The organism is Candidatus Saccharibacteria bacterium (assembly GCA_016700375.1).
Classification (GTDB): Bacteria; Patescibacteriota; Saccharimonadia; order Saccharimonadales; family UBA4665; genus JAGXIT01.
This window is the reverse complement of the sequence record CP065016.1, coordinates 57,672-115,342: the sequence shown is the minus strand read 5'-3', so window position 1 is coordinate 115,342 and position 57,671 is coordinate 57,672. Positions and strand designations below refer to the sequence as shown.

The following is a 57,671-nucleotide window of genomic DNA, read 5'->3' as shown; positions in this document are numbered from 1 at the left end:
GTTTCTTCCAGTCGAGTTCGGGCAGCTCAAATGTGGGCCGCTCGTCACAAACTGAGTCTGCATTTATCATTTCTTTCATTTCAAATCTCCTTACAATTGTCTAGTTCTGGATGCTATAGCATGAGAAACTAGAATAGTTAATTCTTAACAAAGCAAAACGCCGGAGCTTGTCCGGCGGTACTTTTTCGAAAAAAGAGATGACTACCTAGACAAGTCCGGCGAGAGATGAGCGTGATGAATGTTTTCTATGACAGTGCGGTAGCCACCTGAACCGTTCTGTAGCCAATCGCTGATGCGCGCTACCGTACGGCTACTCAGTTTCGTTCGTTTGATAATATTCGTATAGGACTCGCCAGCTGAAAGCATTCTAGCAGCCTCAAAACGGGCACTGATTTCTATTATTTCCTTTTCTGTCATAACATCGCGCAAAAAAGCTTGCATGGTAGGCACTTCGGCAATATCTGTCAGTACCTCAGCCAGCTGCTGAGTCATCGCTTCTTCCATAACCGATATATCATACGTTTTCATCCAGACCACTTTACCAAACTAAAGTGCCTGTGTCAACAACTTCTATAAAAAAGGGTCGCACTGTAATTAATAAAGTTAAAGCCTATGAGTTTCGGTATTGACAGAGCTCTAGCCCAAGAGTAATTTACAGTGAGAATTATCAGGAATAAGTATTTATATGAAATTTACACAAGAAGCCGCCGCCTTACAGCACGACGACACAGTTAGGGGAGTAGAGCCTGCAATTGCAGATGTCTTGGCGCTGGTTTCAGACCGCTCCCTGCGTGGCATACGAGATGATTTACAAAGCAGCTATGACGCGATTGGCGCCGCAGCGCTAAATGTGCGGAGAGAGGTTGGCGAAAGACAAGTCCAAAATTGCAATCCGACTGTTATCACCGAATTACTGTGTGGAGACCCCCTATCGAGAGCCCACGAACGGGAAATGCTAGCTAGACTTAAAGGTGTTAGCAGTGCATACATTTCTGAACGAGTGGGGCTCAGAAGAGAAATTGCGCTGCTTAATGGTCGAATAGCAGTTGAGGCAGGTTTAGCTAAGGGACAAAGGTTGCAAGCCCCTGAAGTTTAAGCCTGAGTTTTGGTGGCCTTGTTCACCTGCTCAGCAGTAATCATGGCGTTGCGGATTTGGTCGCTCATGTCGGTCATGCCACCGGGGCCGTGAGGGATAAGGATGGTACTGTTTTTGCCACTCATGCCTAGTTCTTTGATGGTGTCAAAATACTGCGTCATCATTACCAGGTTCATAACGTCTTGGCTGTTCACACCGTTCACGGCGCTACTAAAGTTTTCGACCGACTCTTTCAGCCCTTCTATGATGGCCTTGCGCTGGTTTGCAATACCTTGTCCCTGTAGCGCCTTACTTTCGGCTTCACCTTCGGCAGCCTTCACCACACGAATTTTATCTGCCTCGGCCTGCTGTATGGCTGCTTCACGCAGACGCTGTGCAGCGTTAATTTCATTCATACTCACTTTGACTTTTTCGTCGGGATTGATGTCTGTCACCAAGGCTTTTACTATGGCATACCCGAAGTCGTCCATAACTGTGTCGAGCTCTGCCTTCACCGCGGTAGCAATGTCGTCCTTCATTTCGAACAACTGGTCTAGGTTAACTGCCGGCACACGGGCACGTACGGTGTCGAACACATAAGCCGTAATCTGTTCCTGGGGGTTCTGCAGTTTATAAAACGCATCGACTGCCTTTTCGGCTGGCACAAAGTACTGCACACTCACAATAACAAAGACGAACACATTGTCCTTCGTTTTTGTCTCTACCTGAACGTCTAGCTGCTGCACGCGCAGGTTCACACGCCCAGCAATTTGGTCAATAAGCGGAATTTTGAAATTAAGTCCGGCTTTCGAGGCCTTTTTGAACCGACCAAACCGCTCCACGATAGCAATCGTTTGCTGTTTGACCGTAAATAACCCCGTTGCTAGCAAAATGATTAGTATTACCGCTATCACCCAAGCCATAAACCCTCCTTTGTTATGCCGAAATTATAGCAGACTAGCGGGCGTTCTTATAAAAACTAGCAATGATTGATGGAAGCCCAACGGCCAAGATTGCAAGCGCCCACACCGTCAGTGTTCTTATGTCATTATTTGAGTTTGGTGCCAATATAACTGTCTGCATTCTATCCCCAAGTGCGCCACGCCCAGCCAGACTTTATTGCATTTTGAATTTTCCGCTCCAAGTTTTTTTTGACTTTGGGAAAAGTCACGGATAACGGTGTCGGCTAGAAGCTTATAATTAGCGCAACCCCCACGAAACACACGACAGCAGCAACAATTTTCCAGCGCAAACGTTCTCTCTCGCCTAAGAATATAATCGCAATAATAACACTCAATATTGCACTGGTTTGAAGCAAGGGCGCAATAATGCTGACGTTTCCGCGCTGATAGGCTGCCAGAGAAGCAAGATTATCAACTGCCCAAATAACGGCCAGAAAAAGCATTTTAAGGAGTAAATCGCCCGAAATAAGATGTTTGGCAGTTTGTGCGAGTTTCGGCCGGATGAGTAGGAAAATTAGCGGAGTTCCGAAGAAACTTATCATTGTCCACGTTAGTAGGTCGGAATGCTTGCCGATATATACCCACATTGATGAAGCAATTCCGAATATTAAACCGACGAGCAGACCCATAGCGACAGACTTTTCAACATGAATTTTACGCTTCTTCCTTTCCATGAGCATCAAGAGGCTTGTCAGAATGATGACGGCACCGAGGACATCAAACATGTTCAGAGCTTCATGCAGTACAAGATAGCCCATTGCCACAACCCAAATCGTGCTTGTACCCAGCAGTGTAGAAAATATTGAAGCCTCAGCCCGCTTGAGGGTATATGCATATAAATAATGCCCAAGGCTATACAACAAGAACATTGCTGCTACCAGAAATCCGTACTTGCTAAGGTCGGGCATATGAAAGCCATTCACTAAAACAAATGGAATGAGCAGTGTACCTGTAAGGAGCTGCGAAACAACAATGAATGAAATTGGCTCGGTTTTTTCGTTGCGTAGCAAAAGCCGTTGCAGTGGCACGAGCAACGAGGCGGTGATGAGGTTGATAATGACGAATATTTCCCAAGACATAGCTGCTGTTAATATTAACAGATAGCCTGCAGATTAAGCACGCAGATAGGTCATAGAGAACGTACAGGACAGAAGAAAGTAGAGGAAAGTAGAGGGGACATAGAGGACAGTCCTCTAACTGATACTAAAATGGGGTAGGTTTGTATTTTTAAGATATAAAAAATATCACAATTATTGTGATATTTTGGTGCGCGAGAGAGGACTTGAACCTCCATGCCTTGCGGCACCAGCTCCTAAAACTGGCGTGTCTACCATTCCACCACTCGCGCGTGGACAGTGGTATTTTAGCTAATTTTGCGGTAAAAAACTAGTTGAATGTCGCCGAGAGGTTTGTGGGCAACTTGCTGCGCACCTGCAAAACCCCGCACCCGTTCAGCGCCGGGCCAAGATAGCACAAAAAGGCCTCCCGGCTTCACATGAACAAGCAGCCGTTCTAGTACATTTGGCCTAATATCGTCAAACGGCGGGTCAGCGAGCACAATATCAAACGTACTATCTTGATGGTTCCGCGACCAGCCACTAATGTTTTTTCGTAGTACACTCATCTGGCCATCAAGCCCCAGGGCCTTCACACTCGCAGTCATAGCTTTTGCCGCCTCTATGTCTATGTCTATAGCCAGTACCGAGCTAGCCCCACGGCTTAACGCCTCTATGCCTAAAGCACCGCTGCCTGCGTACGCGTCAAGAAACGTCAGCCCTTCCACATCGCCCAGCGCGTTAAAAATTGCTCCCCGGGCCTTCTCGCTCATGGGGTGCGTGCGGTGTCCCCGGGGGTTTTCAAACACGCGTCCGCCCAGTCGCCCCGCAATAACTCTCATCGTTTTGCCCGCCGCGCTTCTTTCAGCGCGCAGTGCCATATAAACGCAACTGTTAGAACAATATCCGGTATGAGTTCGCGCCGCACTTGCTTACCTAGTTTTGGCAGCCAACCGTGGCGATAAAACTGTTCGTAGTACTGGCCATCGGCAATCTTTTTCGCCTGGGATTTGAAAAATAACAGATACGGCTTTTGCCCCGTTATTACCGGAAGCTGCGTCTGCAGGCCAAGCCGACGATACCGCATGGGCAGAACCAGCAGCGCAACCCCCGCCTCAAACGCAATGTGCGTTGCCAGCAGCCCTTTATCTCCCCACATGCTCCAGTTGTTATGCATTTTTTCTCGCACGGTGTCGCCCGGCATCATCAGTTTTTCTTTGGGCGTTCGGCGGGTTTCTATTCCTTGACCTTTACGAAGCCGCTCCAGTTCCTTTTCGTATGGGTAGTGGTGCGCCGGTGTCAAACCGTCTACCACGGCATGTGCGAGCCACGCGGCTTCAAAACTTGCCCGCGTTTCGTTTCCCGAGCGAATTGCCAACACCAGTTCGTTGTAATGAGCCGAAATGATATCGAGGAGCTTGGTATCGTCTGGGTCGTATGGGTCATAGTAGTGCCATGGTTCATCCTGCGCCGGGGTTTTCCGCTTTATGGCGTCGGGGCCATTTGAACCTTCAAACGTCAGAATTTGGCGCATACGCGGGAAAGACCGAACTGCCTCTGGTGTTTCAACAGTTTGCAAATGTCGACGCGCAAGACGGTCTATTTTTTGGTGCGCCCCAAACCACCTATCCAGGTTTCGAAGCTGATGAAGGGTTGATCCAGAATACATTAGTTGAGATTCGTTACCATACGAAGTTTTGCGACATGCTTTGCAAGCTCCGGATATTGTAGCAAATTTTCTCCCTTTTCTATGAACGCTTGGGCGGCTTTGCGCGCCTCGGCAATCAGCGCCGTGTCCGAAAGCTTCACTACCCTTAGGTCGAGTGCGCCGTGTTGCAGTGCGCCGTAAATTGCCCCGGGACCTCTCAGCTCAAGGTCGAGTTCAGCAAGCCGGAAGCCGTCGTTACTCGACTCTATAGCCCGCAACCGTTTTGAGGGGGCTTTGGTGTCGCTTAGCAGCAAGTAGCACTGCGACTGCACGCTTCCCCGCCCAACTCGCCCCCGCAGCTGATGAAGCTGCGCTAGCCCAAAACGCTCGGCCGACTCTATCACCATAATGCTAGCGTTCGGCACGTCCACACCCACCTCAATAACCGTGGTTGCCACCAAAACATCGAGCTCGTGGCGTAAGAACGCCTGCATAACCGCGTCTTTCTCGCCTACCTTCATTTTCCCGTGTAGTAGTCCAATCCGCCAACCCTTGAGCTGTTTTTTTTGTAGCTCCGCGTATACATCTTCCACCGCCGCCCCTCTTACCTCTTGACTCTTATCTCTTATCTCTATCGTCGGGCACACCACAAACACCTGCCGCCCCGCCCCAATTTCACCGCGGATGCCTTCGTACAATCTGTCGCGGTTCACCGGGGATACTATTTTTGTTTCGATTGGGAGCCGCCCAGTTGGTTTATCTTTTAGTACCGAGATATCCAGTTCACCGTACAGCGTTAGGGCTAGGCTTCGTGGAATAGGCGTGGCCGTCAGTGACAAAACGTGCGGCATGTGACCCGCTTTTGCCATCAGCGTTTTTCGCTGCTCCACCCCAAATCGGTGCTGTTCATCGACTATGATGAGCCCCAGACGCAGCATATCCACTTTTTCTTGGAACAGCGCATGGGTGCCCACCAGCAACTGTGCTTTGCCACTTGCAATCTCGGCCTGCGTCTTTGCTTTGTCCTTTGCCGCCATGCTGCCGACGAGTAGATGTGGCCGCAGCCCAAACGGCTTGAGCATGGGGTGCAAGGTTGCAGCATGCTGCATGGCCAGCAGCTCGGTCGGCGCCATAAAGGCCACCTGAAATCCTTCTTTTGCCGCCATCAGCGCCACCATGGCCGCCACAACAGTCTTGCCAGACCCAACGTCGCCCTCTACGAGACGGTTCATCGGGTAGCGATGCTCCATGTCTTGGTAGGCCTGCCAAACTACCCGGCGCTGGTCATCGGTAAGCGTAAAGGGCAACGCTGCCACAAACTGTTTGGCCAGCTCGGCATTAAACGGTATGGAGAGCGCGTTTTCACGCATGCTTTCTTGTTTGTTCAGCATGCTCGCAAGACTCAGCTCAAATACTTCCTCAAACCCTAACCGGCGCCGGGCGGCAGCGAGTTGCTCCGGCGACTGCGGAAAGTGCATCGCCCCTACTGCTTCCGCGCGGGATAGCAATCCCGCCCCTGTAAAAATCCACTTGGGAAGCGTTTCGGGCAGTTCACGCAAGCTTGGTACGCACCCTGCGATGAGCTTTCGCAATTGGTTGGTAGAGATAAGCTTAGACTGTCGATACACCGGTACAATTCGCGCTGTGTTGACCGGAAACTCTTTCACCAGCTCGGCACTAGGATTCATAATCTGAAAGCGCTGATGACTCAGCTCGTACGTGCCGCTCACGTAATATTCCTGACCTGTTTTCAGAGCAGTGGCGCGGTACGGCTGGTTAAACCACACCGCTCGCACGCTGCCAGTTGCGTCTGAAAACACCGCTTCCGTAATGTGCATACCACGTCGCACATAGCGCCCAGTAGCCTGTTTCGCAGTCGCCTTAACCGTCACCGGCCCTGGCCGTAACTGTGCTATTTCCATGACCTCTGAATAATCTTCGTACCGCGTAGGCAGGTAATCAACCAAATCAAACACCGTCCGAATACCGAGCTGCCGGAGCCCCCTGGCCACGGCTTCGCCCACCCCCTTCACAACCGTCACGTCATCACTTAACAGCACAGGCCACCACCTTGACAAACCCCTTGTGATTTGCTAAGATATAAACATGGAGTAATACCTCCCGCGTTGGATCGCCATGAGCGGTCCGTTAAAGCGGGAGGTTTCCTTTTTATTATCATAATCATAGCTGTTGTATACGTGAAACTAGTTTCATAAATGATATATCACCTTGTTCGTAATAACGCCCAATTGCCCAAGCAGCAAAATCCACTGCCTGTAACTGTTTTACATCGTGCGAAGTCCGAAAGACAACTGCTCGGAGAGCGGCTTCTAGGCCATATTGTTGAATAACTTTTATGCGCTTCCTGTCGGTATCTCTTCGGTCTGCAACTATGACATGTGCCCTGTGAAATCTTCCGGCAATCAATGCAATCGCCCGGTAGTAGGCTTCTTCTAAGCTACCATGCACTTTTTGTTTATCGATTAGTACAAAATATATAGAAACTTCTAACGCCTCTAGTGTTTGCAGCACTCGACGGCGCGTCGCATCATCTACCTTATGGGCATGTAGCTCATTCAGATTATGGAACTGTGGCTTTGCCTTCCAAATAGTTGATATAGCCTTTGCAACCTTTCTATCATGCTCAGTTACAAGCGCAGCCACAATAATGTGCCTACTGGAAGTACCAGGCTCGCCACTCTCATCGATATACACATACTCCATCACTCTAAGCCTATCGCAGGCAGCGTGTTCTGTCTATCTGGGGCGGGACTTGGCGATGTGTTGTGCGGCCAGTTCGGTCTGGGCATCAAGTGGGGGTAATTCAACTTCGTCGTAGCGACGAGAGAGGGCCAGGCGGAGGAGTTCGTCGGCAAACGCAGGGTTTTTGACAAGCACGGGGCCGTGGCTGTAGGTGCCAAAGATATTTTCTACGCGGCAGCCTTCGGTTTTGTCTTGGCCGTTGTTGCCGTCTCCTTGCGTGACGGTGCCGAACGCAAGTGTCGAGTCATCGAGCGTCGTGACGCCGCTGTGGTTTTCGTAGCCCACCACTTCGCCGTATGGTGTTTCGTAGACGGTGTTGCCTATCATGCGTTGGTCACCGCCAATTGTTTCAAGCGGCAATATACCGATACCTTTTATTTCTTCACCCTCATGGGTGACGAACCGGCGGCCAAATAGCTGGTACATCCCGCATATCATGAGCATAACCACGCCGTCTTCGGCCATTTTGGTCAGCTGCTCGGCTTTGGCCTGCAGGTCATCCTGGATTTTGCCCTGCCCTGCGTCTTGGCCACCACCACCAATGATGATATCGGCTTCACTTGGGATGGGGTCGCCAACACCGACCAGCTTCACCTGGACATCAATTCCGCGCCACTCTGCCCGTTTTTGCAGCACCAAGCGATTGCCGGTGTCGCCGTATATGTTCATTTCGCGCGGGTAGAGATGCACAATAGTCAGATGATACGCATTCGAATCTTGAATTTTGAATCTTGAATTTTGAATTGGTGAAGCACTTTTGTGTTCCATGTTCATGAGTCCCCCTCATCAAGACCGGATACGACTCCCAAATACATGCTTCGAACCTTCAGCATCGCAGTATACGTGCAAAATAGTATGGCTTCTCCGCCAGCAGCTGCTGTGCGGTTATTTAACGCGCTAATATATTCGGCAAGGTCTTCATGGCTTGCGACTGTTTTTACTTCGTCGTATTTTAGCCGGTTAGCCATGTCTGCCGCCCGGACGCCGCCGCACAGCACCGGAGAAGTAATAGCGGAAAAATCAACATCCCATAGCCAAGAGACGTCACGTCCGTCTGGGTAATCATCATTAATGGCGATGCCGACGGTTTTGTAGTCTTTCAGCTCGAGCATGCGTAGTGCTTGCATAAACCCGCCGGGGTTTTTCACAAGCTGGAGCGTCAGCTTGCCGCCGCCTGGCAGGGATATGACTTCACCTCGGCCAAAAGCCGGCTCTACCGTTAGGATTGCCTCTGCAAGCTTTGCAGTATCCGGTTCGGGTAGCACCTGATACAACACGCACAGTGCAGCCGCTAAGTTCAGCGCATTGTGACCGCCCTGGAGCTGATACTGGTAACGGTGTGGCGTACCGTGCACCGTAAGCGAAACCGATTCTTCGTCGTAGCCGGTGAGTTCTATGAGTGGCGTACCGCCGAGCGCGAATGTCGCCGTCTCGCCATGATACAGTTGGTCGTCGGTCAGAAATTCCGGCTGCAAGTCTTTGCTATGCGCATACCAAACTGTTTTTACTTTGTCCTTGACTGCTATAGTACTGACGCGTTCGTCATTGGCATTGAGCACCGCAAATTCGGTAGCCGATTGTGCCAACGTTTCTAGTAGCCTCAGTGTGGTATCGATCTCGCCAAACCGGTCCATTTGGTCGCGCATGACATTGAGCACCAGTACGCCTCGTGGTTTAACAACTTTCGCAAAATGAACGGCGTGCGCTTCATCTTGCTCGAAGACAGCAATATCGTAGGGCAATTTTCCACCCCAACTTGCTTTATCTACCACGGCGCTTATAATGCCGCGCACAAAATTACTCCCTGTGGGGTTCGTAAGCACCCTATGGCCTTGCGACTCCAGTAGTTTCGCGATTATCTTCGTCGTCGTCGTTTTCCCATTGGTGCCCGACACCACAATCACGCCGCCGGGCAGCTGCGCCAGCATAACCGCCAAAAAGTTTGGACTAAGCTTCTCAACCACCCGCCCGGGCAGTGCCGAACCCGTCCGACCCATGAGCCGCAAGCCCTTAAGTGTCAATTTTCCAACCGAGAGACCAAGAAATCGCATATACACGATTATAGATTATCAGCCGGGTATCGCCGAATCATGGCGCATCAACAGGTGAGAAAGCCCTAACTAACGCAATCATTTTTTCTGCATCTATACATTGCTGCATTCTCGCTGCTGCAATCGGTTCAGTCATGTGCTGCCTTGCTATCCCCAAGACTATTCGACCCGCTTTACTTTCAAAATCCACCATTTGACGTTCTTTCGGCAATAGCCATGGCAAACCCCCAGAGCGAGCAAGCTCTCTGCTAAGTATGTGACTAGGATCTCTTCGCAGAACTCGAGTACGGGTATCTGGAGCCACATCAAGCACATCGCGAACTTGATCCTCGCCGGTTGGCATTTCACGACCCCAGGCGCCGTAGCGAGGGTTTGACACTGTTGACATATAATTCCTACTGCCATCTTGAGGTCTTCCTCCGAGATAGACCACCTCAGCACACACTGCGTGTCGAGCTATTCGTTGTATTGTGATATCGTCTAGGAGTATAGGCTCATGCCCCTTAGGTAAATGCTTCGGCTGCACCGCGTCAAAACTCTGCGAAAGTAAATAACCTGTTAACCATTTTGGTCCAAAAAGTTTTCCAGGCCCTGGTAGAGTATAGTTCTGATTCGAGGCCCTTATGCCGCCTATCGCTTGTAGCCAGGGGAAAGCTCTAGTGTGAATCTCCCTGGCTGTCTTTGGCGGTCGGACCGACGAACCATCTTGTGGTGTCGGATTCTTAATTCCCTCCAAAGCATACCGTGGCAAGATAGAGCGTACAGATGGGGGTACGTCAAAATGATATACAATCATAGGCACTTCAGGACGTTTCAGTGCCATATCTAGGAGTAGCAGCTGCTTCGAAGTGTTTGGATTGGGCTTAACAGCACTCAATACTACCGATTGTTCAATCAAATATGCCCCAACCCCACTGCTTTTAGCGTTAATCGCCAGTGTTTCTATATCTGTCCAAGCATCTGATAATACACCAGGCGCTGCAGGCTCGCGTGCCAAAATGCTATACGCTTCCCGGGCTGCTAAATCCTGCCAACGACTGGCCTCACTCGCTCCATCAGCAGGCTGCCTACCAAAATAATTCACGCTGGCTCCTATTCCTATATGAGCAATATTATATACTACTATTGCGCCATAATGGAATACTATCTATTGTAGTTCTACAAGTGCAGAGTCTTTGTGGGCTTTGCCGCGGCGTAGGATGAGGCGGCCAGCGGTAAACAACGCAGGATTGAAGTTTTCATCTGAGACTTTCACCCCATTTATAGAAATGGCGTTTCCTTGGAGTAAACGGCGGGCTTCGCCGTTGCTGCTGGCCAGGCCAGCGTCAACCATTGCCATCAATACCGAGCCATCCTCAGCAACTTGCACGCTCGGAATTTCTGCTCGCAATGCCTGAATAGTCGAGCCATCGGCCTCACCCACAGGTGCCTCGCCCACCAAGCAGGCAGTTACCTTCTGGGCAGTTGCAAGGGATTCTTCGCCGTGCACAAGCCGCGTAACTTCCTCGGCCAGACGCGTTTGTGCATAGCGCGCGCTAGGGTTCTCCTGCTGTTTTGCCATAATGCTTTCAACTTCTTCTTTCGGCAGCAGGGTGTAGATTTTCAGGTAGTCTTCTACCCCTAAATCGTCGCAGTTTATCCAAAACTGGTAAAAGCCCGTCGGCGTTGTTTTGGCAGGGTCAAGCCACACGGCACCGCCCTCGCTTTTGCCAAATTTCACCCCAGTCGTTTTATTCACAATAAGCGGTGCTGTCCATATGTGCGCCTCACCCCCGGCCATACGACGTATGAGCTCCACGCCAGCAATACAGTTTCCCCACTGGTCGGAACCGGCCACCTGCAGCGTTGCACCCTTTTCACGGTACAGGTGGAGGAAATCAAATCCCTGTATGAGAGCATAGCTAAACTCGGCGTACGAAATGCCGTCGCCGTCTTCGGTCAAACGGTCTTGGACAAACTGGCGGCCGAGCATTTGGCGCATTGGCACGTGCTTGCCGACTTCACGCAAAAACTGGAGGTAGCCAAACTCTTTAAACCAGTCATAGTTATCGACAATTTCAAAGTCGTGTCCGGCAAAAATTTTGCGGTACTGTTCCGATATACCCTGCTTATTGCGCTCTATATCCTCGAGCGACAGCAGGTCACGTTCCTGTTTTTTGCCGTCTGGGTCACCAATCATGCCGGTGGCACCACCTACCAGCAAGATGGCCTTGTGGCCGTGATCTATAAAATGGCGAATCATCATAGCAACAGCGAAGTTACCTACCGTCATGCTATCGGCACTTGGGTCAACACCCCAGTAAAACGTTATCGGCTTGCCATTAAGGGCGCCGGTATCTTTGTACGTTGTTTGATTGGTAAATCCTCGCCAGGCGAGTTCCTCTGATAATGTCATGGTTTTAGTATACATAGTTAAGAGATAAGAGTTAAGAGATAAGAGTTAAACCTCAGCTCGAAGCGGGACCATTGCTGGAGCCAAAGACGATCGTCAAGCGTAAGCGAAGCATTTAGGGACGGGGCTGATTATGTCTAATTATTTCACCATAATCAACAGGGAGGACAGGCCCTCCCCCTGTGAACCCGCCGGTTAAAACGGGTTCGAGTTAGTTAGATTTTGCTTGTGCTTCGTAGGCCATATTTTGCTATACTGAATTGCAGTATATAAGTGGAGTAAAGCGTAGCTACATGAAACAGCTTGAATCGAACCGTCCCCGACGCTCTAAAGCAAAATCGAACACCTTCGTGACGCGCAGTGGCAAGACCATTAAAGTAAACCGGTCACTGAATGAGCGTTTGCGAGCGAGTCGCGAAGCCAAAGCCCGCCGCAAGGCTGCATATCTTAGTAGTCTCCCTGCCCAGCCCTGGAAACGGCTTCTTTACCGTATGAGTCCAAAACGAATTGCAAAGTACTGGTTTAGCCGCGAGGGTGCGCTCATGGCGCTCAAAATCACCGGTGTTAGTTTTGTGGTGGGCTTCTTACTTTTAGTAGGCGTGTTTGCCTACTTCCGAAAAGATTTACCGAAAATAAATGACGTAAACGGCAGTAACTTTGGCGGCAGCATTACCTACTATGACCGAACTGGTACTGTCCTGCTCTATCAAGATTACGAAGCGAAAAAACGAGTTCCCGTGGCAGAAGACCAAATAGCCGAAGTAATGAAACAAGCCACGCTGGCTATAGAAGACCGAAACTTCTTTGAGCACGGCGCGTTCGATACAAAAGGTATTGTTCGAGCGGCAGTCAATGAAGTAAAAGGTGGCAGCGGTGGTCGGCAAGGCGGCTCGACCATTACGCAGCAGCTGGTGAAGCTTAGCGAAGGCTGGGAAAATGAACGAACCGTTAGCCGAAAGGTCAAAGAACTCATTCTTGCCGTTGAGCTCGAGCGCGAATACAGTAAGAAAGAGATTTTAACTGGGTACCTCAACATGGCCCCATACGGTAATGTCAACTATGGGGTGGAGACAGCAGCCCAAGATTACTTTGGGGTCAGCGCAAAAGACCTCAGCCTTGCTCAGGCCGCTATGCTTGCGGCCATTCCGAAAGCACCCGGCTCGCTCTCCCCCTATAGTAGTCCGGAGTTTAATAAAAGCCTTGGAACAAACTACTTCGACAGGGAATGGCTCATCGGCCGTCAGCACTACATACTCGATGTTATGGTTGATGAAAAATATATCACCAAGCAACAAGCTGCTGACGCCAAAAAAGTTGATATTTTGGCTCAAGTAAAACCACGTCAAGACAAATATAACAACATTAAAGCACCCTACTTTGTGCTTGCAGCCAGGGACGAGCTGTACAAAACCTTTCCTAAAGCAGTCGTCGATAATGGTGGATGGAAGGTTATAACCACAGTAGATATGGACCTGCAAGCGCTCGCTGAAAAATCTATGAACGATGGGCGCGCGCAGTTAACCCGCCAGCGGGCAGATGTGGGGGCCTTTGTTGCCGAAGATAATGAAACTGGGCAAATCGTAGCACTCGTTGGGGGCTGGGGACTAGACACGCCTGGATACGGCGAAAATAACTATGCAAACCAAATGTACATATCACCAGGCTCAAGCATTAAGCCCTACAACTACCTGGCTTTTATAGACAACAACAAGAATGTTGGTGCTGGTAGCGTTCTGTACGACACTCAAGGACCGATTGCACAGTACACGTGTACTAACAGAGCTCGTCCCGAAAGCGGCGGCAACTGTTTGTTTGACTTTGACCGGCGATACCCCGGCCCAATGACGCTGCGCTATGCACTTGGCGGTTCTCGTAACGTGCCTGCCGTGAAGGCCTTTACCTCAGCCGTACCGAACGATACGAGCCCTGGCCGCACAAACTCCATCAATAAAGTTATCTCAACCATAGATGGGCTCATGGACAACCCTGATGGCTACCGCTGTTTCAAGGATGCAACTGATGTTACTACAGCAACCAAGGCAGATGAAACGCAGTGTTATGCCTCAGCAGGTATTGGCGACGGTGCGTACCTGCACCTTGACGACCACGTGAATGGCATCGCCTCTATTTCGCGGCTCGGCAAGTCGCTGCCAAAAACCTACATTTTGAAAGTAACAAATGCTGCCGGCAAGACACTTAAAGAATACAAACAGCCAGCCGGAAAACAAATCGTAAAACCCGATTCAGCGTACATAGTCAACGACATGGCGTCAGACCCAGCAGCATCTTATCTGGGGAACAGTTGTAACGAACAAGGGTGTGGCGGACTAAAGTTCCACCGCTATAAAGGGTGGAAAATTGGCATAAAAACTGGTACCACAAACAACCTGCTCGACGGCATGATGGTCAGCTGGTCGAAGAAATATTCAGCTGGCATATGGGTCGGAAACCACACGCGCACCGTGCCGTACTACGGCCAGCCAGAAAACATGACTGCCCCTATTATGAAACAGTTTATGCAAGGGGCGCATGACCGTGCCGGAGCGGCCGACAACTGGAAAGAGCCTACGGGCATCAAAACAGCCCCAGCCTTCATAAACCGCAGCAAGAACGGCGCAGGACAAATCGTCCCGAGCCGCGCCACCGACCTCTTCCCTTCCTGGTATGTTGGAAAGGCAGCCTCAACAAACGAAGTGCTAGACAAAGTTTCCAACAAGCTAGCCACGAGCTGTACTCCGCCGCTTGCGAAACAAAGCAGCGCAAACAGTAATGCAGCGGGCTGGAACGTCGATGTCTTCTCGGGTGGTAGTACCGGCGGCAACGCTCCTGCTACGGGTAACGACGACATCCATAACTGTAATGATGCCAAACCAACAGCTAGTATTACAGCAGTGAATGGCGCTTCTACCGTCAGCGAAGCTGGGCTAACATGTCCCGAGGCGGGCTGTAGTATTATGGTTCGCGTCGACCAAGGTACTCACGCGCTTAACGACGCGGCACGGGCAAGCTTCCCCGGTACACTTTCACTATCGATAAACGGCCAGCAAGTGCAGTCGCAGGGGGTTAGCGCCAGTGGTGATTACCAGTTTACGTATGTGCCCGCTAGCGATAGTGCCGAATCCCTGCAGGTAACCATACAAGTCACCGACAGCGTTCTCTACCAAGGCAGCGACAGCGCAAGTGTCTCGGTGGTGAAAGCCCCCAGCGTACCGTCAACCTAACACTCCAACCCTCCTAGTACCCCGACCCTCCTATCCTGAGGTATCATAGTCATCAGATATAGTGCTGGCTTGTTAGCATCTGCCTGAGGTGTAGCCATAGCTACGACAAAGGGCAAGCCAGCGTGCCAGCGCCGCGCCTTGTATGTATTGTTTATTTCTGGAGAAATTCGTTTAGCGCTGTGCGTACATCTGGCACCGTCACAAGAAATGATGGCTGCTTTGCGCTGCCCCGTATGCGCGGCCCGATTGCGCAGTCAAACCCGAGCTTTTTGGCTTCTGCGACACGCTTTTCTATAAACGGCACATGGCGAATTTCACCTGAGAGGCCTATTTCACCGAAGACAACTGCATTTCGTTTTAGTTTGAGGCCTTTGGCCGCAGAACCAATTGCCATACACACCGCCAGGTCGGCAGCCGGGTCTTGCAAGCGCAGTCCACCCACAATGTTGACGTAAATGTCCATTTCAGCCAAATTGAGCTTGGTGCGGCGTTCTAACATGGCGACAAGGAGGTTCACTCGATTGAGGTCAATCCCGCTTGCGGCCCGTTTTGGGTACCCGTAATTCGTCTTGTTTACCAAGGCCTGCACCTCGACGAGAAGTGGTCGCGTGCCCTCTAGGGTCGCGAGTACCACCGAGCCGTCAGTGATTTGTCGCTCTTCTAGCAGCGCCTGTGACGGGTTGAGGACAGGTTTCAGCCCCTGTTCGTCCATTTCCATTATTGCCGCCTCGGTGGTTGGCCCAAACCGGTTCTTGGTAGCTCGAAGCACCTTAAAACCGCCGTAGGCATCTCCTTCAAGTGTGAGGACAACGTCTACAATGTGCTCAAGAATTTTTGGCCCAGCTATGGAGCCTTCTTTGGTGACATGCCCAACGATGATGAGTGCCGTATTTGACTGCTTCGCCGCCTGCAGGAGTATATTTGTACTGTTGGTAATCTGACTAACACTACCTGGCGCAGAACTAACACCGACCGCATTCATCGTCTGGATAGAATCGACAACTACCAGTTCGAATTGCTTGCTGGCAATAGTAGCCGCCGCGTCATCTGCTTGGCTGCTATTCGCTATTTCTAGCTGAGTTGCCGATGCACCCAGGCGAGATGCCCGCATAGCAACTTGGTGTTCTGATTCTTCGCCGCTAATGTATAGAACTGGCCTGCTCGCTGCGACGTGGTTTGCTACCTGCATAAGGAGTGTGCTCTTTCCAATCCCTGGCTGCCCGGCAATCAGGACCACCCCGCCATGCACAAGCCCGCCGCCCAGCACAGCGTCGACATCAGCCAGTGTGGTTGGTATACGTTTTTCTTTTTGGCGCGTACTACTCAGTACATCCTGGGATGCCAAAATCTTCCCTGTCGGCTTCGCCCCATTTCCACCAGCGGCAACAAGCTGAACTTCTTCCTGCAGCGTATTCCATTCGCCACATTGGCTACACCGCCCCGCCCACGCGCTGCTTTGGGCGCCGCAAGAACTACACACAAACTTCACACTATTTTTCGCCATAGGTTCTCAGTATAGCAACATTGGTGCTCTATGAGTACAGCAAAAGCAGTCGCCACCTTGCGCCATACCAATTGACTACGGCCATCTGGACCGACTTACTGGGCGGCGGGGAGGCCTTCGGCAGAAAGGGCCTGTGTTAGTTGCCGTTCCTCGAGCGCTATAGTATTACGCGCTTCAACAATGTCGTTATATTTTTTTATGTCTGCACGGGTCTGTTCAAGTAGTGCGTTATAGGAGCGAACAAGGCGATTGTAGTCTGAAACCCGCGAATTGTACGCAACTGCATCTGCCTTTCGAAGAGAGTCGAGCTGGTTTTGCTGCAGGTCTAGCTCGGCTTTTTGCGACGTCAGGGCGTCCTGATTTTGTTCTATTTCTTGCTTTAGCCCGGTTAGCGCTGTGTCATACCCTGCAATACGTTCGCGGCGTGATGTAAACTCTGCTTGATAGCGCACCGCAAGCGTTGCAACGGCTTTCCTGTCGGAGAAATACCGCGCATAGTGCTTCTCGAGCGAGCTGGGGAGTTCGAGAATTTCGGTTGCGAAAATAGAGTGCATTTCGTTTGCGAGTTCAGTTGGCTCCGTTTGGCGGTACGAAGCTATGGTTTGTTTTATGCGGTCGTCTGTTAGGGTTTCGAAAAAGTCCTCTAGCTGTTTATTGAGCTGTTTTTTCTCATTTGCCGAAAGTCGGGCGTAGGCAGCATGCAGCATTTCGTGAGCAGCGGTAACTTCCTCCACGCCCTGCAGTCGTACATCATTCACGCGGTAAAGGTAAATACCCTTGTCGCCACCTTTGTAACAACCAAGAATGATTGTTTTTTCGGCCGCAATGGGACACTCCTTACTAAACGTGGCCGCCTCCATAAGCTGCGGCCGGTTTACATAAAACAAGTGCGTACCGAGCTCATTCATCTTGGTGGCTTGTGCGATTGCGGTGACATCTGCTGACGGCGTGTAGCCACGAAGCTTCCACCAGTCAACGACGCGCTGCTGGTTCGCATATAAAATACCAAGAAAGCCCAGCCATACGAGCAGGCCTATGAGAACTCGGATGCGGTGAGTTTTTGGTTGGTTTTGCATTGGTTTAATTATAGCAAGAGGGGCCAGCCAGGGCAGCAATATGCCAACGAATACGGTTTAAAAGCTACTCGGCGTGCGTGGCGTAGGTGAGCGAATCATCACGCGAACCGACGTGGATAATATCGCCTTTGGTATATTTGTCGTCGAGGATATCGAGAGCCAGCTGGTCTTCTATGGTGTCTTGAATGAGCCGGCGCAAGGGACGAACACCGTTTTTCGCATCGTAGCCATGTTCAAGCAAATATTGTTTTGCGCCGGTGGTGAGTTGGACGCTGACGCCGTGTTTCTGCAGGCGTTTGCGGAGCTCTTCGACTTGCAGGTCTATGATACGGTAGATGTCTTTTTTCGTAAGACCCCGAAAAACGACAACCTTGTCTATTCGGTTGAGCAGTTCGGGTCGCAGCTCTTTTTTCAGCCGAGCCATGACGTCATCTTTGTTTTGTTCATGCATAGCGTCGAGGTCATCAAAGTCTGCCCTGCGTCCAGCCTGAAAGCCTAGGGCTGCCTCTTTCTGGAGCTTGTCAGCACCAATGTTACTGGTCATAATAACTATGGTGTTTGTGAAATCAATTCGGCGACCTTTTGCGTCGGTCAGATAGCCGTCTTCAAGAACCTGCAGCAGCATATTGAATACATCTGGGTGCGCTTTTTCTATTTCGTCAAAAAGCACGAGACTGTATGGCTGCCGACGAATTTTGTCGGTGAGCTGCCCGCCGTCGTCATAACCAACATAGCCGGCTGGGGCACCCACCAGCCTTGAAACATTGTGGTGTTCGCCAAATTCACTCATATCAATTTTTATGAGCGCACTCTCCGAACCAAAGAATTCTCTTGCCAGCACCCTCGCTAGTTCGGTCTTACCGACTCCTGTCGGACCAAGGAATATAAAAGAGCCAATCGGTCGGCTGGCTGCGCTTATACCACTTCGGTTCCGCCGAATTGCTCGGCTCACTACTTCGACTGCCTCTGTTTGACCAATTACATGCCGGGCTATGTTCTTTTCGAGCTGCAGCAAATACTTTGCCTCGCTTTTTATGACCTTTCGAACCGGTACACCCGTAATACGCGAGACAACCTCTGCAACATTGTCGCTAGTCATGACAAGCTGTTTGCCTGTTTTGGTGGTTTTGTACAGCTCATCGAGTTGCTTCTGAATCTGTGAAGCTCTGGTTTTGCTACGGGCAGCACGTTCATAATCTTCTAGGTCGACTGCGTCATCTATGCGTGCATTTACTAGTTTCAGTTCCTTTTGGAGCTTGCGTACCTCTGGACTCGTCTTGCCCTTCTCTACACGCAAGGCAGCTGCAGTCTCGTCCAGCAAATCAATTGCCTTGTCTGGCATAAACCTGTCTTGAATGTAACGCTTGGCAAAGTTTACGGTGTCGTCGATAACCTCGTCACTAATGCTGACTCCGTGGAACTCTTCATAATGTTTTCGCAGCCCCTTCAGTATGGCAATAGTTTCCGGGACGGTTGTTTCTGGCACTTGGATAGGCTGGAAACGCCGCTCAAGTGCTGCGTCTTTCTCGACATGTTTCGTGTACTCCGCCGTTGTTGTTGCCCCAATAACCTGAATTTTTCCGCGAGCCAGCGCAGGCTTCAGAATGTTACCTGCGTCCATAGAGCCCTCGGCCGCACCAGCACCAACAATAAGATGAAGCTCATCTATGAACACAACGGTGCGCTTATCTCCCTCTAGCTCAGCCATGACTTTTTTAAGCCGTTCTTCAAACTCTCCACGGTATTTTGTACCGGCGACCATGGCAGCAAGGTCGAGCATAACAATACGTTTGTCGAGCAAACTGTCCGGAACATCTTCGTTAATAATTCGTTGCGCGAGACCCTCGACTATGGCCGTTTTGCCAACACCTGGCTCACCTATGAGCACCGGATTGTTTTTTGTGCGCCGGTTTAGTATGGTCACCACTCGTTTAATCTGCGGCTCGCGGCCTACCACCGGGTCAAGCTTGCCGCCGCGCGCCTGCGCCGTCAAATCGGTGCCAAACTGGTCAAGCATACTTTTGCTGCTGCGCTGGGTTTTTCGGGATGTTCGCCGCGAACCAGGCTCCACGGTTTCGTGGTCTGCATCGTCAAACTGGCGACTCAGGAAGTTTTCGAGCTCGCGGACAATACTGTCGGTGTTTACGTTCATATCGCGCAGCAAAACACTTGCGCGAGAATTTTTTTGACTAAGCAAACTATACAGAATATGTTCTGTACCACAGAAATCTTGGCCGTAGTCCTGCGCAACATCGTAGGCCATGCGAAGGGTCAGTTTTGCTGTTTCGCTGTAGCCTTTAGCGCCCATATTTATAACAATGTTTTTTGGCGACAGCTTGAGTGCAACCTGCGCCTTGCTAAGGGTAACGCCCGCATCTTCGAGGATTTTTCCGCCCAAACTGCCATCTTGCGCCATAACACCGAGTAACAAGTGCTCGGTACCAATGTAAGCATCACCAAGACCACGAGCAATTGTACCAGCGTGTGCGAGACTACGGCGCGCGTTTTCGGTCAGGTAATTAGAGAATTCTTGATAGTCTGGTTGCATAGTTCGCTCCTTCGTCGCTCATAGAGTCATGAGATATGAGTCATGAGTCAAGAGTGGAGATTGTCTTTGGCGTTGCCAAATTAATGAAACTGGATTTCCGCTTCGCGGGAATGACAATCCTCGAAAGCAGTACAATCAGTGTACAAAATTAGCACTCCCCCGTCAAGAGTGCTAATCTTCTTTCCACATTTCGGGTGGAGCTGCGGCACCAATCATTGGACCAATACGCTTTAGGCTAATAACCGCTATATCTTCCCTGTTGATAATTCTGCCGTTCGGGTCACCATCTTCCGTATCTAATACCAGATAATCTCCGAGCGTTACGGTTGGATCGTCAGGATTATGTTCATCCAGACCCAAAACAATACCCCTTCCAACTGCGCTACTTTCAACCCAGTAACCTCCTACCCAATCACCTACCGGAAAAAATATTTTTGGGACACAGTGTGCTGGCCGTACCCACTCAGGCTTCAGCATGTCTCGTAGCAAAGATACATGCCCCACTATCATCCCGGGCCACTTGTCGTACCATTCTTCGGGTTTCTCGCCGGGGTAATCTTCTGGTCTAAAACTCATTGTCTTATAATTATATACTCCAAAATAATTCAAAGGTATACTTAAATTTACTTTGGGTATACTTTTATAACTTTCAGGAAAGAGAAGTTGAAGCTGCGGCGAAGCGGCCCCACGCAATAAGAGAACCTATCTTGGTTCTCTGATTGTTATTCCCCGTGTTCTTCGATGGCGTCTAGGAGGGAGCTCTCGAGTTGTTCTTTTTTCTTGAGGCGCGGCTGTTTTGGCAGCTCTTTCACCTGTGGTTCGCCTTCAACTACGGGCGCATTCTCTGCCTCTATATCGAGCTCATAGCCAACAAGTTTGCTGGCAAGCCGTACGTTTTGACCACCACGGCCAATGGCAATGCTTAACTGGTCTTCTGGCACAAATACTTTGGCGCGCTTGGCAGCTTCATCTATGACGACGCGGTTTACTTTAGTCGGGCTGAGCGCGTTCATAATGTACTGCGCTGTGTCTTCGGCAAAGACAATTATGTCAATCTTTTCCTGTTCGCCCACTTCACCCACAACCGCATTCACACGCGTCCCATGGCCGCCAACGAATGTTCCCACTGGGTCTACACCTGGCACGGTGCTAGCAACCGCAATTTTGCTGCGAACACCAGCCTCACGGGCAATGTTCTTTATTTCCACCGCACCGGCATCCATTTCTGGTACCTCGGCGCGGAACAGCCACTCCATAAACTGTGTGTTTCCTCGTGAAACGACGAGCTGCGGACCGCGAGGGCCTCGTTCGACATCTTTTAGGAACACCTTGAGCCGCTGGCTTGGGTAGTAGCGCTCACCCTGAATCTGTTCGCTCTTGGGCATAATACCCTGCGCCTTGCCCAGTTCCAGCCGGACAATCATGCCCTCAACACGGCTGACCATAGCGTTGATGACAGTGCCGATTTTGTCTTCATACTCGGCAAGCACAATCTCACGTTCTGCTTCGCGCAAACGCTGCAATATAACCTGCTTGGCGGTCTGCGCTGCCACGCGGCCAAAGGTGGTTACCTTTTCGTGCAGCTCAACAAACTCGCCAATGGCCACATCTTTCTTAAGCTTCTTGGCATCGTCTAGGCTTATTTCAAAATCTTCGTCACCAACTTTCTCTACCACTTCTTTGCTGACGTACGCATCTACTTCACCGCTGTGCAAGTTCATGCTCACGCGCACTTCTTGTTCACGCTCACCATAATCGCGCCGGTAGGCTGCCGCAAGCGCCTGCTCTACCACTTCTTTTACCGTATCTTCCGGCAAATTCTTTTCTTCGGCTATAGCCTGAATAGCTACTGCTAGTTGTTTAAAATCCATATCCATGAGTCGCTATGCTCCCTTTATCATTTATCCTATCACATGTGACAATTTGTGTTACCTTACGAAAAAAGCCGACCTGCCGGCCGACCTAACAAGTTCTATACTATATGCCTTTAGTAAATCTGTCAACGCCTTATTATGCATATTATTCTTCACTAAGTGCATATTTTTTAACTGCTTCAACTATGTTAAACACTGGCGCACTCCCGTCGATTATCCAATAGGCTTCATGCTTTTGCTGAAAATTGTTCGCAAACCGTTCTATCGGACTTTTTGAATATGTATACTTCATAAGACCATCTCCAACTACTGCCGTTAGCGAACCAACGACAGTAGCTCCAGCAACTATAGCAGCAGCCTGTAGGGGCATGCCGAGATAAAATGGGTGAAGTTGCTCGATGAATTTACCTTTACCAAGTTGTACTGATGCTCTTGCTAACTCAAGCCCAAAAATGCCAACCTTATCAGCTGCTCTTTCGCTAATATGCCTACCTTTTTTACCATTTATAACATCGTCGACAAAGTGTCCTGTCTCGTGAAGAAGCGTATTATTCAAACTTCTCGTATCCACGTAGCTCGCCTCGTCATCGTCCCATGCTAGATTATGACCCGCAAATATGCGTATTCGTCTTGAGCCAAATAAATAATCTCCTTTTGTTGAGAAATAATCCGCATCTGACTCATACATCTTGCCACGCTTTTGAACCCTCTGTCGTAATATTTCAGAAAAAGGTTGGTAAACTATTTGGAGGCTTTCTCTATCATCGGCAGAACAGCCGCTTTGCGCCAATAATTCAACATAGACTTCTTGGTTATGCCTAAAACCATCTATTAGCTCACTTACTTGCGGGTGAACTTGTACTGCTGGATACCCTTTTTTCTGAGCTAACGTATACGCCGTCATATTGATATAATTATAGCATAATATGTTATATAATTCAATACTGTACACTATAGGATATGAAAAAAGTTACTCGTTTATATACCCAGTTTCAGCCGGAAAAGTATGAGCTGGAAATCCGGCTCGATGAAGACAGCATGCGGTTTTCAGGGCGTGTTGTTGTGGCCGGGAAAAAGGTGGGGCGGCCCAGCCAGCGGCTAACGTTTCATGCAAATGGGGTGAAGGTCACCTCTGGGAAAATAGTAAGACGAGACAAAAAGGGCGAAGCAGAACTACCCCTCGCACGTATAAACCACCACAAATCTTTCCAAGAAGTGCGCCTGCATACCGAAAGCATGGCGTACCCTGGCGAATACACAGTGACCATGGAGTTCGAAGGCAAAATCACCGACGGCATGACCGGCATATACCCCTGCTATTGGAAAGACGCAGATGGCAAGGAACAGAAGTTGTTTGCCACTCAGTTCGAGAGTCACCATGCGCGCGAAGCCTTCCCGTGCATAGACGAGCCAGAAGCAAAGGCGGTGTTCGAGCTTACGCTCATGACGCAGGAGGGGGTGCAGGTTTTAAGCAACACACCTATAGCGGAACAAGGGGGAATCAAAGAGTCAAGGAGTCGAGGAGTCAAAGGCGCCAGTTCTACATCTGGGCATCTACAAACTACTAACTACCGACTACAAACTACCTTTCAACCAACACCACGTATGAGCACCTACCTCCTGGCGTTCGTCACGGGAAACCTACACAAGAAATCTGCCAAAACCAAATCTGGCGTGGATGTCAATGTGTGGGCCACCACAGTACAGCCAGCGGAGTCGCTCGACTTTGCACTCGATGTCGCTACGCGCAGCATAGAATATTTTGAAGATTATTTCGGCGTACCGTACCCACTGCCCAAGGCCGACCATGTTGCCCTGCCAGACTTTTCTAGCGGTGCCATGGAAAACTGGGGACTTATAACCTACCGAGAGCGAGTTTTACTAGACTACCCCGGCCAGACAAGTCAAGGTATACGCGAATACATTGCGCTGGTGGTGGCACACGAAACCAGCCACCAATGGTTCGGCAACCTCGTGACTATGCGCTGGTGGGACGACCTGTGGCTCAATGAATCCTTTGCCAACATGATGGAATACCAAGCGGTCGACGCCATGTTCCCACAGTGGGAGGTTTGGAACCAGTTTATTGCGAGCGAGGGTCTGGCTGCCTTCCGGCGCGACGCCACCTACGGCGTACAGTCCGTTCATGTCGACGTACACCACCCAGACGAAATCAGCACACTTTTCGACGGCAGCATCGTCTACGCCAAGGGCGGACGGCTGCTAAATATGCTCAAGCACTACATCGGCGAAGCCGCATTCCGCAAAGGACTGAGCGCATATTTCACCCAACACGCCTACAGCAATACCCGAGGTGATGACCTCTGGGCGGCGCTCAGCGCAGCCAGCAGAAAAGATGTTGGCACATTTATGAACCCGTGGCTTCAGCGTTCCGGCTTTCCGGTCGTACACGTCGCCCAAACCTCTACGGACATTTCTCTTAGCCAAGAGCACTTTCTTGACGACCCCAGCAAAGCCGATGCTACCCGGCTGTGGCCAGTGCCGGTATTTGCAAACGAAGTGAACGCTCCAGAGGTATTTGATACATCCCAGGTGAAATGGACCGCTTCAAAGGACAGTCCTGTTATGGTGAATATGGGAGCGCGCGGGCATTATCTCGTCGACTACCAGTCTACAAACACCAAGAAATACATAGAGCAGCAGGTGGCCTCGCAGCAGCTCGCCGAAGCTGACAGACTTATGCTACTGAATAGCAGCGCTATGCTGGCTCGGGCGGGCCACCAGAGCTACGGCGAAACATTACGACTCCTCACCGCCTACGAAAACGAAGCCAGTGAGCCAGTCTGGGATATCATCGGCCTGGTTGCTAGCGAAGTGCGGCGGTTTGTAGACCTCGACGAATCGCTCGAGCCAGCCATAAAACACCTCAGTCGTAGCATAGTGCAGCAACAATACAAGCGGCTTGGCTGGAAACCGGGCAAAAACGAATCTGCCGCCGACACAAAGCTTCGCGGCCTCATACTGGGGCTTGGCGCGTACGGCGAAGACGAAGCAATCCTCGCCACCATGCGCACAATGTTTACTGACTACGCAAAAAAGGATGTCCCCCTACCCGCCGAGTTGCGTCCACTCATACTGTCTGTGCCTGTCAAAGAAGGCGACGCGGAAGCCGTCGAGTTCCTTCTGAACCTTCACGATACCACCCACAACAGCGACCTGAGGGGCGACGCTTGCGATGCCCTGACCGCCACGCGCGACATAGCCGTTGCCGAAAAACTCTTGGCCCGACTTAAAGACGGCAAGCTCGTCAAACCACAAGATGTCGACCGCTGGCTTATTTACCTACTCCGCAACCGCTACACGCGTGACACCGCCTGGCAATGGATGGTAGATGAATGGGCTTGGTTGCAGAAAACGTTTGAAAATGACAAATCGTACGACTACCTCCCCCGCTACGCCGCCACCGTGGTTAACACGCCGGAGTACGAGCAAAAATACCACGCTTTGTTCGACAGCAAACTCGACCAGCCCATGCTGCAACGCAACATAACTATCGGCTACGAAGAAATCTCCGCCCGCCTCGCCTGGCTCTCCCGCGACCTCAAAGCCATTCAGAATTTTTTTAAGCCATAATAGTATCGAGTACTTGTGTAATATGGTAGTCGCTACCACTTAGTTCAATACCACCCAGTGTATATTTACCATTATAGCACTGCAAAGAAACATACAGCTCGGCGGCGAAGCGCATTTGCTCTAGTTTCTTTGGCGTTATGTAGTCGAGGCCGCGACCTTGGTTATCTGTTTTGCGATGTTTAACTTCAAAAAATACCAGTGGACCGGGGCGACGAAAGCGTGGACGCTTTTGGGCAATTATATCTATCTCTGCTCTCGCATGCCGCCAGTTCAGCTCAACGATGGTGTAGCCCTGCTTCTCCAAATACTCCGCAGCAACCTGCTCCGCTCTGTGCCCTGACGAATAGTTACTCACCAGACTTCACCTGTGTCATCTTGAGCGAAAGCGAAAGATCTTCCCTGTCTGGATTCAGCGTGTCAATCAATTTTTCTTTTTTCTGCCTAGTCCATCCCTTGATTTCTTTTTCTCTAGCAATAGCCGTTAAGGCATCGCCTGCCTCCTCGTAATACACAAGGCAGCTACAGTTGTATTTCTTAGTGAAACCATCAATTTGCTTGGATTGATGCTCCCATACCCTTCGCTCTAAATCATTCGTCATGCCCGTATATAAGGTTGTGCGCGAAGGATTAGTCAGTATATATACGTAGTACGACCTCATCATGGTGCAAATATAATACCAAATCAGAAGATTCTTCGCTTCGCTCAGAATGACAACCCTTTACCTTTGCGTCATCCTGAATGTCAGTGAAGTATCTCCGACGCAAACCATGCGATATTTCGCTACGCACAGGATTACAGCGCAGTACGTACGCGTGTCACCCTAAACAAACGTGAAGGATCTCCAACGTACTAAAACGGCGAAGCTAAGTTGTCTCGATCCGCGAGATAAGCACGTATAGGCCGAAACGATTTCCGATGTAAGTCCGTAACTCCATACTGGTTGAGGGCAGCTACATGCGCCGCCGTACCGTACCCGACGTGTTTCTCGAAACCATAGCCTGAGTACTTGTGGCTCATTTGCGCCATGTAATCATCACGCGCAACCTTAGCCAGTATGCTGGCCGCACTCACCGCAGGCACCGTATCATCCGCTCGCACCACCGCCCGTACGTGAAAGTTCCGACCTTTCACATATAACCGTGAAAGGTCGGAGCTTTCACGGTCTGCAAAGAAGTTATAGTTGCCGTCTATGATTATTTCGTCATATTCGGTTGTTGTTTCATGCAGCTTCATCACAGCCCGTAGCATTGCCAAACGAACTGATTTCGTCAGACCAAGCTCATCCACTTCACCTGGGGTCACCCAGCCAACACCGTAAGCCACCGCTTGGGATTGGATTTGCGTCACAAGAAACTCCCGCTGTTTTTTGCTAAGTTTCTTGCTATCGCGCAGCACCGTCGCCCCACCCTTGGGAGGACAGTCCTCCCAAAATGGATTTGGAGGTAGTATTACCGCGGCGGCGACAAGGGGGCCGGCCCAACAGCCTCGCCCTACTTCGTCTATACCGACTATGACCGCCATGTTACTCGACCCAACGTATACCCTGCGAAGAACGTAGCAGCTCCGAGCGTGTTTGCAAGCAAATCCCACGACGTGTCACTAATGCCGTTCGGCATGAGACCCTGCGAATATAGCAGTACTTCGAATAGCTCATTCAGGACACCAAGTGCCGAAGTAAGAGCATATAGGGCGGTCAGCTCTCCATACCACTTTGCTCGCCAGTCCGTAACGAGCTTTATATACAAACCAAGCAAACCGCAGAACACCCCACCACCAAAGAAATGCGTCATGAAAGCCGTATCGCGGCCATCGATTGGTGGTGAAGGAATATACCACGAAACCGCGTACACCAGGCAGGCAGCCGCGAGGAGCACCCTGTGCTTGCTAGACCCTAGCACTGTCGGCAAACCAAAAAATAGCGCGAACGGAATAAGTACTGAAATAAAGTTAAATACCACACCCCACAGTATAACGAAAACTCTCGGTTTTACCCGGGAGTTTGGTTTTACAGAGAACGATTTTACTTGATTTTAAGCTTCGGCGGCTTTGTGGGCTGCTTCTACTTCGGCTTGTTTTTTGGCAAGCTCGGCTTCTTCGGCGGCTTTTTCGGCGGCTTTGGCTTCGGCTTCTTTAGCTGCAGCTTCTTTGGCCTCTGCCTCGGCTTTCTCAGCCTCAAGGTCACGGACGTCATTTACGGCCTGACGGTCAAAGTCAACACCTGTCAATCGAGCCGATTTACCGGTAAGTTTACGCATGTAGCTAAGGTTATTGCGGCGAACTTTACTGCGCTTAGTCACCTCGACCTTGAGTACAAGCGGACTGTGGAGCAGAAAGCTCTTTTCTACGCCAACGCCGCTGGCAATTCGCCGTACGGTAATGCGGCTGGTGTGGCTACCGCGCCGGTCGCAGCGTATGACGAGGCCCTGAAAAATCTGGACACGCTCTTTGCTACCTTCGCGAATTTTTTGGTGGACTTTGACAGTGTCGCCCGAGCGCACGTCTACCACTGCGCCCTTCTTGAAGGATGCTTCAAGTTCTTTGATGTATTCCATATCCGTAAGATTGTACCCTATATGACCCCTGAAAGCAAGAGAAAAGGTTATGGGGTTCATTAAACTAAAACGGAACAACCCGTAAACTTGTAAGTGCAAACCTAACAAGTAAAGAGGAGTTGTTCCAATGTCTAAGCTACCAAAGTTTTCCAGTAATAAGAAGTACTGGATGTACCTTAACAGGTTAGTATTTGGTCAGCGGTGTCACTGTCCGCGCTGCGACGAGGTGCTACAGGAGAAGTATGTCCGCGGTTATCTGTGGTGCGCTGTTTGTCGCCACAAGTACCGGGCAACTGCCTGGCAGGGCTCCTGGCTGTATGGCATGAAGCTGAAGCCAAAACAACTGTTCGTCTTGCTCTGGTGCTGGCAACAGAAGAAAGGTCCGGAAGTAGCAACCCTCCTCGCGCAGGTGAGCTATACGACCGTCGCCCGCTGGTACGAACGGTTCCGGACGCAAATTCCGGACACAGCACCGCTTCTTACGCACCTTGTCCAGGTAGACGAGAGTTACTTTGGAAAACTGAAGAGCAAACAGCCGCAGCGCATCGTGGTCGGCGCAATCGAGCCTCATACTCGGAAACTTGCCCTCAGGATTACCGATAGCCGTGGCAAAGAAGCCTTAGAGCGGTTCGTCCAAGATTACGTCGTACACGGTAGTTTAGTCATCAGCGATAAATGGTGGGCATACGAAGAGCTGCCGCTCCTGGGCTATCTGCACGAGAGCCGTAACCACAGCAAAGGTGACTATGCCAGTACGAACCAAGGAGAGAATATCTGGAGCATCAGCAAACGACATGCCAGAAAGCTGTACGGCGGTAGGATACTGACACGACGTCTTGAAGCTCTGTGTCGGGAATGGATGGCGAGACACAACCAACCGTGGCTCTTTGAAAACCCAACGAACTTCTTACAGGCTACGCTTGTTCCATGTTAGTTGACTGAACCGGTTATGGGGGTAGGGGTTAGAGGTTTTAGATGAGAGAGCGGAGGAAAGCCATGAGTCATGAGACATGAGTCAACAATAGAGTTAAGAGATAAGAGCTATGAGTTAAGACTGCGGCCGCAGTCCGCTTATAGTTTGTCGCGCAAGCGACGTCAGCTAGTAATGGCCATGCGGAAGCTCCTGGCTCATGGTGTTGTCGGCTTTGACAACTTCCGACAGGCGACGAGACTTGTTTGACGAAGGTGTATATTGCTGGGGGCAATATACACCTGAGGAGTTGTCGAGTTGGTTGTCAAAACGGACAACAGCTGACCAAGAGATGGAGCTCTGGCCGAGGTTTCTCGCTTCCTCTTTTCTGGTAAAAGAGGAAGTCGGCTGGTAGTCCGAGAACTGCCATGTCAGTGAAGGGGTACGAGGAGACCGTAAGGGTTAGTGGATGCATAGACGTCAGTGGAGGGGTATGGATGCTGAAACTAGTTCAGCATGACAAAACAAAAAAGCATAGATTCCCGTCTTCGCGGGAATGACAGGCGCGTGGGATGGGAATGAAAAGGCCGGGGAGATGTCACCCTCCCCATATACTGAACACACCGTCTAGCTAGCAGGCGGTACAATATATCTAATCTGAAGGGAGTTTTTCGTATGCCTGTTGGCAAACATATTGAGCAACATATAAAAGATGAAATCATCCTCAAAATACGAGATGGTGGTCTCAAGGTCAGTGAAGCTGCTGACCAGTACGGGGTTAGTAGCAAGACCATCTACGGTTGGCTAAGAGCTGGTGTTGTAGACGGCAACCGTAACCTCATCCTCGAAAACAATCGACTCAAGCGTGAGCTTGAGCAGGCCTACCGAGTGCTTGGTAGGCTGACCGCCGAAAGTCAGCGCCCAAAAGGTTAGCTGCCCTGGACGAGGTCGACCCAGGGTGGCGCAAGCAATACAGCAAGCTCCTGGGCCTTGGCCGGACAAGCTACTATGTTCGTCCAGCGAAACAAGCAGAAACCGACCGACAGGCTATTGCGCGGCTACAGGCAGCCCACGAACTCCACCCATTCTACGGCGTCGACCGGTTAGCACTGCACCTTGGCTGGAACAAAAGAAAACCAGACGTATCCGTACGCTTGCGGGTGTTATCATACCGACACCAACTAAGAAGCGTCGGAGCGGTTGGTCTGCAGCAGCAGAGATTAGCGCACCGCCTAACGCTCTACAGTGCTACGCTCGTCTTAAAGACGAGCTGCGGCCCTGAGGACGGTCAAAGCTATGCCGACATGGTCAATGCTCATGCGTGGGCGCAGGACTTTACATACCTGTGGTTCGAGAAGCGCTGGCACTATCTGGCGGTGGTGCTCGACCTGAAAACCAGGCAAGTGGTTGGTTGGCGGCTCGGTACACGACATACCAGCGAGCTGACCCACGAGGCACTACTCGATGCACTCAGCAAGCATCCAGCGCCAGCAATCCTCCACTCTGATCAAGGTTCTGAATACTTGAGCTACAGGCACCAAGACCTCTGCAACAAAATGGAAATCCAACTTAGTGCGAGCACCAAAGCCAGCCCCTGGCAGAATGGTTTCATGGAGCGATGGTTTGGTGGCTTCAAGCGCGAAGTCTGCAACCTGACACAATACAAAAACTTAGCGGCACTCCACGAAGCCATTGCCCTGCACATCTACTATTACAACCATAAGCGTATCCACAGCGCATTAAAGATGAGCCCGGCAGCTTACGCTGCCAGTCTCAACAAGAGAGACAGGGTGTTCGCTAAAAGGGGAGGTTGACAGAGATGTAGTTCACTTTGCTCAGAATGACGAGAAGCTATAGAAGATTAACCGACAACGCGGAAGACTTCGTCTAAGGTGGTGCGACCGGCAACAACATGCAAAATGGCGTCTTGCAACATGGTGCGCATGCCGCTTGCCACAGCTGATGCTTCAATTTCTTGCGAGGACAAGACATGGTCGTGACTTTCAAGCAGTTTCCGGATTTCTCCAGTCATAATAAACTGCTCTCGTATGGCAATCTGACCCTTAAAACCGTACGGATTCTCGGAAGATGAGCCTGGTTTATACAGTTTTAGCCCTTGCAAATTTGGCCGCTGAACATCTGCCGGCAATGTGTCAACGACACGTTGAATTACCTGCAATTCAGATGGCGATGGGTCATACGGCTGCTTTAGCGAGTCATCAAGCTGCCTTATTAACCGCTGAGCCATAACAAGGCGAATAGCCGAGACAAACAACGGGTTCTGCCCAATAATGTCACTCAAGCGAGTTAACGCCGCCGAAGCGGATGAGGCATGGAACGTGGCGAGCACAAGGTGCCCCGTTAAGCTCGCTTGGAGTGCCGTTTTGGCGGTGTCGTTGTCGCGAATTTCCCCCACCATAACAATATCTGGGTCAAGGCGCAGAATGGCGCGGAGTTTATCGGCAAAGGAATTATCGTTACCCGACTCGGTCGACTTAATAGGAATCTGCGTGATTCCCTCAAACTGGTACTCAACCGGGTCTTCAACGGTGATAATTTTGCGCTCATCGCTGGCAAGGCTATTGAGCATAGAATACAGCGTTGTTGTCTTGCCCGAGCCTGTCGGGCCGACGATAAGCACGAGACCGCTTGGTTTACTTATGATGCCGTCTACGACCGCGCGTTGGTCGGGCAGCAGCCCAAGCCTGTCTAGGTTATACATGGCGCGGTCCATATTGAACAAGCGCATCACTACGTCCATACCGTGTATGGTCGGAACGGTCTCGAGACGCACATTCACATCCACCTCATGGCCGTCAGCCATTTTTACCTTTTGCGCAATATGACCCTGCTGTGCGTAGTCAGCGCTCGTACTGACATTTCCCGCGCTAGCAATTGCCGCTATAAGTACCCGATATTTGTCTGGTTCTAGCCGGGCAACCGGGTGGAGAACGCCGTCTATACGAAACCGCACCCGCGCATCTTCGACCTGTGTTTCGAGGTGAATATCGCTCGCGTTCAGGTTGTGTGCTTGACTCACCAAATACGCCAGCATGTCATCGGCACGCACTTGTTCGAGTGTAAGGGATACTTCTTTTACTAGCTGCTCGGTTCCAGCAGTATTTATGTTGATATCTTGGTAGACAACCTGCTTCGGAGGGTCATATAGTGCCATGTACTCCTTGAAGCCACTTTCCGATATAAGGGTAAACGCAACTTTTTGGTCGGTAAAGTGGTCCACAAGCGCGTTCATAGTCTGCTGCGAGGTTGTCGTAGTTATACCAAACAATATATTGCTGCGGTCGGCTTGCATGGGAATAAGTTTGTACTGCCGCATTTGCTCGTTTGTGACGATGTCCTTAAAGAGTGGCTTTTCTGCCATTTGCGAGGTGTCTGTGTAGCTAACATGAAGAATATCTGCTCGGCGTGCTGTCGCCTGCTCATCGTTATAGCGTGCTTGTTGGTTATCGTCCATTCACCGTCCCACTCATGTACCAGTATTATAACTGCTTGTGTTTGGAGAAGAAAGCATATCGTATGATATAGGTACAATGAACAGAAAAGTTGTACTCATTGCCCACGATATTCGAAGCACCCACAACATTGGCAGTCTACTTCGTACGGCTGAGTGCTTGGGCGTAGAACGGGTATACATAACTGGTTATTCGCCGTATCCAAGCGTGCCGAACGACGAACGTCTTCCGCACATTCACCAAAAACTAACCGCCCAGATACACAAAACCGCTCTTGGTGCGGAATTGCTGGTTTCCTGGGAAAGGCAACCTGATTTACCCGTTCTGATACAAAAACTACGTAGCAATGGCTATACTGTCGTCGCGCTCGAACAAGCCCCTGACAGTACTGACATTTCGTCTTGGATACCACCTGATAAGATAGCGATTTTACTTGGTCGTGAGGTTGAAGGGATAGAAGATGCGCTATTAAAGCTGTGCGATTACACCGTTGAAATACCACTATTTGGTCAGAAAGAATCACTAAACGTTGTACAAGCCGCAGCAATTGCTCTCTATCAAGCGCAGTTTGCAAGTGTACGATAAGTATGCTATAGTTCTTATGTTCATATCAAAACAAACATGACACTCGCAAAAACAAAAACCCGCCGCCAAAGCGTGGCGCACCGCAAACGAACTGCTCAGCACCATCATCAAAGCAGTCGCTATACCCAGCCTTACTGGCCGTATTTACCTATAGTCGCAATTTTTACATTTGGCCTACTTTTTAACACCTGGTTTGCTGGCCACCAACGCAGCGTGCTGGGGTATGCAACAGACATGAGTGCATCGTCGCTCCTAAGCGGCACAAACTCACAAAGGGCTGCAAATAACCTTGGCGCACTTGCACTCAACGGTGTTCTAAACCAAGCCGCTCAAAATAAAGCAAACGACATGGTTGCCAGAGATTACTGGTCGCACAATACACCCGATGGCCAAACGCCATGGACATTCATAACTGCTGTTGGTTACAGCTATCAAACAGCGGGAGAAAATCTAGCATACGGTTTCGCAACAGCGTCAGACACCATTACCGGCTGGATGAATAGTACCGGTCACCGTGCAAATATACTCAACACCAGTTTTAGTGAGGTTGGTTTTGGGATAGCAAATTCAGCAAACTACCAAGGAAGTGGTCCGCAAACGGTGGTCGTAGCAATGTATGCCCTGCCTGTCGGCGGAACACCTCCGGCTGCTCCTGCCCCGACGCCAGCACCAACTCCGGCACCGACCCCTGCGCCGTCACCCGCTCCCACGGCAAGCCCAAGCCCAACTGCTTCAGGCGGCGGCTCTAGCAAGCCATCAACACCCGCTCAAGAAGAAACACCCGCCGCACCAACCCCTACCGAACAGCCTGTAGCCGAACCAAAGGAGCCAGCACCGGCAACAAAACAAGGCGACCCCGACACGGTCGCAAAAGCCGCCGACAGCACCGCTCCAAAAAAAGTAAGCCGTCTGCAAGTACTAACCGCAACGAACGTCGGCTGGTCGCAGTTTGCGGTGAGCATGCTTGCAAGCATTGCCCTCCTTGCTTTTCTGCTCCGTCACAGTTTTGCCTGGCATAAGGTGCTAGTTCGCGGCGAGAAGTTCATATTGCATCACCCATTTCTGGACATCATATTCGTTGCCGTTGCAACGCTCGGCTTCATACTACTGCAGACAACTGGCACCATACGGTAGCCGTAAGCTACACCGCAGCAGTAAACTGGGCATAATGTAGCTTACTGCACCTGAATCTCAAAACCCTTCCTCCTATACCGTGCTGTCATCCCAGCGAAGGCTGGGATCCAGAAATATATACTGGATTCCCGCCTTCGCGGGAATGACACTTTGGAGGTTTTGAGACTCAGATTACTGAAGTTTGACGTTCTCGGAACCAATAAGTTCACTCAGCTCGGTCATGACCGCGCTGGCATTCACTCTAGTGGGAAGTTTTACGGCTTGCTTGGCAGTATCTGGGCCAAGCACCAGTATTACCTCATGCTCACCTATCTGGCTATCAATTATTTGCTTCATTTTGCTCAGTTGTGTTGTGTCGTCACTTCTGAGCAGCCGAATATACAGACGAAGCGGTTTGTTTGTTTCAGCCTCGGACAAGGCCGGAGTTTTTACTACCGTCTTCGCATGTTTTGCCGCCTTTGCAGGCTTTGGGACACGCGCCTTGCGACCGGTTGACTGGTATGCAGCCGCCTGTTCGTGTGTAACCTCGCGGGCGTCATCAACGAGCAGTTTCACCTCATCGCCCGTGTTACCATCGCGGCCTTTTGTGCTGAGTTTCCCCCGCACCAGAACCACGCGGTCACGCTCCCAAAGTCCAACTGTTTGTTGATACGCTGAAGGAAAGAGCACAGCTTCAATATCGCCGTGCTCATCTTCGACCTTAACGAACGCCATTTTTTGACCGTTTTTGGTCGTAATTTCACGGGTTTCTGTGATGCTGCCGCCCACCACAACCGCACGTCCATCGTGTTCGGGTTTCAGTAGATTGAGCGGAGTGGTTTGTTCGGCAAGGAGCGCGCTAAAGGCAGCGAGCGGCTGCTGGCTCAGGTAGAGTCCTAGTAGTTCACGTTCCCACAAAAGCAGTTCCCGGGCATTGTGTTTGTGTTCGGGCGGGGTGAGCTGCAACGTTGGTTTTGCAGAGGCGGCATCATCTGAAAGCGTGCCAAACAAATCAGTCTGGCCACTGGCTTTTTCTTTTTGCAGGCGTTGGCCAAATGCAAGTATGACATCAAGATTATGAAGCAGCGTCGAGCGGTCCCCAAAGGCGTCAAATGCTCCCGAGCGGGCAAGACTTTCCAGCGCTTTACGGTTGACAGTACGAAGATTTACCGCGCCCACAAAGTCCTCAATGCTGATAAATGCACCCTTTTCTCTGGCATGCACAATCTCTTCTACGGCGCCTTGTCCAACGTTCTTTATGGCATTCATGCCAAACCGAATGGCATTCTTCTCCTTCACGACCGCAAATTCTCCGAATGATTCGTTTACGTCCGGCGGCAAGACCTGGAGTCCCATTTTTTTACATTCGGTAATTTCTATGCTCAGACGGTCCGTGTCATCGTAGTCGCTGGTCATGAGCGCGGCCATAAACGCTGCCGGATAGTGCGCTTTCAAGTACGCCGTCTGGTAGGCGATGAGCCCATAGCATGCAGCATGCGCTTTGTTAAAACAGTACGCGGCAAAGTCTTCGAGCTGCTTCCAAAACGTTTCCATAAGACTACGTTCAGCCCCCACGGTTTTAACAGCACCTTCTATGAACTCTGCTTTCATCTTGGCCATCATTTGCGGGTTTTTTTTGCCGATTGCCTTCCGGAGCGTATCGGCCTGGCCGCCAGTAAAACCACACAGCTCTTTGCTAATCTGCATGACCTGTTCCTGCATGACAATAACACCATAGGTGCTCTCAAGCGCTGGCTTCATTGCTGGGTGCATATAGGTTATTTGCTTTTTGCCATGCTTGCGGGCAATGAAATCTTCTATCCACTGCATTGGGCCCGGTCGATAGAGCGCCACCATGGAAATAATGTCTTCAAACACCGACGGCTGCAATTCCTTCAAGTACCGCTTCATACCGGCTGACTCAAGCTGAAAAACACCGGTTGTATCGCCGCTACTAAGCAGCGTGTACGTTTTGGCGTCATCAAGCGGGATGGTGTTTATATCTATGTCGTCGCCGTAGACCTTTTTTATGATACGAAGGGCGTTTTTTATGATGGTGAGGTTGCTGAGACCAAGAAAGTCCATCTTAAGGAGTCCCAATTCCTCTATGGGCCCCATGGGATACTGGGTAGCGACAACGCCCTTTTGTGCCATTTCGAGCGGTACAAACTTCACAATGTCATCAGGCGCAATCACCACACCCGCCGCGTGCACCCCATGACTCCGCACGGTCCCCTCGAGGATGATGGCGTAGTCTATAACGGTTTTGCTCGTTTCATTTGTTTCGTACTCACGGCGAAGGTCAACATCATCTACTATGGAGGTTGCCAGCGGAATATGACGCCCCTGCACCGGCTGCGGAATCATCTTGGCCAGGCGGTCAGCATCGGCGTAGGGCACTTGCAGCACTCGGGCGACATCGCGCACGGCGTTGCGGGCAAACATCCGGCCGAACGTCACTATGTTCGCCACGCGGTCGGTACCGTACTTTTCTACGCAGTACTGGATAACTTCATCGCGGCGCGTGTCTTGGATGTCTATGTCAACATCGGGCATGGAAATCCGGTCGGGGTTTAAGAACCGTTCGAACAATAGGTCGTACGCAAGCGGGTCGAGTTCGGTTATCTTCAGCGCGTAGGAGATGATGGAGCCGGCCGCACTCCCTCGTCCGGGGCCAAACACAATTCCTTGGTTTTTCCCCCAGTTAATAAAATCTTGGATGATGAGGAAGTAGCCGTCGAAACCCATTCGCTCAATAATCCCCAGTTCGTACTCCGCCCGTTCAATCACCGCCGGTGGGATATGCTTGCGCGCTTCAGCAATAGACATATCGACAGTATCAGCCTCTGCCACATCACCGTACCGCCAAGCCATGCCGCGAAACGCAAGTTTATCGAGATAGGTCTTTTCGGTATCCCCTTCTGGTACTGGGAATTTCGGGATAAGGATTTTCCCAAGGTCAATATTGACTTCGCAGCGCTCCGCGACCGCCCGCGTGTTGCGAATCACCTCTGGGTGTTGCCTGCCCCAGCGCTGGATGAGGTCTGCTGGTGGGGTGACGTGCAGTTCGTAGTCCTTAAGGCTCATGCGTTTTTCGTCGCTTAGGAACGCGCCCGTGCCCACACACAGCAGTATTTCGTGGGCGTCTTGGTCGCTGTGCCGCAAGTAGTGCGCATCACACGTCAGTACCACCGGTATGTCTAGCTCTTTCGACAGCTTAAACACTCCGTTATTGACCCGCTCCTGCTCCGGGCTATGGCTTGGTGCATCTGGGTGGCCGTGGTCTTGCACCTCCAGATAGTAGCGGTCTCCAAAAGTTTTTTTGTACCAGCTAGCTACTTCTTTCGCTACGGCGTAATCATCGTTCTTTAGCGCGTCGCCAATTTCGCCGCCCAAGCAGGCGCTCATCGCAATCAGCCCCTCGCCGTAACGCTCCAGCAACTCGTGGTCTATACGTGGAAAGTAGTAAAAACCATCGAGATTGGCCGTCGTACTAAGCTGCATAAGGTTCTGGTAGCCTGCTTGGTTCATGGCGAGCAAAATTAGGTGGTAGCGGTTTTTATCTTTCTGGGGGTCTTTGTCCGTATGACGACGCGCCGCCACGTACGTTTCTATGCCAATGATAGGCTTTACCTCTTGGCCTAAGCACTCTTTATAAAACTCGATGGTGCCGCTTAGCGTACCGTGGTCAGTCATGCCAACCGCACTCATACCCTGCTCTTTCACAAAGCTCACCAGTTCGGGAATCTTGGTAAGGCCGTCGAGCAAACTATACTGCGTGTGATTATGCAAATGAACATAGTCTGCTGCGGTAGGGGCAGCCGATTTCACTTCATTTGCTGTTTTCTTCTCTGTCACCTTCACCCCATTTTCGTCATTCTGAATTCATTACAGAATCTATACGTTCCTACTGACACCCATCGTGACGCATGGATGCCGAATCAAGTTCAGCATGACGCGGCTGATGGCGCAGTCCACTCCTCAACTAACAAGAATTATACCGTACGTCCTCGCCCCCCGTCACTTTCACTTTTACAACAATATTTTCCATGTATCTGATTTTGTGTTATAATATATGCATGTTCTCCCCCGTCTTATTACAAGAACAATCGCTCGTTATTCCCTACTATTGGCATGAAGATGAGTTGTGGCTATTAGCTGGTCAAAAACTGCGAGGTTTTGGCGCAGGCGAAATGGTTTTTCCTGGAGGGAAACCTACTGGAAATGAAAGCTCATCAGAAACAGCTATTCGCGAATTGCATGAAGAAACCGGGCTGGTAATAAGCCCAGCGGAGTTAAAATTTTTGGGTAGATTAGTATTAGCATCTAGTGAAACTGTAGAATCGCAAGTACATGTTTATGGCGCTGAGGTAATTTTGGGTACACCTAATGGCCCCAGTGAACCCCAGATTGATAGTTCAGACATTCGTAATCTTAAATGGATGAGATATGGTCAGGACTTCGATGCATCGGCTTGCCCCAAAGATTATGCTGGTTGGATAGTATTTGCTCTCGCAGCGATTGAATCCCGTACTTTTGGCATACATTTTATCTCAAGAATGGAACGTGATAAAGCTGGAACAATGCTGCAACAAACAATGCTTCTGGAGAACGACAAAGCTATAGCAGCTCTCCCACAATTCAGTTATGCATAAACTTTGGAGTCACTACTTCTTCAGGTAGTTGCGGAGGTTTTCTACGGCTTTGGTGGCTTCTGCTATGGCTTTTTTTAGGTCTTTGTCCTCGGCTTCGCCGTCGTGGAGGCTTGAAAGTACTTCGCGAGCTTTGTCTTTGGCTTTTTGGCCTTTGCTCACGGCTTCGTCCAGCGATTTCTTGCCCTTACCCCGGAGTTCACCGAACTTGTCGCCAGCTTCAGCAAGGACATCACCCAGTTCTGTATGGAGTTTTTTGAGCTCTTTTTCGGCGGCAGCGTAGGTTTCTACTGCCTTGTCTTTGATGTCTTCACGCGTTTCCTTGCCGCTCTTTGGCGCTGTCAAAATCCCCGCAATATAACCAGCTACCGCACTTAGGGCTGCACCTATGGCTAGTTTCTTTGCTACGCTTGGTTTGTCGGATTTTGACATCTGCTATCTCCTCTTGTGTTTACTTGCTGTTGTAACGAACTTCATAAGCATACGTAGCAGCCCAACTGCACCGGCATTTTTGGCAAAAGTTTCGCCTATTTCTTCCACGCGGTCAACTATGGCACCACCTTTGGTTGCAACCTCGCGAAGTGACTTCACGAGCTTAAGTGTTAGCACGGCTATTGCTATGCTAAGAAGAAGAAATATTGCCAGAAAAACACTGAGTATGATAACGAGAATTTCAAATGCATCCATGCTAGTACTATACCACTATTTCTAGCGCACAAACAGTGAGCCAGCTCACGATTGTTTCAGAAGCTTTTCCACATGCTCACGGAATGGCACGCCGAGGTCTTTATGTCGCAGGGCAAATTCAACAACCGTAATCAAATATTCAAGCTTATCGCCGGTATCATATCGCCGACTGTTTTGCATGAGACAACCAAAGAAGTTATGGCCGTCTTTGAGCATGGGGTCGACCAGACTGCTCGCCACATAAAATTCCTCGCCAGCCGGCAGCGTCGCCAGGCCGTTTTCTATATACTTCAACACGCCTGGCTCAAACAAATAGCTACTCACCTGAGCATAGTTAGACGGAGCTTTTTCGCGCCCAGGTTTTTCGACCATACCGGACATTTTGAGAACACCATCGCGCACTTCCTCACCCGCGAGAATGCCGTAGCGCTCAAACTCTTTGTCGGTACTAACGCGCATGCAAGTGGCAATGCTCCCGCCGAGTTCGTTATACAAGTCAATCATCTGAGTGAACGTGTTTGGCTCTGACACCACAAGGTCGTCGGCGTAAACAAATATGAACGGTTCATCACCTATAAGGTGCGCAGCATTTGCTATAGGCGTGGCGTTACCGTATGGCCCTTTTTGGCGCACGTAAATAAAGTTTGCCATGTTAGCAAGGTCTTCCATTTCCTGTATGTAGTGCGCTTTCTTGGGCCCGCCAGCGCGTATGTTTACCAATAAATCTTCATTTGGTACGTCAAAATGGTCTTCTATGGCTCGCTTGCTACTACTGCCCACGATGATTATGTCTTTTATGCCGGCTGCTACTAGGTCCTCTACAGCGTACTGGATGATGGGCTTATCTATAAGTGGCAGCATTTCCTTAGGCATGGCTTTGGTCTGAGGCAAAAACCGCGTACCAAACCCTGCTGCTGCGATAACTGCTTTGGTAACTGCTTGCGCCATAGATGCCTCCGTTTAGTTGTGAACTATTATATACCTAGTTGCTTTTTTATGAGCTGCGTTGCCAGCGCGGGATTGGCCTTGCCCTGCGACTGTTTCATCACCTGGCCGACCAAAAAGCCAATAGCTTTCATTTCGCCATTTTGGACATCGCCCGCGGCTTTGGGGTTCTCTGCGAGCACTTTCGCCACGATGTCGGCAATGGCGCCTTCGTCGCTCACCTGCAGCAGGTTTTTTGTTTCGGCGATTTTTTCAGGGCTCTCGCCTGTTTTCAGCATGGTGTCGAGTACCTCTTTCGCCGCCGTAGAACTTAGTTTGTTGCCCCCGACCATCTGGCTGAGTGCAACGAGATTGGGGTCGCTCGGTCGCAGCCCGCCCCTCCCCGGCTCACTTCGTTCGCCGCCGTCGCTACGCACCGCTTCGGTCGCTTGCGCTTCCTCATTAACAGTGGCTTCAATATCATCAGAGACGGGACGGAGGAGCCAGAAGGCAATGCGCTTGGCATGCTCAACGCCAGCATCGTCGTAGATGCGACCAACTTGGCGGGCAACTTCCGGGTCGGCCACAACATCTTCGACTGTTTTTGAGTCAAGCCCCATGGCAGCAAATTTCTCTCGGTAGGCATCTGGCAGCTCTGGCATATTTGCAGCAATATCTGCGACGTAGTCATCACCCAGCACAATTGGCGGGATGTCTGGGTCAGGCATGTAGCGGTATTCGTAGGAATCTTCTTTGCTACGCTGACTGAATGTCTTTTGCCCGGCATCGTCCCAGCCGCGAGTTTCCTGCACCACTGCTGTGCCCTGTTCGAGTAACCCAATCTGGCGGTCTACTTCGTAGTCGACTGCCCGTTCAACGCTCCGGAAGCTGTTGAGGTTTTTGGTTTCGGTGCGCTTGCCAAGTTCGGCGGTTTTACTGACACTGACATTCACATCAAACCGCATGTTGCCGTAGTACAAGTTGGCGTCTGACACTTCGGCGTAGCGCATACGCAGATACAGTTCCCGAGCATACCCCTTGGCTTCGGCGGCACTGTGCATGTCGGGTTCGCTCACTATTTCCAGCAGCGGCGTTCCGGCTCGGTTGAGGTCGACAAGGCTGTAGTCTGCTCCGGCCGGATGTGTCGACTTGCCAGCATCTGCTTCCATGTGGGCTTCGTGAATGCGCACTGTTTTTGGCTCACCATCTAGCGTAAATGTCACCGAACCATTTTTTATGATTGGGTCATAAAACTGCGTAATCTGATAGCCTAGCGGCAAGTCTGGGTAAAAGTAATGCTTGCGGTCAAACTTACTAAACCGCTGCGGTTCTGTGCCGAGTGCAAAAGCCGCACGACTGGCGAGCTCAACCGCTTTTTCGTTTAGAACCGGCAAGGCGCCTGGCAAGCCAAAGTCTATGTGATTCACCAGCGTATTTGGTGCGGCTTCGCGCGCATCGTTATCGGCCCCGCTAAAGAGTTTTGTCTTTGTCTTCAACTGCACATGGCACTCTATGCCGATAGTGACGGTGTACTGGCGGCGGGTTTCGTCCGATATCATAGTCCCGTCTCCTTATGAGACATGAGCCATGAGACATGAGACATGAATTGTCCTTCGCAGGATGCGACAGTGCTCTTGACTCTTGACTCTTGACTCTTGACTCTCATTTACAGCGCTCCCAGGTCTTTCAGCGCGGCTTTTATGCCAAGCAGCGCATCTTTTACGTCGCGTTCGCGGAGCTTTATATCGCTTTCATGGACAAGCTTGTTACGCAGCTTGTGACCAAACCAGACTTCGTCGTTATACTTTATTTCACGCTGTGCGGCAACAAGGCGCTCACCCATAGTCTTTCCCTTAAAGCGGCGGTCTTTCAGCGCCTGGTCAAGCAATTTATCGGCATCGATAATAGCAAGCGGCCAGGTGGCAGTGTCTTTTAAGAGCTTCTGGAGCTCATTCCACTTTTTTTCATAATACGCGGCGTTTAGCTTGCGGCCGCGGCGCGCGAAAATACCCGAAACAACCACCAGTATAACCATAATTACACCCGCACCAACGGCCAGGGCGGTAGAGTTCATCATGTCATTCATTGCACTACTCCCTCGGCAGCGGCCGCAAAGGCCAGAAGTTCACGGTCGCTTCGCTGAGCGGCAATAATTTGCAAGCCTATCGGCATCCCCGTCTTGCTGCTCGCAGATACCGGAATGCTTATGGCGGGCACACCAACCAGTGCTGGAGCGACAGTCATCATATCTACCAAGTACATTTTGAGTGGGTCTTCGGCATTTTCACCAATTTTGAAAGCGGCATTCGGCGCAACCGGGCCAATGAGAAAATCGTACCGCTCAAGCACATCGGTAAACTCCTGAATGAGTTTCGTGCGTACCGTTTGTGCCTGTTTGTAGTAGGCATCGTAATATCCGCTGCTGAGTACATAGGTGCCTATCATAATTCGACGCTTCGCTTCACGCCCGAAACCCTTCGCACGAGATTGGGTATAGCTTTCGAATAAATCGGCACCATTTTGGTCACTAAACTGATACCGTTGCCCGTCGTGCCGGGCAAGATTGCTGCTTACTTCCGCGGGAATGAGTATGTAGTACACCGCGAGAGACAATGGGAGGCTCGGTATGCTGATTTCCTCGACTACTGCCCCGGTGGCCTTGAGGTCACGGACAGCTTTTTCCACCGATTCCCGAACGTCATCATCAAGGCCCTCGCCCATCCACTCTTTGATAATGCCAACTCTGACATCTTTCAACTGAGCTTTGTCATCTGAAAGTGCATAGCCCTGTGGGTCGCGGTCTATGGTAGTACTGTCTAACTCATCTTTGCCGGCGTATACATCAAACACATAGGCTGCATCTGCGACACTCATGGCAAGCGGGCCAATGGTATCTGTGCTGCTGGCCATGGCAACCACCCCACTCCGCGAAGTTAAGCCGTACGTTGGGCGAAGCCCCACACAGCCAACATAGCTGGCGGGCTGCCGTATGGAACCACCGGTGTCGGTACCTATAGCGAACGGTGCCATTTCGAGCACGACGGCCGCCGCAGGGCCTCCAGAAGAACCACCGGGTACGCGCGTTTTGTCGTGCGGATTTTTCGTCACAAAAAAGTCGGAGTTCTCGGTACTCGCACCGTGACCAAAGGCATCTTGGTTTGCTTTTGCGACACAAATAGCGCCTTCGGCCTCTAAACGGTTAATCACACTCGATTGATACGGCGGCACAAAGCCCTTCAGGATGTTGCTGGCGGCGGTCGCTTCCGCTCCCATGACCAGCAGATTGTCTTTGGCAATGAACGGCACGCCCGCCAAACGACCAGCGTTCACCCCATTTGCCACTTTTTCATCTATAGATTTCGCCCGGGAACGAGCTGAGTCAGCTAAGGTGGATATGATTGCCTGATATTCTTTATGCTGTTCTATGGCAGTCAGCGACCGTTCGACAAGCTCTGCCGCTTTTACCCGACCAGCATTCACATCGTCTGCAATGGTAGCAATAGGTTGCCGGTTCACCCAATCATCCTCTTCACCTTCAGCATGTTTTTTTCTACCTTGGGGACGATTTTAAGCAATTCATCAGGTGTATAGCCATAATCAATGACTTCATCTTTCCGCATAACATTGGTAAGCCCAGTCACTTGGTTGGTCGGTTCTAAACCGCTTACATCAACGGACGAAAGCTGTTCGACGTAGCCTAAAATAGCACTGAGCTCGCTCGCAAACGAATCAACTTCGTCATCCGACAAGGATATACGGGCTAATTCAGCCAACTTTAAGACATCATCACGAGACAATTTCGCCATTAACAAGTAGTATACCAACTCTTAGACCCCGCGTAACTATTTACATACATTAAATTTATTATGCTGCATGTCCAGGTAGCAGACACGTGGGCTTACCTAGGCGCGACCTACCCGACGAGGAATAAATGAAACGTCTCCGAGATGGACGGTAGCTCCGATGATGTCCGACAGCCAGCCTGGTAAATTATCGGGTTGGGCTCGAACTGTCAATGCTCTTGCGACGCCCAGGAACAGGATTGGTGGCTGACCCTCATCTGGCTGAAGCCCAACACATCTTCGTAAGTTCCGCTGCTCAAACGTTAGAGAATATGGTACCCCTCGGATATCAGGATCACTAACTGTGCAAAATATTCCTTGGCGTACTATCTGGCCGTCAGGCTCTAATAGCACAGTTTCTACCTCAGTAATTTTGACTTTCAGGGGATCACTGTGTCTATTTTTATCGGCTACACGAATTTCCCTGTGCACGTCTGGGTTCCTTATACTTTCCATCGCTAGTTCTTCGCGGCCAACATGTATAAGCCCAAGCTGATTCGTTCCGCACCCGTAGCTATTAGGAGCTAGTACGCGCTTTATGCCGTCCGTAATGTCCAAAGCGTTCACTAGCGGCCGGCCTAGAACCAATTCATCCAAATTATTCACACTAGAAAAAAGATCAGCAGGTAGCACGCCCACTGGCGGCAAATCAGAGCCCGACAAGAATACAGGTCGTTTCATAAAGTATATATTATACCATGATTTTCGAAATTGAAAGAAATAGCATTCAAATAACTCCAGAGGTCATCATTACGGTTAAGTCAGTTCTGTAAAATCTGAATCTCAAAACCTCCAAAGTGTCATTCCCGCCCTCAATCAAGTCGAGGGTAAACTCCGGCGGGAATCCAGCTGAATCCAGGATAGTAGCTCGCTCTCCTCCAGAACCAAGTATATGCCCGCTCAGGCAATGCTTGGTTCTTTTAGGATACAATCTAGTGTGTTTTTCATCTGGATCCCAGCCTTCGCTGGGATGACAGCACGGTATAGCAGGAAGGGTTTTGAGATTCAGGTTGTAAAGGATTAACCTGTTGCGGAGTAATATAGAGCCTAGTTACGTCTTGGCTTTGATGCTGGCAATGAGGTCGCGGAGTTCGGCGGCTTGCTCAAACTGGAGATTGGCAGCAGCTAGGTCCATTTGAGCAGTCAGGTCTTTTACTAGGGTTTTGTATTCGTCTTTTGGTATTTTCTTTAGGTCAAGCTTGGCGCGCTTGGCTTCTTCGGGGAGGTCGGTGTTCATACGACCTTCTACGGCGCGATTTATGCCGGTGGGGGTAATGCCATGGGCTTTGTTGTACTCGTCTTGAATTTTCCGACGGCGGTTTGTTTCATCTATGGTGCGCTGCATACTTTTCGTTACGGTATCGGCGTACATAATAACGCGGCCTTGTTCGTGACGCGCTGCGCGGCCTACCGTCTGTATAAGTGCTTGCTCGCTGCGCAAAAAGCCTTCTTTGTCGGCGTCGAGGATGGCGACAAGTGAGACTTCGGGCAAATCAAGCCCTTCTCGCAGCAAGTTTATGCCGACGAGCACGTCGTATACACCAAGACGCAGGTCGCGCAAAATGTCGGTGCGGTCGAGCGTATCGACATCGCTGTGCAGATACGCCACCTTGATGTTCAGGTCTTTTAGGTACTCGGTAAGGTCTTCGCTCATGCGCTTGGTAAGTGTGGTGACGAGTACACGTTCACCTTTTGCTATGGTGTCACGAATCTCTGCCAGTAGGTCGTCAATCTGCCCCTCAATTTTGCGGACTTCTATACGCGGGTCAAGTAGGCCAGTTGGCCGTATAACCTGCTGAGCGGGTTCAGGACTGCGGCTCAGTTCGTACACGGCAGGCGTGGCACTCACATACACCACTTGGTTCACGTGGCGCTCGTACTCGGTGAAGTTCAGGGGGCGGTTGTCCAGCGCACTCGGCAAACGAAAGCCGTGCTCTACCAACACCTCTTTGCGTGCCCGGTCACCATTGTACATACCGCGCAGCTGGGGGATGGTCATGTGGCTTTCATCGACCAGCAGTAGGTAGTCGTCGGGGAAATAATCGAGCAGCGTAGCGGGCTGCTCGCCAGGTTCGCGGTTCGTGAGGTACCGGCTGTAGTTTTCTATACCCTTCACGAAGCCTGTTTCCTCTAGCATTTCTAGGTCGAAGCGCGTGCGTTGTTCGAGCCGCTGGGCTTCAAGTAGCTTGCCTTCACGCTTGAACTGCCCCAGTCGTTCTGCAAGTTCTTGCTGGATATGCCCGAGGGCAACTTTGAGCTTGTCCTGCGGGGTAACGTAGTGGCTGCTGGGGAAGATTTTGTAGCTACTGAGGTTGGCCATTATTTCACCTGTTAGCGGGTCGATTTTGGTAATACGCTCAACCTCATCACCAAACATATCTATGCGGTACGCCCATTCTTCGCCCGCTGGGTATACGTCTACCACATCACCGCGGACGCGGAACGTACCTCTGTGGAAATCAATGTCATTTCGCTGGTACTGGATGTCGGTGAGCTGGCGCAGCAACTTGTCACGGACACGTCGCTCGCCTTTTACGACCTCGACCGACAGCCCATCGTAGTCCTCCACCGAACCAATGCCGTATATGCAGCTGACGCTTGCAACAATGAGCACGTCTTTGCGGCTAAGCAGTGCATCGGTGGCGGCATGGCGTAACCGGTCAATTTCTTCGTTTATTTGGCTGTCTTTTTCTATATAGGTGTCGCTGCGGGCAATGTAAGCCTCTGGTTGGTAGTAGTCGAAGTAGCTAACGAAATAGTGCACGGCATTGTCCGGGAAAAAATGTTTAAATTCGCTGTATAGCTGCGCCGCCAGTGTTTTGTTGTGGCTCAATACAAGCGTAGGTCGCTGCACATTCTGCACCAGGTTTGCCATGGTAAACGTCTTACCGCTGCCCGTTACACCCAGCAGCGTCTGCTCTTTCACCCCATTTTGCAGCCCCTCGGTCAACAGCCGAATAGCCTCCGGCTGATCGCCAGTAGGTTTGTAGTCACTTCGAAGCTGAAATTGGGCCATCTAGGTATTGTACAAAATATTTCGGGTAGTTGTGTCATATTTGTCCAAAACTCGTTAAATAATGAACAATACGCAACACTAGCATGGCTGCACGCGCCACCCATTCCCCACCCCGGCCAACAAACCCCGCAAATTCCAATAAGTTGTGCGGCCACATGGCTTGTTGGAATGTATTTTGAGTGTTTGAATAATAGACATAAGCAGGTAGAATGAGAGCTGATTATGGCACATACACATACACACGAACACAAAATCTGGACAATGAGCGAGGAACAAAAAAAAGCCATTGCCAAATCAACCCGCGACCTCCGCACTGCAGACGAAGAGTTTGAAGCAGCGTTCAAAATTCTTAAGAAATACCCAAAGCGTGTTACTTTTTTTGGTTCAGCCCGCCTCAGCCCTCGTACCGACTACTACCACATGGCACGCGACATTGCAGCACGACTGGCCGATGACGGCTTTGCCATAATCTCGGGTGGTGGTAACGGCATCATGGAAGCAAGCAACCGAGGCGCCTTCGACGAGCAAGATGTGTCGGTTGGCTTCAACATCCGCCTCCCGCACGAACAACATCTCAACCCATATACCACCGACCACCTGACGTTCAACTTCTTCTTTACCCGCAAAGTAATGATGACCTTCTATGCCCACGGCTTCGTGTGCTTTCCGGGCGGCTTCGGCACACTCGACGAAATGTTTGAAATTATCACGCTTATTCAAACTGGCAAAATGCCAAAAGTCCCCGTTATTCTTGTGGGCAAGAAATATTGGAAAGACCTTGACCGCTTTGTGCACAAACACCTCTTGCGAAAAGGACTTATTTCGGCCGGCGACGAAAAAATTTACACCATTACAGACGACTACGACGCAATCTGCAAAATCATCAATAAAGAGTTCAATAAATAGCGCTTATATAGTCTTAAGAAAACTCTAGCTCAGGGGCAAGTTGCCTCCCGAGTGTGGTGCCAAGCACTTCCTGCAAGTTGTCCTGCTGAACATAGCGCGCAAACAGTTCGCGCCCCAACGCCTCACGCATATGTCGTAAAACCCGCTCACCGTAGGCAAGACCGTTACACACGCCAAGCGCAACGTCTAAGATGTTGAGCGAGACCGCATCGCTGCCATCGAGCAGCCCAAGCGCCTCTGTTTCTTGCCAAAATGTCAGCACTGGTTGCAGCGCTGCCAGCTCAGAACCAACGTTGTGCAAGAGCAGGTCTTCGGGCTGAATATGCGGCTCGAACACTTCCGGACGGTACGCCATGTGTCCCTGCCCGTATAGCCAATGCACAGCGCGCCACGAAAGCACGTTGCCGCCCAGCTCAACTTCCGTCATGGGTTCGTCTGCCGCTGCAGCCTGAAATAGTTCGCCAAAGTTTGGCTGAACCTGCTGCAGCTTCAAATACGCACTCCTTGCTCGCATGTCATTTAGTAAATGAAGTGAAAGTACCAGAGACGTTATGGCCATCCCGGGTAAATCATGGCTCATGGGCAGCAAAATAACAGCTCCCTGCTCCGGTACGACCAAAATGTTGTGTTTGTGCTGCGAAATGTGCGCTTCGGCAAATTTTGGCCACTGTTTTGTAGTAGGCACAATAAACACCGGCCGTTTCGACTCAAAATCTTTCGTCTGCAACTTTTTATACGCCGCTCGGCGCATTTCTTGCCATTCAGCCGACTCACTTATGTGGCAGGCCGCAAGTAGTTGCGCGACTGGCTCGTGTTTGAGCATACTATCCATACTGCGATAGCCAAGCCGCTTCATTGTTGCCTTGGGCTTTAACTTTTTGAGCAACTGCTTCATGACCGTTGGCTTTACAACAAAAAGGTCACTGTGGGTGTCTAGCTTGTTCAGGTGGCGAGCCACGTTTTCAAGTATGTCCACTGGGTGTATATCTGCCCGGAGATTAAGTGCTGCTCGTACTCGGACTTCATCTTGTGCTAAACGCGTTTGGAGTGCTGCATACAGCTCGGGGCCAGTTGTATCGGCAGGGTCAAGACCAAGCTCGCGCACTTTTTGTCGCGTTGCCTGCATGGTATGTGCTGCTAGCCGTATATCTGCGCTCGGGAACCCCGCAGCGCGCTCAAGCTGTTGAACCTGCTGGCGAAATGACACCTGATTGGCGCCCAGAAGCTGTCCTAATACCCTCGACATATGTGCTTATAGTTTACATTAAATAGAGTTAAGAAGTAAGAGATATGAGTTAAGATTTATGAGCTCGAAAGACATATATAATCAGACTGTACTTTAAAAGTACTGCTATGCGCATACTATTTCTGAGCTCTTACCTCATATCTCTTGACTCTGTTGAATCGTTCTAAAACGATTCAACGTGGTACCAGTCGGGGGCTTTGGACAGCCAGGCTTCGAGTTCTTTCTCGCTAACAAGGCCAGCCTGCGCACCAGCCTTCTGAACAACGCTCATACTGTTTATGGGCGCCCACTGAAGAGCACTTTCAAGGTTGTGGCCTTTTGCCAGTGCGGCAACAAGCGTCGACGCATAGGCGTCGCCAGCACCGGTACGTTCGTAGGGCGGCGCGGGGTCAGGGTACAGAGGCATCTTGTAGCGATTCACACCGTCTGAGGCGTAGGCACCAGCTGGGCCGTCCGTTACCACGGCAATCTTGCAACCGTAACTATGTAGCCTGTCTAGTAAGTCATGCACGTTGTCATAGCTACCGCCCGTGACGAGCACCGCTTCTTCGCGGTTGAGAATGACCACTTCGGTACGCGCATATATGCGCTTCAGCCGCTCGACACCGGCTTTCATTTGAAAGGTACCGGGCTGGAACGCCAGCTTTACTTCCGGGTTTTCTTCGAGCCACTCGGCAATGTCATCGGTGTACTCCATGGCATTTTCCGAAATAGAGCTAAAGTAAACCCAGCGCGGTACTTCGTATTTGCGAAAATGCGGCCACTGGTAGGCGTACTCTTCGTGCTTAATGAGTATGGTGCGCTCTTCTTTGTACCACAGCACGTAGTGAATGTTGCTCTGTTTTTTACCGTTAACATGAACAAAGCGAGTATCAACGCCCTCTTTCGTGAGAGTTCGGACGATTTCGCGGCCTTCTTGGTCCCCGCCTACCTCTGTTTCAAAAGCGGCATTCAGCCCCAAGCGACTAAACGACACAGCTGCATTAGCTGCGTTACCCACCGCATGCAGCGTCTCGGCATGGTCAAACGGAATCTTCATACCAAAGGGTATGGCCAGCCATTTGCCGTCTTCGTTTTTGTAGGTATGTTCGATTTCATCTATGAGTTTGATAAAAACGTCAGTAACAACATCACCGACACATAAGACATCTATTTGTTCTTGTTTGCTCACGTCCCCACCTTTTACATCATGATTATTCTTATGCTTTCATTTTCCCACAGATGCACAGCTACGACAAGCGTGAACTACGGTCGCTGAATGATATCTATGGTTTTTTGCGCTTCCTGTCGAACGCTCTGAGCGGTTTGCTGTATGGTTTCCTTTTTTGCGTCTAGAACTTCCATTGCCTTTTGTGGCGCATCGGCTACCTTTTCAAGTGTTTCGGGCGCTTTTTCAACAACTTTGTCGAGCGCATCTACGGCTTCAGTAATTTTCTTTTCTACGGCACCGTCTTCTATGGCCTTTAGCGTTTCATCGAGCGACTTCAAAACGTTGTCAAACAACCCCATGGCTACGAGCTGGCCTTACCTGACGAGTTAAACGTTGCAAGTTTTTCTTCCACCACCACCTGCACGGCCGGCACGACGTGTTTGTTAACGAGTTTGGAAACGGAGTATTCGTCTGGGTTTTCAGCCATAATTTTCTCTAACGTCTGACGGTAAACAACGCGCATATCGCTATTTATATTTACTTTTGTCACGCCAATCCGCACTGCCGACTCAAAGAAATGCCCAGGCGTACCGCTGCCACCGTGCAAACTTATGTTGCAGGGTATGGCGTCACGCAACCGCTGCAACAGTTCTAGGTCGAGCTTCTTTGGCACCGGGTATTTACCATGCAGGTTACCGACAGCCGCCGCAAACGTATCAATGCCGGTTGCTTCCACAAAGGCTCGCGCTCCCTCTGGTGTGCTAAAGGTTTTTTTGATTTCTTCGTAATCGATGTTTTCGGTATGGAGGTTGGAAGAGCCGCCAAAATAGTGTGGCTCGCTTTCTACGAGTGCCCCGGTGAATTTGGCGTATTCAACCACTTCGCGTGTGGCCGCGATGATTTCTTCGTCGCTCGCATCGTGGTTAGCCTGGGAGACGTCTATATGGATGAACTCGTAGCCGGCATCAATCCCTTTTTTTGCTGCTTCTACAGACGGACTGTGGTCGAGGTTTATGTACATTTCCACGCCGTATTCGCGTTTAACGTTGTCTACCAAGTCGCGCACGTTGGCAAGACCTATGTCATCGACTTCGCCCTGGCTGACTTCTACCAGAACGGGTGCGCCAGCCTTTTGAGCCGCCAGTGCCACAGCCTTCAGGGTCGCTTGGTCGTCGAGGTTAAACGCCCCAAACGCCCAGTGCTCCGTCCGTGCCTGCCCCATACGCGCCCGTGCTTTCGCACAATTATCCCGTACCTGCTGCAATGATAGTGCCATAACCCCTCCTCTATTTGCTACCAGTATACCGCTTATTCTTGCGCTCGCCAACCGTTCAATGTATAATTACTGAACATTTTTAAGGAATTGTAAACATGTCACGTTCGTTTAATGCTATTGTCGCTACCAGCCTCATACTCGGAACGGCAAGCTGCTCAACCGGCCATGATGCCATACCCACCCCAACTTCGATAAACCGGGGTGTCGAGGCCTCACTTAGCCCAGACGGAACTGCAATAATCCGCGTTCCAAATTCGCAAGGAGTTATGGCTAAAGCCGCCATTGCACGTTGCACTGTGGGTAGTGTCAGCTTCGAACTGTCAGGTGTATCAGTCGTTCTGGAACAGTCCTCCTTGCGTGACCGTGCGCAAGAAGCGGGGGTTAGTCTGGAAAACATGTGCAATGGAAACAATGTAAGCGCAACGGCAATCCCAGATGTCGCCCGGCTAGCAGGCAATAGCGTCTTATCAAATCTGTTGGTTATTTCAGGTCGCGAGCCTGCGGCTACTTGAGGTCGGTAACATGGTGGGCGGCGAGGCGAATGTGTTTGGCGTCTAGGCCAAAGTGCTCAAATAGTTCCTCGGGGGTACCACTTTCGCCGTAGCGATCATGCATGCCGATTCGCTTTAGCGGAACGGGGTGGGTTTCACCCAAAAGCTCAGCTATAGCACCGCCAAGACCGCCGGCAATCTGGGCTTCTTCTACCGTTACCACGCAGCCGGTTTTTCGAACAGACTTTAAGATAGTTTCTTCGTCGAGCGGCTTGATTGTTGGCACATTTATCACCTCGGCGTCTATACCGTCTTTGTACAGTTTTTCGGCGGCTTCTAGCGCCGGGTACACCATAGTGCCAGTGGCAATGATAGTCACGTCGCTGCCCGGGGTAAACACATAGGCCTTACCGATCTCAAACGGTGTTTTTTCTGTAGTTATAATGGGCGTGGCTTCGCGGCACAGGCGAATGTAGTTGGGACGTTTGTCTTTTGCCATGGCAAGGACCATTTTTTCTGCCTCTACGGCGTCGCAAGGGTTCAGCACGATCATACCCGGCATGACGCGCATGAGCGCAATGTCCTCAAGCATCTGGTGGGTCGCGCCGTCTGGTCCGGTGTACAGCCCAGCGTGACCACCTACGACCTTCACCGGCACATCGTTTAGGCACGCCGTGGTTTTAATCTGCTCCCAGTTGCGCCCTGGGCTAAAGGCGGCGTAGCTGGCTACGAAAGGAACTTTGCCTGCGAGGGCCAGCCCTGCTCCTACGGTCACAAGGTTTTGCTCGGCTATGCCGATTTCTATAAACCGCTCCGGAAACGCCTTCTGGAACCCGTCCATCTTGATTGACCCCGTCAGGTCAGCACACAGCGCCACCACATTTTCATTCGCCTCGCCCGCACGCACCAGCCCACGCCCAAAACCACTACGCGTCGCGTCTGGTTTCACTTCATTTGGCACAGGCAACAGATGTAAATCACTCATTATTTCACCCCATTCTGGGTATATGGTATTTGGTATCTAGTATCTAGCCCAGCTGCGATTTGCCAAATACCAAATACCAAATACCAAATACTTTTACTCATGTTCGCTCCGAATCTTGCCGCCTAGGGTGCGGAGTTCGTGGAGGGCTTCACGGGCCTGTTCGTGGTTGGGCGGCACACCGTGCCAGTGGAAATCGTATTCCATAAAGTCAACACCTTTGCCAGGCACGGTGTAGGCCAAAATACAGACCGGTTTTTCAGTAATAGCCTTGGCCATGGCGCAGGCGTCTATAACGGCTTCTATGTCGTTGCCGTCTATTTCCATAACGTGCCAGCCAAAACTTTCCCATTTGCCTTTTAGGTCTTCGAGCGGCATAACCGACTCAGTCGGGCCATCTATCTGTATGTTATTCCGGTCAACTATTGCCGTGAGATTAGTCAGATTGTACTTTGGGGCGAGCATGGCTGCTTCCCACACGTTTCCCTCGTTGAGCTCGCCGTCGCCCATCACAACGTAAATGTGCCGGTGCGACTGTTTGTTCAGCCGAAACGCCAGCCCCATACCAGCCGCTTGGCTTAGTCCGCAGCCCAAAGGACCGCTGGTATTTTCCAGGCCGGGCAATTTCTTCCGCTCGGGGTGACCCTGCAGCCGGCTACCGAACTTGCGGAGCGTCATAAGCTCGTGTTTCGGGAAGTACCCAGCTTCTGCCATGGTCGCATACTGCACCGGTACGCAGTGGCCATTACTGAGCAGAAGTATGTCTCGTTCGTCCCAGTCGGGCTTTTTGGGGTCGAGTTTCATGACGTCGAAATACAGTGCCGTAAAAATGTCGGCGAGCCCAAGTGGCCCCGCACTGTGGCCGCTGCCAGCGTGCTCCAGCATACGAATGATGTCTTCACGGATGGTATTGGCTTTTTGTTCGAGCTGTTTAATAGTTAGCTTACCCATGCTGGTTATGATTATACATTGGTTAGAGATAAGAGTTAAGAGTTATGAGATAAGAATATGAGATAATATGCAGCATGAAAAGAAAAGTCATCGTGTTTGGGGGGAGTTTTAGCCCCCCAACGCTGGCGCATACGGAAATTATTGCACGGTGTCTTGCCGTGCCGGACGTGGACGAAGTATGGCTAGTGCCTTCCGGTAACCGAACTGATAAAAACATCGCCGTGACTGCCGCAGACCAGCTCGCTATGCTCAAAATCGTTGTAAAAAATGTATGTAACGCAGAGAAGCGGCTGCGAATAGTCGACACAGAGCTGAAGCGAGGCATTGCCACTGAAACCTATGACACCTACCAGGAGTTCCTGCGGGATTACCCCGAGACAGACTTTTGGTTTGTGTACGGGAGTGATAGCTATGCGACCATTCGCCACTGGCTGAACGGCGATTGGCTTGCCAAAAACCTGCCCGTTATGGTTGTGCCACGAAATAACATTCCTCTGCCAAAAACTGCATCAAATATTCAGCATCTTTTGCCGCTTTCGGATTACGCTGCACCAATTTCCTCCACCAAGGTAAGAACAAAACTAGCTACACATAGTGACGCCTCTACACTTATCCCGGCACCCATCGCTAGCTACATCAAACGGAACCACCTGTTTGCTTCTTGAGTCACGGGCACCAACGAGATAAGAGATAGGTGTGCGGCCACCGGCCGCCAGTATATTATCGCAAAGAGATACAACTAGGGCAGAGGTTGGTCTGCAGTGAGTGCTTTCTTCGACGCTGTAAGAGGTTGTAATTGGAAAACCGGGGATGCATAACGACTGATTTGAGACTGTCTAAAAATTGCTGGCGCGACGAGGATGTCTGAGTGAATGTAATGAGCGAGTTCCGCAGGAGCCAAACAGGTCAAAAGAAATTTCAAGTAAGCCGGTCGTTTGCACTCTCCCCGGCAGGTTTATCCAACTTTGACTGAACAAAGTTGGTCGGTTTGGCTGTCCGAGAACTGCCATATGCGAGATAAGGTTTGGTGAAACTTTGGAGTGTAGCGAATGCACAAACATCAGCGGAGGTGTATGGATGCTGAAATTTATTCAGCATGACTAAAAGAAAGGCATGGATTCCCGCCTGCGCGGGAATGACAGTGAGGGGCAGGAATGATAGTTAGTCAGACACCACCGGCATGCCGGTGGCTTGCTGAGTGGGGTCGCCTAAAAGGCGATCGTTGCCCCGCAGTATTAGTTTGATTAGTTAGAAGGCTCCTTGAGCCGATGATGCTGTGTCATCGATCTCCTGCTCTCTGATGTACTTTCTGATGGCCTGCTCTTCAAATCCAACGCTTGAAACAGCATAGCCCCGGGCCCAGAAATGTTCACCCGTGAAATTTCTGGTCTTACCGCCGAACTCTCTGGCAATGGCAATAGCGCTTTTGCCCTTCATGAAGCCAATCACTTCAGAGATTTTGTACTTTGGTGGTATCTCCATGAGCATGTGAACATGATCGGACATGAGATGGCCTTCCAGAATCTTGCATTCTTTTTGGTTAGCCAGCTCGTGAAATATTCTACCCAACCGTGGGCGTATCTCACCGTAGAGAGCTTTCCTTCTCCCTTTCGGGATGAAGACAATATGGTACTTCAAATCCCATTTTGAATGAGATAAGCTATGGTAGTCTAACGATGTAGACATAGATGGTTTCCTTTCAGCGGGGCAACCAATCGCAAGAAGAGCACCCGAAACCTAAACGGTTCCGGGTGCTCTTATTTTCTGGGTTACTACTGGGAAGGTCAAACCTTTGCGAGTCACACTAGTAGAACTAGTGGTTTACCTTATGGGGTAATTATTCGTTGCCAACAATCTGCTGTATGCGGTGCCAGGCTGCAAGTGGATTTTCGCCGTGTAAGTATCCACCACAGTTTATAACATCGACCCCGCCTTCCATAAGCTGGCGCGCATTCGTGTCGTTTGCGCCGCCGTCCCAGCCAATCTCTAGACTTGGCTTGAGCGCACGAAGTTGAGCTGCTTTGGCAAGAACGTCAAGATTGACTCCCCCCGGGCCAGTGTTTTGCCCAAGCGTTCCGGCAAATATGAGCACATGGTCTATAAGCTCCAGTGCTGGAACAATAGCCTGAACCGGTGTTTCTCGTAGCAATGATACACCCGCCTCTATCCCGTGCCGATGCATCTCCCGAGCAAATGCCATAAAGTCACCGTCGGCCTCGGCATGCACAATCACCAGCTGCGGCCCTAGTGCTTTTAGGGAAGCCACATGTAAAAACGGCTGCTGGAACATCACATGCAAGTCCGCTCGCATGCCGCCTGGCCACCAGACATCTTCAACGTCAGTAAGCTTCCGCGTAAATATACCGTCCCCGAGGTCAATATGCACACGGGTTGCGTAGGTGGCAATTTCTTCCATGTGCGCACGGTACACATCTGGGTCGTCGGTAGTTACGGTCGGACATATGCTGACACTCATCTTTCGTCTCCATTTTTTACTTCATTTGCGGTAGCGACCTCAGTCATTTTCACCCGGGATTTATACCTCGTCTAATTTTCGTATACGGCGAGCGTGGCGTTGGGCACCGCTGAATGGTGTTTCCAGCCATAGTTTGAGCGCGGTTTTCATTTCGTCAAGTGTAAGAAAGCGCCCAGATAGACTCAGTACATTTGCATCGTTGTGCTGGCGAGAGAGTTTTACTATTTCGTAGGGGTCGTCACTTAGGGTGCCACCAGCGTCCACTGCCACCTTCGCCGTAACCGGGCCGTAAAATAGTGCCGCCCGGATGCCCGCTATACGGTTTGCTGCCATTGCCTCGCCTTGCCCACTGCCACCCATAATGACACCTCGTTCGCACTCACCAGCAGCCACGGCGCGGGCGGCTGGGAACATAAACTCCGGATAGTCGTCCTCGGCATCAAAGACTGTTGGGCCATAATCTATACATTCGTGGCCGAGACTTTCAAGATATGTTTTTAGTTCCTTTAGTGCTTCAAACCCTGCATGGTCGGTGGTAATTGCTATTTTCATGTTCTATCTTTCTCCACCCTGTTAATTACCCAGTTCGTCCAGCATTTCTATACGACGTTTGTAGCGTGGTGCACCAGAGAAAGGCGTAATAAGCCAGGTTTGCACAATCCCCACTACCTGTTC

At 50.7% G+C, this 57,671-nt stretch carries 56 protein-coding genes and 1 tRNA gene (2 of these 57 cut by a window edge); 12 read left to right on the top strand and 45 right to left on the bottom strand.

Going from position 1 to position 57,671, the window contains the following annotated elements; translation table 11 throughout:
• Together IPP75_00570 and IPP75_00565 are read right to left on the bottom strand one after the other, a co-directional pair.
• On the bottom strand, nt 1-79 hold the start of the coding sequence (locus IPP75_00570; protein ID QQS69629.1) for a bifunctional phosphoribosyl-AMP cyclohydrolase/phosphoribosyl-ATP diphosphatase. Its footprint begins 695 nt before the window's first position; only the first 79 of its 774 coding nucleotides appear in the window; the start codon lies at nt 77-79; its stop codon lies beyond the left edge, outside the window.
• 122 nt (nt 80-201) lie between these two features.
• Nucleotides 202-528, bottom strand: a complete 327-nt coding sequence (locus IPP75_00565) for a hypothetical protein (protein QQS69628.1) — start codon at nt 526-528, stop codon at nt 202-204.
• 157 nt (nt 529-685) lie between these two features.
• Between IPP75_00565 and IPP75_00560 the strand changes: the two genes are divergently transcribed.
• Nucleotides 686-1,096 carry a hypothetical protein gene (locus IPP75_00560; GenBank protein QQS69627.1) on the top strand — a complete coding sequence of 137 codons (411 nt, stop codon included), beginning with the start codon at nt 686-688 and terminating at the stop codon, nt 1,094-1,096.
• On the opposite strand, the gene IPP75_00555 is transcribed toward IPP75_00560, so the two are convergent.
• The 11 genes from IPP75_00555 to IPP75_00505 form a co-directional block, all read right to left on the bottom strand.
• Entirely contained in the window at nt 1,093-1,998 is a 906-nt protein-coding gene (locus tag IPP75_00555; protein QQS69626.1) for an SPFH domain-containing protein, read from the bottom strand. The genes IPP75_00560 and IPP75_00555 overlap by 4 nt on opposite strands.
• Nucleotides 1,999-2,261: 263 nt before the next feature.
• Nucleotides 2,262-3,116, bottom strand: coding sequence for a DMT family transporter (locus tag IPP75_00550; GenBank protein ID QQS69625.1), 855 nt, complete (start codon nt 3,114-3,116; stop codon nt 2,262-2,264).
• Between the two features lie 185 nt (nt 3,117-3,301).
• Nucleotides 3,302-3,385, bottom strand: a tRNA-Leu gene (locus tag IPP75_00545).
• A gap of 15 nt (nt 3,386-3,400) precedes the next feature.
• The gene (locus IPP75_00540; GenBank protein QQS69624.1) at nt 3,401-3,934 is read right to left on the bottom strand and encodes an RsmD family RNA methyltransferase; all 534 of its coding nucleotides are present in this window, start codon (nt 3,932-3,934) and stop codon (nt 3,401-3,403) included.
• Nucleotides 3,931-4,761 carry a hypothetical protein gene (locus IPP75_00535; GenBank protein ID QQS69623.1) on the bottom strand — a complete coding sequence of 277 codons (831 nt, stop codon included), beginning with the start codon at nt 4,759-4,761 and terminating at the stop codon, nt 3,931-3,933. Before IPP75_00535 ends, IPP75_00540 begins: the two co-directional genes overlap by 4 nt.
• Complete coding sequence (gene recG / locus IPP75_00530) at nt 4,761-6,800, bottom strand: ATP-dependent DNA helicase RecG (GenBank protein QQS69622.1); 2,040 nt, start codon at nt 6,798-6,800, stop codon at nt 4,761-4,763. Before recG ends, IPP75_00535 begins: the two co-directional genes overlap by 1 nt.
• 121 nt (nt 6,801-6,921) lie before the next feature.
• Complete coding sequence (locus tag IPP75_00525) at nt 6,922-7,464, bottom strand: DUF3800 domain-containing protein (GenBank protein ID QQS69621.1); 543 nt, start codon at nt 7,462-7,464, stop codon at nt 6,922-6,924.
• 33 nt (nt 7,465-7,497) lie between these two features.
• Nucleotides 7,498-8,271, bottom strand: coding sequence for a glutamine amidotransferase (locus IPP75_00520; protein QQS70132.1), 774 nt, complete (start codon nt 8,269-8,271; stop codon nt 7,498-7,500).
• 2 nt (nt 8,272-8,273) lie between these two features.
• Nucleotides 8,274-9,554: a DUF1727 domain-containing protein gene (locus tag IPP75_00515; protein QQS69620.1), complete on the bottom strand. Its 1,281-nt coding sequence runs from the start codon at nt 9,552-9,554 to the stop codon at nt 8,274-8,276.
• Nucleotides 9,555-9,591: 37 nt separating this feature from the next.
• Nucleotides 9,592-10,638, bottom strand: a complete 1,047-nt coding sequence (locus IPP75_00510; protein QQS69619.1) for a hypothetical protein — start codon at nt 10,636-10,638, stop codon at nt 9,592-9,594.
• Nucleotides 10,639-10,701: 63 nt separating this feature from the next.
• Nucleotides 10,702-11,949 carry a tyrosine--tRNA ligase gene (locus tag IPP75_00505; protein QQS69618.1) on the bottom strand — a complete coding sequence of 416 codons (1,248 nt, stop codon included), beginning with the start codon at nt 11,947-11,949 and terminating at the stop codon, nt 10,702-10,704.
• 290 nt (nt 11,950-12,239) lie between these two features.
• Here IPP75_00505 and IPP75_00500 point away from each other — a divergent pair, with 290 nt between their 5' ends.
• Complete coding sequence (locus tag IPP75_00500; protein ID QQS69617.1) at nt 12,240-15,167, top strand: penicillin-binding protein; 2,928 nt, start codon at nt 12,240-12,242, stop codon at nt 15,165-15,167.
• 151 nt (nt 15,168-15,318) lie between these two features.
• On the opposite strand, the gene radA is transcribed toward IPP75_00500, so the two are convergent.
• From radA to IPP75_00470, 6 genes are all read right to left on the bottom strand, one after another.
• Complete coding sequence (gene radA, locus IPP75_00495) at nt 15,319-16,671, bottom strand: DNA repair protein RadA (GenBank protein ID QQS69616.1); 1,353 nt, start codon at nt 16,669-16,671, stop codon at nt 15,319-15,321.
• A gap of 95 nt (nt 16,672-16,766) precedes the next feature.
• Nucleotides 16,767-17,747, bottom strand: a complete 981-nt coding sequence (locus tag IPP75_00490; GenBank protein ID QQS69615.1) for a hypothetical protein — start codon at nt 17,745-17,747, stop codon at nt 16,767-16,769.
• Between the two features lie 64 nt (nt 17,748-17,811).
• Entirely contained in the window at nt 17,812-20,295 is a 2,484-nt protein-coding gene (locus IPP75_00485; protein QQS69614.1) for an ATP-dependent Clp protease ATP-binding subunit, read from the bottom strand.
• A gap of 171 nt (nt 20,296-20,466) precedes the next feature.
• Nucleotides 20,467-20,871 carry a hypothetical protein gene (locus IPP75_00480; GenBank protein QQS69613.1) on the bottom strand — a complete coding sequence of 135 codons (405 nt, stop codon included), beginning with the start codon at nt 20,869-20,871 and terminating at the stop codon, nt 20,467-20,469.
• 146 nt (nt 20,872-21,017) lie between these two features.
• A complete protein-coding gene (nusA, locus tag IPP75_00475; protein ID QQS69612.1) occupies nt 21,018-22,172 on the bottom strand; it encodes a transcription termination/antitermination protein NusA in 1,155 nt (384 codons plus the stop codon).
• Nucleotides 22,173-22,314: 142 nt separating this feature from the next.
• The gene (locus IPP75_00470) at nt 22,315-23,073 is read right to left on the bottom strand and encodes a hypothetical protein (protein QQS69611.1); all 759 of its coding nucleotides are present in this window, start codon (nt 23,071-23,073) and stop codon (nt 22,315-22,317) included.
• 56 nt (nt 23,074-23,129) lie between these two features.
• Here IPP75_00470 and IPP75_00465 point away from each other — a divergent pair, with 56 nt between their 5' ends.
• Nucleotides 23,130-25,763, top strand: coding sequence for a M1 family metallopeptidase (locus IPP75_00465; GenBank protein ID QQS69610.1), 2,634 nt, complete (start codon nt 23,130-23,132; stop codon nt 25,761-25,763).
• Here IPP75_00465 and IPP75_00460 read toward each other — a convergent pair.
• From IPP75_00460 to rplS, 5 genes are all read right to left on the bottom strand, one after another.
• Complete coding sequence (locus tag IPP75_00460; GenBank protein QQS69609.1) at nt 25,753-26,118, bottom strand: YraN family protein; 366 nt, start codon at nt 26,116-26,118, stop codon at nt 25,753-25,755. The genes IPP75_00465 and IPP75_00460 overlap by 11 nt on opposite strands.
• Nucleotides 26,111-26,422 carry a GIY-YIG nuclease family protein gene (locus IPP75_00455; protein ID QQS70131.1) on the bottom strand — a complete coding sequence of 104 codons (312 nt, stop codon included), beginning with the start codon at nt 26,420-26,422 and terminating at the stop codon, nt 26,111-26,113. Before IPP75_00455 ends, IPP75_00460 begins: the two co-directional genes overlap by 8 nt.
• Before the next feature lie 191 nt (nt 26,423-26,613).
• Nucleotides 26,614-27,285: a ribonuclease HII gene (locus tag IPP75_00450; protein QQS69608.1), complete on the bottom strand. Its 672-nt coding sequence runs from the start codon at nt 27,283-27,285 to the stop codon at nt 26,614-26,616.
• Nucleotides 27,273-27,722, bottom strand: coding sequence for a hypothetical protein (locus IPP75_00445; GenBank protein ID QQS69607.1), 450 nt, complete (start codon nt 27,720-27,722; stop codon nt 27,273-27,275). Before IPP75_00445 ends, IPP75_00450 begins: the two co-directional genes overlap by 13 nt.
• Before the next feature lie 72 nt (nt 27,723-27,794).
• A complete protein-coding gene (gene rplS / locus IPP75_00440; GenBank protein QQS69606.1) occupies nt 27,795-28,316 on the bottom strand; it encodes a 50S ribosomal protein L19 in 522 nt (173 codons plus the stop codon).
• A gap of 127 nt (nt 28,317-28,443) precedes the next feature.
• On the opposite strand from rplS, the gene IPP75_00435 reads away from it, so the two are divergent.
• The 3 genes from IPP75_00435 to IPP75_00425 all read left to right on the top strand — a co-directional run bounded on the left by IPP75_00435 (nt 28,444) and on the right by IPP75_00425 (nt 31,040).
• Nucleotides 28,444-29,250, top strand: coding sequence for an IS1595 family transposase (locus IPP75_00435; protein ID QQS69605.1), 807 nt, complete (start codon nt 28,444-28,446; stop codon nt 29,248-29,250).
• A gap of 651 nt (nt 29,251-29,901) precedes the next feature.
• The gene (locus IPP75_00430) at nt 29,902-30,159 is read left to right on the top strand and encodes a helix-turn-helix domain-containing protein (protein ID QQS69604.1); all 258 of its coding nucleotides are present in this window, start codon (nt 29,902-29,904) and stop codon (nt 30,157-30,159) included.
• Nucleotides 30,160-30,164: 5 nt separating this feature from the next.
• A complete protein-coding gene (locus IPP75_00425) occupies nt 30,165-31,040 on the top strand; it encodes an IS3 family transposase (GenBank protein ID QQS70130.1) in 876 nt (291 codons plus the stop codon).
• Between the two features lie 47 nt (nt 31,041-31,087).
• On the opposite strand, the gene IPP75_00420 is transcribed toward IPP75_00425, so the two are convergent.
• Nucleotides 31,088-32,701 carry a type II/IV secretion system protein gene (locus IPP75_00420; protein ID QQS69603.1) on the bottom strand — a complete coding sequence of 538 codons (1,614 nt, stop codon included), beginning with the start codon at nt 32,699-32,701 and terminating at the stop codon, nt 31,088-31,090.
• 76 nt (nt 32,702-32,777) lie between these two features.
• Between IPP75_00420 and IPP75_00415 the strand changes: the two genes are divergently transcribed.
• On the top strand, nt 32,778-33,284 hold the full coding sequence (locus tag IPP75_00415; GenBank protein ID QQS69602.1) for a TrmH family RNA methyltransferase: 507 nt from the start codon (nt 32,778-32,780) through the stop codon (nt 33,282-33,284).
• A gap of 36 nt (nt 33,285-33,320) precedes the next feature.
• Nucleotides 33,321-34,418: a hypothetical protein gene (locus IPP75_00410; protein ID QQS69601.1), complete on the top strand. Its 1,098-nt coding sequence runs from the start codon at nt 33,321-33,323 to the stop codon at nt 34,416-34,418.
• A 171-nt stretch (nt 34,419-34,589) separates the two neighbouring features.
• On the opposite strand, the gene dnaE is transcribed toward IPP75_00410, so the two are convergent.
• Nucleotides 34,590-38,255: a DNA polymerase III subunit alpha gene (gene dnaE, locus IPP75_00405; protein ID QQS69600.1), complete on the bottom strand. Its 3,666-nt coding sequence runs from the start codon at nt 38,253-38,255 to the stop codon at nt 34,590-34,592.
• A 221-nt stretch (nt 38,256-38,476) separates the two neighbouring features.
• On the opposite strand from dnaE, the gene IPP75_00400 reads away from it, so the two are divergent.
• Entirely contained in the window at nt 38,477-39,052 is a 576-nt protein-coding gene (locus IPP75_00400; GenBank protein ID QQS69599.1) for an NUDIX domain-containing protein, read from the top strand.
• A 12-nt stretch (nt 39,053-39,064) separates the two neighbouring features.
• On the opposite strand, the gene IPP75_00395 is transcribed toward IPP75_00400, so the two are convergent.
• The 9 genes from IPP75_00395 to uvrB all read right to left on the bottom strand — a co-directional run bounded on the left by IPP75_00395 (nt 39,065) and on the right by uvrB (nt 47,518).
• Nucleotides 39,065-39,481: a YtxH domain-containing protein gene (locus IPP75_00395; GenBank protein ID QQS69598.1), complete on the bottom strand. Its 417-nt coding sequence runs from the start codon at nt 39,479-39,481 to the stop codon at nt 39,065-39,067.
• 3 nt (nt 39,482-39,484) lie between these two features.
• Nucleotides 39,485-39,736 (bottom strand): hypothetical protein, encoded by a 252-nt coding sequence (locus IPP75_00390; GenBank protein ID QQS69597.1) that lies wholly within the window; start codon nt 39,734-39,736, stop codon nt 39,485-39,487.
• Nucleotides 39,737-39,781: 45 nt separating this feature from the next.
• Nucleotides 39,782-40,684, bottom strand: a complete 903-nt coding sequence (locus IPP75_00385; protein ID QQS69596.1) for an NTP transferase domain-containing protein — start codon at nt 40,682-40,684, stop codon at nt 39,782-39,784.
• Between the two features lie 26 nt (nt 40,685-40,710).
• Nucleotides 40,711-42,219 (bottom strand): Asp-tRNA(Asn)/Glu-tRNA(Gln) amidotransferase subunit GatB, encoded by a 1,509-nt coding sequence (gatB, locus tag IPP75_00380; protein QQS69595.1) that lies wholly within the window; start codon nt 42,217-42,219, stop codon nt 40,711-40,713.
• Nucleotides 42,220-42,326: 107 nt separating this feature from the next.
• Entirely contained in the window at nt 42,327-42,746 is a 420-nt protein-coding gene (locus IPP75_00375) for a hypothetical protein (GenBank protein QQS69594.1), read from the bottom strand.
• Nucleotides 42,743-44,161 carry an Asp-tRNA(Asn)/Glu-tRNA(Gln) amidotransferase subunit GatA gene (gene gatA / locus IPP75_00370; GenBank protein ID QQS70129.1) on the bottom strand — a complete coding sequence of 473 codons (1,419 nt, stop codon included), beginning with the start codon at nt 44,159-44,161 and terminating at the stop codon, nt 42,743-42,745. The genes IPP75_00375 and gatA overlap by 4 nt, the downstream gene beginning before the upstream one ends.
• An 11-nt stretch (nt 44,162-44,172) precedes the next feature.
• On the bottom strand, nt 44,173-44,466 hold the full coding sequence (gene gatC, locus IPP75_00365; protein QQS69593.1) for an Asp-tRNA(Asn)/Glu-tRNA(Gln) amidotransferase subunit GatC: 294 nt from the start codon (nt 44,464-44,466) through the stop codon (nt 44,173-44,175).
• Between the two features lie 96 nt (nt 44,467-44,562).
• Nucleotides 44,563-45,183 (bottom strand): hypothetical protein, encoded by a 621-nt coding sequence (locus IPP75_00360; protein QQS69592.1) that lies wholly within the window; start codon nt 45,181-45,183, stop codon nt 44,563-44,565.
• A gap of 370 nt (nt 45,184-45,553) precedes the next feature.
• On the bottom strand, nt 45,554-47,518 hold the full coding sequence (gene uvrB / locus IPP75_00355; GenBank protein ID QQS69591.1) for an excinuclease ABC subunit UvrB: 1,965 nt from the start codon (nt 47,516-47,518) through the stop codon (nt 45,554-45,556).
• Nucleotides 47,519-47,740: 222 nt separating this feature from the next.
• Between uvrB and IPP75_00350 the strand changes: the two genes are divergently transcribed.
• On the top strand, nt 47,741-48,424 hold the full coding sequence (locus IPP75_00350) for a TIGR00730 family Rossman fold protein (protein ID QQS69590.1): 684 nt from the start codon (nt 47,741-47,743) through the stop codon (nt 48,422-48,424).
• Nucleotides 48,425-48,437: 13 nt separating this feature from the next.
• On the opposite strand, the gene IPP75_00345 is transcribed toward IPP75_00350, so the two are convergent.
• The 4 genes from IPP75_00345 to IPP75_00330 all read right to left on the bottom strand — a co-directional run bounded on the left by IPP75_00345 (nt 48,438) and on the right by IPP75_00330 (nt 52,096).
• Nucleotides 48,438-49,670 (bottom strand): hypothetical protein, encoded by a 1,233-nt coding sequence (locus tag IPP75_00345; GenBank protein ID QQS69589.1) that lies wholly within the window; start codon nt 49,668-49,670, stop codon nt 48,438-48,440.
• A gap of 163 nt (nt 49,671-49,833) precedes the next feature.
• Nucleotides 49,834-50,841, bottom strand: coding sequence for a carbohydrate kinase family protein (locus IPP75_00340; GenBank protein QQS69588.1), 1,008 nt, complete (start codon nt 50,839-50,841; stop codon nt 49,834-49,836).
• Between the two features lie 74 nt (nt 50,842-50,915).
• The gene (locus IPP75_00335; GenBank protein ID QQS69587.1) at nt 50,916-51,179 is read right to left on the bottom strand and encodes a hypothetical protein; all 264 of its coding nucleotides are present in this window, start codon (nt 51,177-51,179) and stop codon (nt 50,916-50,918) included.
• Between the two features lie 2 nt (nt 51,180-51,181).
• Nucleotides 51,182-52,096 carry a class II fructose-bisphosphate aldolase gene (locus IPP75_00330; GenBank protein QQS69586.1) on the bottom strand — a complete coding sequence of 305 codons (915 nt, stop codon included), beginning with the start codon at nt 52,094-52,096 and terminating at the stop codon, nt 51,182-51,184.
• A gap of 95 nt (nt 52,097-52,191) precedes the next feature.
• Between IPP75_00330 and IPP75_00325 the strand changes: the two genes are divergently transcribed.
• Nucleotides 52,192-52,608 (top strand): hypothetical protein, encoded by a 417-nt coding sequence (locus tag IPP75_00325; GenBank protein ID QQS69585.1) that lies wholly within the window; start codon nt 52,192-52,194, stop codon nt 52,606-52,608.
• On the opposite strand, the gene IPP75_00320 is transcribed toward IPP75_00325, so the two are convergent.
• Both IPP75_00320 and IPP75_00315 read right to left on the bottom strand, forming a co-directional pair.
• Nucleotides 52,601-53,572 (bottom strand): transketolase family protein, encoded by a 972-nt coding sequence (locus tag IPP75_00320; GenBank protein QQS69584.1) that lies wholly within the window; start codon nt 53,570-53,572, stop codon nt 52,601-52,603. The genes IPP75_00325 and IPP75_00320 overlap by 8 nt on opposite strands.
• A gap of 93 nt (nt 53,573-53,665) precedes the next feature.
• Nucleotides 53,666-54,520: a transketolase gene (locus IPP75_00315; GenBank protein ID QQS69583.1), complete on the bottom strand. Its 855-nt coding sequence runs from the start codon at nt 54,518-54,520 to the stop codon at nt 53,666-53,668.
• 74 nt (nt 54,521-54,594) lie between these two features.
• Between IPP75_00315 and IPP75_00310 the strand changes: the two genes are divergently transcribed.
• On the top strand, nt 54,595-55,185 hold the full coding sequence (locus IPP75_00310; protein ID QQS69582.1) for a nicotinate-nicotinamide nucleotide adenylyltransferase: 591 nt from the start codon (nt 54,595-54,597) through the stop codon (nt 55,183-55,185).
• A 583-nt stretch (nt 55,186-55,768) separates the two neighbouring features.
• Here the strand turns inward: IPP75_00310 and tnpA are convergent.
• The 4 genes from tnpA to IPP75_00290 all read right to left on the bottom strand — a co-directional run.
• A complete protein-coding gene (gene tnpA, locus IPP75_00305; protein ID QQS69581.1) occupies nt 55,769-56,206 on the bottom strand; it encodes an IS200/IS605 family transposase in 438 nt (145 codons plus the stop codon).
• A gap of 151 nt (nt 56,207-56,357) precedes the next feature.
• Nucleotides 56,358-56,996, bottom strand: coding sequence for a hypothetical protein (locus IPP75_00300; protein ID QQS69580.1), 639 nt, complete (start codon nt 56,994-56,996; stop codon nt 56,358-56,360).
• Between the two features lie 60 nt (nt 56,997-57,056).
• A complete protein-coding gene (locus tag IPP75_00295) occupies nt 57,057-57,548 on the bottom strand; it encodes an RpiB/LacA/LacB family sugar-phosphate isomerase (GenBank protein QQS69579.1) in 492 nt (163 codons plus the stop codon).
• 21 nt (nt 57,549-57,569) lie between these two features.
• Nucleotides 57,570-57,671 carry the 3' end of an RpiB/LacA/LacB family sugar-phosphate isomerase gene (locus IPP75_00290; protein QQS69578.1) on the bottom strand. The gene runs 348 nt beyond the window's last position, so 102 of the gene's 450 nt are visible here — the last part of the coding sequence; its start codon lies beyond the right edge, outside the window; its stop codon occupies nt 57,570-57,572.

Coding starts and splice junctions, on each gene's coding strand:
- IPP75_00455 (QQS70131.1), bottom strand. CDS start 26,422: ATGAGGTCGTACTACGTATATATACTGACTAATCCTTCGCGCACAACC.
- IPP75_00360 (QQS69592.1), bottom strand. CDS start 45,183: ATGAAACGACCTGTATTCTTGTCGGGCTCTGATTTGCCGCCAGTGGGC.
- tnpA (QQS69581.1), bottom strand. CDS start 56,206: ATGTCTACATCGTTAGACTACCATAGCTTATCTCATTCAAAATGGGAT.
- IPP75_00375 (QQS69594.1), bottom strand. CDS start 42,746: ATGAATGACATGATGAACTCTACCGCCCTGGCCGTTGGTGCGGGTGTA.
- IPP75_00400 (QQS69599.1), top strand. CDS start 38,477: ATGTTCTCCCCCGTCTTATTACAAGAACAATCGCTCGTTATTCCCTAC.
- IPP75_00410 (QQS69601.1), top strand. CDS start 33,321: ATGACACTCGCAAAAACAAAAACCCGCCGCCAAAGCGTGGCGCACCGC.
- IPP75_00500 (QQS69617.1), top strand. CDS start 12,240: ATGAAACAGCTTGAATCGAACCGTCCCCGACGCTCTAAAGCAAAATCG.
- IPP75_00480 (QQS69613.1), bottom strand. CDS start 20,871: ATGAGTTTTAGACCAGAAGATTACCCCGGCGAGAAACCCGAAGAATGG.
- IPP75_00505 (QQS69618.1), bottom strand. CDS start 11,949: ATGACATTATCAGAGGAACTCGCCTGGCGAGGATTTACCAATCAAACA.
- gatB (QQS69595.1), bottom strand. CDS start 42,219: ATGATATCGGACGAAACCCGCCGCCAGTACACCGTCACTATCGGCATA.
- IPP75_00435 (QQS69605.1), top strand. CDS start 28,444: ATGTCTAAGCTACCAAAGTTTTCCAGTAATAAGAAGTACTGGATGTAC.
- IPP75_00335 (QQS69587.1), bottom strand. CDS start 51,179: ATGGGGTTGTTTGACAACGTTTTGAAGTCGCTCGATGAAACGCTAAAG.
- IPP75_00490 (QQS69615.1), bottom strand. CDS start 17,747: ATGCAAAACCAACCAAAAACTCACCGCATCCGAGTTCTCATAGGCCTG.
- IPP75_00420 (QQS69603.1), bottom strand. CDS start 32,701: ATGGACGATAACCAACAAGCACGCTATAACGATGAGCAGGCGACAGCA.
- IPP75_00550 (QQS69625.1), bottom strand. CDS start 3,116: ATGTCTTGGGAAATATTCGTCATTATCAACCTCATCACCGCCTCGTTG.
- IPP75_00535 (QQS69623.1), bottom strand. CDS start 4,761: ATGTATTCTGGATCAACCCTTCATCAGCTTCGAAACCTGGATAGGTGG.
- IPP75_00430 (QQS69604.1), top strand. CDS start 29,902: ATGCCTGTTGGCAAACATATTGAGCAACATATAAAAGATGAAATCATC.
- gatC (QQS69593.1), bottom strand. CDS start 44,466: ATGGCGAAATTGTCTCGTGATGATGTCTTAAAGTTGGCTGAATTAGCC.
- radA (QQS69616.1), bottom strand. CDS start 16,671: ATGGCGAAAAATAGTGTGAAGTTTGTGTGTAGTTCTTGCGGCGCCCAA.
- IPP75_00485 (QQS69614.1), bottom strand. CDS start 20,295: ATGCAACCAGACTATCAAGAATTCTCTAATTACCTGACCGAAAACGCG.
- IPP75_00385 (QQS69596.1), bottom strand. CDS start 40,684: ATGGCGCAAGCAGTTACCAAAGCAGTTATCGCAGCAGCAGGGTTTGGT.
- IPP75_00330 (QQS69586.1), bottom strand. CDS start 52,096: ATGGCACTATCATTGCAGCAGGTACGGGATAATTGTGCGAAAGCACGG.
- IPP75_00395 (QQS69598.1), bottom strand. CDS start 39,481: ATGTCAAAATCCGACAAACCAAGCGTAGCAAAGAAACTAGCCATAGGT.
- IPP75_00525 (QQS69621.1), bottom strand. CDS start 7,464: ATGGAGTATGTGTATATCGATGAGAGTGGCGAGCCTGGTACTTCCAGT.
- IPP75_00415 (QQS69602.1), top strand. CDS start 32,778: ATGAACAGAAAAGTTGTACTCATTGCCCACGATATTCGAAGCACCCAC.
- IPP75_00300 (QQS69580.1), bottom strand. CDS start 56,996: ATGAGTGTCAGCATATGTCCGACCGTAACTACCGACGACCCAGATGTG.
- IPP75_00450 (QQS69608.1), bottom strand. CDS start 27,285: ATGGCGGTCATAGTCGGTATAGACGAAGTAGGGCGAGGCTGTTGGGCC.
- IPP75_00555 (QQS69626.1), bottom strand. CDS start 1,998: ATGGCTTGGGTGATAGCGGTAATACTAATCATTTTGCTAGCAACGGGG.
- IPP75_00560 (QQS69627.1), top strand. CDS start 686: ATGAAATTTACACAAGAAGCCGCCGCCTTACAGCACGACGACACAGTT.
- uvrB (QQS69591.1), bottom strand. CDS start 47,518: ATGGCCCAATTTCAGCTTCGAAGTGACTACAAACCTACTGGCGATCAG.
- IPP75_00320 (QQS69584.1), bottom strand. CDS start 53,572: ATGAGTGATTTACATCTGTTGCCTGTGCCAAATGAAGTGAAACCAGAC.
- IPP75_00345 (QQS69589.1), bottom strand. CDS start 49,670: ATGTCGAGGGTATTAGGACAGCTTCTGGGCGCCAATCAGGTGTCATTT.
- IPP75_00540 (QQS69624.1), bottom strand. CDS start 3,934: ATGAGAGTTATTGCGGGGCGACTGGGCGGACGCGTGTTTGAAAACCCC.
- IPP75_00310 (QQS69582.1), top strand. CDS start 54,595: ATGAAAAGAAAAGTCATCGTGTTTGGGGGGAGTTTTAGCCCCCCAACG.
- IPP75_00470 (QQS69611.1), bottom strand. CDS start 23,073: ATGACGGCGTATACGTTAGCTCAGAAAAAAGGGTATCCAGCAGTACAA.
- rplS (QQS69606.1), bottom strand. CDS start 28,316: ATGGAATACATCAAAGAACTTGAAGCATCCTTCAAGAAGGGCGCAGTG.
- IPP75_00325 (QQS69585.1), top strand. CDS start 52,192: ATGTCACGTTCGTTTAATGCTATTGTCGCTACCAGCCTCATACTCGGA.
- IPP75_00515 (QQS69620.1), bottom strand. CDS start 9,554: ATGCGATTTCTTGGTCTCTCGGTTGGAAAATTGACACTTAAGGGCTTG.
- IPP75_00295 (QQS69579.1), bottom strand. CDS start 57,548: ATGAAAATAGCAATTACCACCGACCATGCAGGGTTTGAAGCACTAAAG.
- IPP75_00390 (QQS69597.1), bottom strand. CDS start 39,736: ATGGATGCATTTGAAATTCTCGTTATCATACTCAGTGTTTTTCTGGCA.
- nusA (QQS69612.1), bottom strand. CDS start 22,172: ATGGATATGGATTTTAAACAACTAGCAGTAGCTATTCAGGCTATAGCC.
- IPP75_00520 (QQS70132.1), bottom strand. CDS start 8,271: ATGGAACACAAAAGTGCTTCACCAATTCAAAATTCAAGATTCAAAATT.
- IPP75_00565 (QQS69628.1), bottom strand. CDS start 528: ATGAAAACGTATGATATATCGGTTATGGAAGAAGCGATGACTCAGCAG.
- IPP75_00465 (QQS69610.1), top strand. CDS start 23,130: ATGAAAAAAGTTACTCGTTTATATACCCAGTTTCAGCCGGAAAAGTAT.
- IPP75_00350 (QQS69590.1), top strand. CDS start 47,741: ATGGCACATACACATACACACGAACACAAAATCTGGACAATGAGCGAG.
- IPP75_00315 (QQS69583.1), bottom strand. CDS start 54,520: ATGGGTAAGCTAACTATTAAACAGCTCGAACAAAAAGCCAATACCATC.